Origin of the sequence: Ruminococcus flavefaciens, assembly GCF_900119075.1 — a bacterium.
In the GTDB taxonomy this organism is placed as follows: Bacteria; Bacillota; Clostridia; order Oscillospirales; family Ruminococcaceae; genus Ruminococcus; species Ruminococcus flavefaciens_Q.
Genome location: NZ_FPIP01000001.1, coordinates 1 through 57,671, shown reverse-complemented (window position 1 = coordinate 57,671; position 57,671 = coordinate 1). Strand labels below are relative to the sequence as shown.

General features: G+C 48.4%; 42 protein-coding genes and 2 tRNA genes (1 of these 44 running past the window's edge). 22 read left to right on the top strand and 22 right to left on the bottom strand.

Going from position 1 to position 57,671, the window contains the following annotated elements:
• Positions 1-201 carry the 3' end of a GTP pyrophosphokinase gene (locus BT105_RS00220; RefSeq protein WP_072298882.1) on the top strand. It extends 495 nt beyond the left edge of the window, so only the last 201 of its 696 coding nucleotides appear in the window; the start codon falls outside the window, past its left edge; the stop codon is at positions 199-201.
• A 213-nt stretch (positions 202-414) separates the two neighbouring features.
• Positions 415-4,734 carry a glycoside hydrolase family 2 TIM barrel-domain containing protein gene (locus BT105_RS00215; protein WP_072298881.1) on the top strand — a complete coding sequence of 1,440 codons (4,320 nt, stop codon included), beginning with the start codon at positions 415-417 and terminating at the stop codon, positions 4,732-4,734.
• 136 nt (positions 4,735-4,870) lie between these two features.
• Here BT105_RS00215 and BT105_RS00210 read toward each other — a convergent pair whose 3' ends face one another.
• Positions 4,871-8,239 (bottom strand): glycoside hydrolase family 97 N-terminal domain-containing protein, encoded by a 3,369-nt coding sequence (locus BT105_RS00210; RefSeq protein ID WP_072298880.1) that lies wholly within the window; start codon positions 8,237-8,239, stop codon positions 4,871-4,873.
• A gap of 219 nt (positions 8,240-8,458) precedes the next feature.
• Between BT105_RS00210 and BT105_RS00205 the strand changes: the two genes are divergently transcribed.
• The 8 genes from BT105_RS00205 to BT105_RS00170 all read left to right on the top strand — a co-directional run bounded on the left by BT105_RS00205 (position 8,459) and on the right by BT105_RS00170 (position 18,066).
• A complete protein-coding gene (locus BT105_RS00205; protein ID WP_242940050.1) occupies positions 8,459-8,818 on the top strand; it encodes a cysteine peptidase family C39 domain-containing protein in 360 nt (119 codons plus the stop codon).
• A 129-nt stretch (positions 8,819-8,947) separates the two neighbouring features.
• Positions 8,948-10,009 carry a hypothetical protein gene (locus tag BT105_RS00200; RefSeq protein ID WP_072298879.1) on the top strand — a complete coding sequence of 354 codons (1,062 nt, stop codon included), beginning with the start codon at positions 8,948-8,950 and terminating at the stop codon, positions 10,007-10,009.
• An 11-nt stretch (positions 10,010-10,020) separates the two neighbouring features.
• Positions 10,021-11,394: a DNA repair protein RadA gene (gene radA / locus BT105_RS00195; protein WP_072298878.1), complete on the top strand. Its 1,374-nt coding sequence runs from the start codon at positions 10,021-10,023 to the stop codon at positions 11,392-11,394.
• Positions 11,395-11,510: 116 nt separating this feature from the next.
• Positions 11,511-12,995 carry a glycoside hydrolase family 3 protein gene (locus BT105_RS00190; RefSeq protein ID WP_072298877.1) on the top strand — a complete coding sequence of 495 codons (1,485 nt, stop codon included), beginning with the start codon at positions 11,511-11,513 and terminating at the stop codon, positions 12,993-12,995.
• Between the two features lie 90 nt (positions 12,996-13,085).
• Complete coding sequence (locus BT105_RS00185) at positions 13,086-13,544, top strand: hypothetical protein (protein ID WP_072298876.1); 459 nt, start codon at positions 13,086-13,088, stop codon at positions 13,542-13,544.
• Positions 13,545-13,686: 142 nt separating this feature from the next.
• On the top strand, positions 13,687-15,096 hold the full coding sequence (locus tag BT105_RS00180; RefSeq protein ID WP_072298875.1) for a family 16 glycosylhydrolase: 1,410 nt from the start codon (positions 13,687-13,689) through the stop codon (positions 15,094-15,096).
• A gap of 473 nt (positions 15,097-15,569) precedes the next feature.
• On the top strand, positions 15,570-17,543 hold the full coding sequence (locus BT105_RS00175) for a substrate-binding and GGDEF domain-containing protein (RefSeq protein ID WP_072298874.1): 1,974 nt from the start codon (positions 15,570-15,572) through the stop codon (positions 17,541-17,543).
• Entirely contained in the window at positions 17,515-18,066 is a 552-nt protein-coding gene (locus tag BT105_RS00170; protein WP_072298873.1) for a GNAT family N-acetyltransferase, read from the top strand. The genes BT105_RS00175 and BT105_RS00170 overlap by 29 nt, the downstream gene beginning before the upstream one ends.
• Positions 18,067-18,157: 91 nt before the next feature.
• On the opposite strand, the gene cls is transcribed toward BT105_RS00170, so the two are convergent.
• Positions 18,158-19,690: a cardiolipin synthase gene (cls, locus tag BT105_RS00165; protein ID WP_072298872.1), complete on the bottom strand. Its 1,533-nt coding sequence runs from the start codon at positions 19,688-19,690 to the stop codon at positions 18,158-18,160.
• Between the two features lie 136 nt (positions 19,691-19,826).
• On the opposite strand from cls, the gene BT105_RS00160 reads away from it, so the two are divergent.
• Positions 19,827-20,261, top strand: a complete 435-nt coding sequence (locus tag BT105_RS00160) for an acyl-CoA thioesterase (protein WP_072298871.1) — start codon at positions 19,827-19,829, stop codon at positions 20,259-20,261.
• 289 nt (positions 20,262-20,550) lie between these two features.
• On the opposite strand, the gene BT105_RS00155 is transcribed toward BT105_RS00160, so the two are convergent.
• Complete coding sequence (locus tag BT105_RS00155) at positions 20,551-21,867, bottom strand: peptidoglycan DD-metalloendopeptidase family protein (RefSeq protein ID WP_072298870.1); 1,317 nt, start codon at positions 21,865-21,867, stop codon at positions 20,551-20,553.
• A gap of 192 nt (positions 21,868-22,059) precedes the next feature.
• Here BT105_RS00155 and BT105_RS00150 point away from each other — a divergent pair, with 192 nt between their 5' ends.
• Entirely contained in the window at positions 22,060-22,311 is a 252-nt protein-coding gene (locus BT105_RS00150; RefSeq protein WP_072298869.1) for a heavy-metal-associated domain-containing protein, read from the top strand.
• Positions 22,312-22,550: 239 nt separating this feature from the next.
• Here BT105_RS00150 and BT105_RS00145 read toward each other — a convergent pair whose 3' ends face one another.
• Positions 22,551-24,938, bottom strand: a complete 2,388-nt coding sequence (locus tag BT105_RS00145) for a cation-translocating P-type ATPase (protein WP_072298868.1) — start codon at positions 24,936-24,938, stop codon at positions 22,551-22,553.
• Positions 24,939-25,112: 174 nt separating this feature from the next.
• On the opposite strand from BT105_RS00145, the gene BT105_RS00140 reads away from it, so the two are divergent.
• Positions 25,113-25,685, top strand: a complete 573-nt coding sequence (locus BT105_RS00140) for a biotin transporter BioY (protein WP_072298867.1) — start codon at positions 25,113-25,115, stop codon at positions 25,683-25,685.
• A 220-nt stretch (positions 25,686-25,905) separates the two neighbouring features.
• On the opposite strand, the gene BT105_RS00135 is transcribed toward BT105_RS00140, so the two are convergent.
• The 5 genes from BT105_RS00135 to aroB all read right to left on the bottom strand — a co-directional run bounded on the left by BT105_RS00135 (position 25,906) and on the right by aroB (position 30,835).
• Positions 25,906-26,760: a patatin-like phospholipase family protein gene (locus BT105_RS00135; protein ID WP_072298866.1), complete on the bottom strand. Its 855-nt coding sequence runs from the start codon at positions 26,758-26,760 to the stop codon at positions 25,906-25,908.
• Positions 26,761-26,894: 134 nt separating this feature from the next.
• Positions 26,895-27,488, bottom strand: coding sequence for a DUF4364 family protein (locus BT105_RS00130; RefSeq protein WP_028514495.1), 594 nt, complete (start codon positions 27,486-27,488; stop codon positions 26,895-26,897).
• Between the two features lie 11 nt (positions 27,489-27,499).
• On the bottom strand, positions 27,500-28,579 hold the full coding sequence (aroC, locus tag BT105_RS00125) for a chorismate synthase (protein ID WP_072298865.1): 1,080 nt from the start codon (positions 28,577-28,579) through the stop codon (positions 27,500-27,502).
• Positions 28,560-29,792: a 3-phosphoshikimate 1-carboxyvinyltransferase gene (aroA, locus tag BT105_RS00120; protein WP_072298864.1), complete on the bottom strand. Its 1,233-nt coding sequence runs from the start codon at positions 29,790-29,792 to the stop codon at positions 28,560-28,562. The genes aroC and aroA overlap by 20 nt, the downstream gene beginning before the upstream one ends.
• Before the next feature lie 2 nt (positions 29,793-29,794).
• On the bottom strand, positions 29,795-30,835 hold the full coding sequence (aroB, locus tag BT105_RS00115; RefSeq protein WP_072298863.1) for a 3-dehydroquinate synthase: 1,041 nt from the start codon (positions 30,833-30,835) through the stop codon (positions 29,795-29,797).
• Between the two features lie 336 nt (positions 30,836-31,171).
• Between aroB and BT105_RS00110 the strand changes: the two genes are divergently transcribed.
• A complete protein-coding gene (locus BT105_RS00110) occupies positions 31,172-32,863 on the top strand; it encodes a bifunctional diguanylate cyclase/phosphodiesterase (RefSeq protein WP_072298862.1) in 1,692 nt (563 codons plus the stop codon).
• Positions 32,864-33,274: 411 nt separating this feature from the next.
• On the opposite strand, the gene BT105_RS00105 is transcribed toward BT105_RS00110, so the two are convergent.
• Together BT105_RS00105 and BT105_RS00100 are read right to left on the bottom strand one after the other, a co-directional pair.
• Positions 33,275-34,060, bottom strand: coding sequence for an AraC family transcriptional regulator (locus BT105_RS00105; protein WP_242940073.1), 786 nt, complete (start codon positions 34,058-34,060; stop codon positions 33,275-33,277).
• A 375-nt stretch (positions 34,061-34,435) separates the two neighbouring features.
• Complete coding sequence (locus BT105_RS00100; protein WP_072298860.1) at positions 34,436-35,737, bottom strand: GH25 family lysozyme; 1,302 nt, start codon at positions 35,735-35,737, stop codon at positions 34,436-34,438.
• A gap of 170 nt (positions 35,738-35,907) precedes the next feature.
• Here BT105_RS00100 and BT105_RS00095 point away from each other — a divergent pair, with 170 nt between their 5' ends.
• From BT105_RS00095 to BT105_RS00085, 3 genes are all read left to right on the top strand, one after another.
• Positions 35,908-36,660, top strand: coding sequence for an amidohydrolase family protein (locus tag BT105_RS00095; protein WP_177243896.1), 753 nt, complete (start codon positions 35,908-35,910; stop codon positions 36,658-36,660).
• Between the two features lie 73 nt (positions 36,661-36,733).
• Positions 36,734-36,817: transfer RNA gene (locus BT105_RS00090), tRNA-Leu, on the top strand.
• Between the two features lie 142 nt (positions 36,818-36,959).
• Positions 36,960-37,032 (top strand) — tRNA-Ala (locus BT105_RS00085).
• A gap of 372 nt (positions 37,033-37,404) precedes the next feature.
• Here BT105_RS00085 and guaA read toward each other — a convergent pair.
• The gene (gene guaA / locus BT105_RS00080) at positions 37,405-38,958 is read right to left on the bottom strand and encodes a glutamine-hydrolyzing GMP synthase (RefSeq protein WP_072298858.1); all 1,554 of its coding nucleotides are present in this window, start codon (positions 38,956-38,958) and stop codon (positions 37,405-37,407) included.
• 353 nt (positions 38,959-39,311) lie between these two features.
• Here guaA and BT105_RS00075 point away from each other — a divergent pair, with 353 nt between their 5' ends.
• Together BT105_RS00075 and BT105_RS00070 are read left to right on the top strand one after the other, a co-directional pair.
• Positions 39,312-39,914, top strand: a complete 603-nt coding sequence (locus BT105_RS00075) for an HD domain-containing protein (RefSeq protein ID WP_072298857.1) — start codon at positions 39,312-39,314, stop codon at positions 39,912-39,914.
• Positions 39,915-39,936: 22 nt separating this feature from the next.
• On the top strand, positions 39,937-41,523 hold the full coding sequence (locus BT105_RS00070; protein WP_143186515.1) for a DUF1653 domain-containing protein: 1,587 nt from the start codon (positions 39,937-39,939) through the stop codon (positions 41,521-41,523).
• Between the two features lie 503 nt (positions 41,524-42,026).
• On the opposite strand, the gene BT105_RS00065 is transcribed toward BT105_RS00070, so the two are convergent.
• Positions 42,027-43,511 carry an MATE family efflux transporter gene (locus BT105_RS00065; protein WP_081367733.1) on the bottom strand — a complete coding sequence of 495 codons (1,485 nt, stop codon included), beginning with the start codon at positions 43,509-43,511 and terminating at the stop codon, positions 42,027-42,029.
• Positions 43,512-43,741: 230 nt separating this feature from the next.
• Between BT105_RS00065 and BT105_RS00060 the strand changes: the two genes are divergently transcribed.
• The 3 genes from BT105_RS00060 to BT105_RS00050 all read left to right on the top strand — a co-directional run bounded on the left by BT105_RS00060 (position 43,742) and on the right by BT105_RS00050 (position 47,334).
• On the top strand, positions 43,742-44,299 hold the full coding sequence (locus tag BT105_RS00060) for a Maf family protein (RefSeq protein WP_072298855.1): 558 nt from the start codon (positions 43,742-43,744) through the stop codon (positions 44,297-44,299).
• A gap of 159 nt (positions 44,300-44,458) precedes the next feature.
• Complete coding sequence (locus tag BT105_RS00055; protein ID WP_072298854.1) at positions 44,459-45,727, top strand: DUF1015 domain-containing protein; 1,269 nt, start codon at positions 44,459-44,461, stop codon at positions 45,725-45,727.
• Between the two features lie 263 nt (positions 45,728-45,990).
• Complete coding sequence (locus tag BT105_RS00050; RefSeq protein WP_072298853.1) at positions 45,991-47,334, top strand: MATE family efflux transporter; 1,344 nt, start codon at positions 45,991-45,993, stop codon at positions 47,332-47,334.
• A gap of 56 nt (positions 47,335-47,390) precedes the next feature.
• On the opposite strand, the gene BT105_RS00045 is transcribed toward BT105_RS00050, so the two are convergent.
• The 9 genes from BT105_RS00045 to BT105_RS00005 all read right to left on the bottom strand — a co-directional run bounded on the left by BT105_RS00045 (position 47,391) and on the right by BT105_RS00005 (position 57,506).
• The gene (locus BT105_RS00045; RefSeq protein WP_072298852.1) at positions 47,391-47,786 is read right to left on the bottom strand and encodes a pyridoxamine 5'-phosphate oxidase family protein; all 396 of its coding nucleotides are present in this window, start codon (positions 47,784-47,786) and stop codon (positions 47,391-47,393) included.
• A gap of 33 nt (positions 47,787-47,819) precedes the next feature.
• A complete protein-coding gene (cysK, locus tag BT105_RS00040) occupies positions 47,820-48,755 on the bottom strand; it encodes a cysteine synthase A (RefSeq protein WP_072298851.1) in 936 nt (311 codons plus the stop codon).
• Positions 48,756-48,952: 197 nt separating this feature from the next.
• A complete protein-coding gene (locus BT105_RS00035) occupies positions 48,953-50,962 on the bottom strand; it encodes a class I tRNA ligase family protein (protein WP_072298850.1) in 2,010 nt (669 codons plus the stop codon).
• A gap of 299 nt (positions 50,963-51,261) precedes the next feature.
• Positions 51,262-52,902 carry a glutamate--tRNA ligase gene (locus BT105_RS00030; RefSeq protein ID WP_072298849.1) on the bottom strand — a complete coding sequence of 547 codons (1,641 nt, stop codon included), beginning with the start codon at positions 52,900-52,902 and terminating at the stop codon, positions 51,262-51,264.
• Positions 52,903-53,083: 181 nt separating this feature from the next.
• Complete coding sequence (locus BT105_RS00025) at positions 53,084-53,731, bottom strand: hypothetical protein (RefSeq protein WP_072298848.1); 648 nt, start codon at positions 53,729-53,731, stop codon at positions 53,084-53,086.
• A gap of 199 nt (positions 53,732-53,930) precedes the next feature.
• Complete coding sequence (locus BT105_RS00020) at positions 53,931-54,383, bottom strand: peptidoglycan-binding domain-containing protein (protein ID WP_072298847.1); 453 nt, start codon at positions 54,381-54,383, stop codon at positions 53,931-53,933.
• 209 nt (positions 54,384-54,592) lie between these two features.
• The gene (locus BT105_RS00015; RefSeq protein ID WP_072298846.1) at positions 54,593-55,099 is read right to left on the bottom strand and encodes a peptidoglycan-binding domain-containing protein; all 507 of its coding nucleotides are present in this window, start codon (positions 55,097-55,099) and stop codon (positions 54,593-54,595) included.
• 310 nt (positions 55,100-55,409) lie between these two features.
• On the bottom strand, positions 55,410-56,801 hold the full coding sequence (locus BT105_RS00010; protein ID WP_072298845.1) for a peptidoglycan-binding domain-containing protein: 1,392 nt from the start codon (positions 56,799-56,801) through the stop codon (positions 55,410-55,412).
• A 3-nt stretch (positions 56,802-56,804) separates the two neighbouring features.
• Positions 56,805-57,506 carry a hypothetical protein gene (locus BT105_RS00005; protein WP_072298844.1) on the bottom strand — a complete coding sequence of 234 codons (702 nt, stop codon included), beginning with the start codon at positions 57,504-57,506 and terminating at the stop codon, positions 56,805-56,807.
• Positions 57,507-57,671: the final 165 nt, after the last annotated feature.

Here is a 57,671-nt window from a genome sequence, read left to right as displayed (position 1 = left end):
CGCCTCGTGAAAGCAGAGGTACAGCTCCGAACTATCGCCATGGACTTCTGGGCAAGTCTCGAGCACAAGCTCCGCTATAAGAAAGACCTGCCCCAGTATAAGCTGGATATGCTGACGGACGACCTGAAAAAATGTGCTGACCAGAGCGCACAGTGGGATATCCGTATGCAGGCAATCAAAAATATAATTGAACACGACTGAAAAAAGCCTCTTCTCTTGCACTGAGAAGGGGCTTTTTGGTAATATTCTGCACAAAAAATCACAAACATATATTTTTTCGACATATTCCGTAAAAAAACAGTTGCAATTTGTTCATATTTGTGCTATATTAAACATAATAGGTAATTATCAACATAGGATAATTAGAAATAACACACATATCAGGGGAATTAAAATCAAAAGGAGGAATTACTTATGAAACGTTTCGTTTCAGCAGTTGTTGCCATTATGACAGCAGCTATGTCCATGGGAACCTTAGTTCCCTCAGCAGTAACAGCCGCAGATGTAAGATTTTCAGGCAATGAGTGGACCGGAAAAAACGGCGCAGAGGACGTTTTCGCAATAAACCGCGAAGCCGCCAGCTGTAACCCTGTTCCCTACCACGACACGGATTCAGCCGTAAATGCAGTCTGGGACTACAATGCACGCGAGCAGTCAGAGTATCTTCAGATGCTCACAGGAAAAAACGAGAACTGGGACTTAGTGGTAGTCCAGAACTCTCAGCAGGCTCAGAATCACATCAATGCAGGCTGCTTCAATCCCAATTATCAGCCGTCATCCGCGCAAGGGTGGAAAACGGTGCAGCTGCCGAGAAGCTGGACTCGTCTTGGCTTTGACTTCTCTATCTACACCAATGTCGGTGAGCCATGGCAGTCAAAATACGACAGCTACGTTCCTGCGCCACAGGCTCCCACCAATTATAACCCTGTAGGTCTGTACCGCAAGAAGTTCACTGTTGACAGTTCCCTGCGGCAGTCAGGCAGACGCATTTATCTTGAATTTGACGGTGTTGAGTCCGCTTACTATGTATACGTCAACGGCAAGGCTATCGGCTACAGCGAGGACACATTCAGCCCTCACAGATTTGACATCACAGACGCTCTCACCGACGGCGAGAACACTCTTGCAGTCGAGGTGCACAAGTTCTGCGACGGTACATGGTTCGAGGATCAGGATATGATCTACGACGGCGGTATCTTCCGTGACGTTTTCCTCGTAAGTGCTCCCGAAATGCAGATAAGGGACTATAACGTAAAAACAGACCTTGACAACAGCTTCACCAATGCAAGCCTTGAGATCTCTCTGGATATACTGAACCGCTCAGGCAATGCCAAGAACGGCTGGAGCGTTACTGCCGAGGCTTACGATGAGGAAGGAAACAATATCCTCAGCGGCGCCTCCACAAAAATAGACAACCTCAACGGCGGCGGCAAAAGTACCTGCACTATCAAGACCTCAGTCAACTCACCAAAGCTCTGGTCTGCTGAAACGCCTAACATCTACGCTCTCGTTCTGAAGCTCACCGACGGCAGCGGAAACGTACAGGAGATACTCTCATCACAGCTGGGCTTCCGCGAGATAAACTTCACCCGTGCAGAGGTCGACGGCTCATACAGACTGACCACAAAGCAGTGGCAGCCTATCACTATCAACGGCAAGCGCCTGCTCCTTAAGGGCGTAAACCGCCATGATACCGATCCTTTCTACGGAAAGGCTGTTCCTCAGGAGACTATCCGCGAGGATGTTTCCATTATGAAGAAGAACAACATCAACGCTATAAGAACATCACACTACAGCAACGATTCTTACCTCTACTGGCTCTGCAACAAGTATGGTATGTACGTTATGGGTGAGACCAATATGGAGTGCCATGCACTTCAGGACGGCAAGAACAACAATACAAAGGCTCTGTTCTATGAGCTGGCTATGGACAGAACAGAAACAGCCTTCAAGCGCCTGAAGAACAATCCTTCCATCGTTGCATGGTCCATCGGAAACGAAATGGGCTATACAGGCAACGCAAACGATGCAGGCGGCATGTTCCGCGATATGATATGGTACTTCAAGAAGAACGACTACACCCGTCCTGTACACAGCGAAGGTCAGGACAGCGCAATGGGTGTTGATATGAAGAGCAATATGTATCCGGGCTCGGGCAATATAGCCTACAATGCAGGTCAGGGCAAGATGCCCTACGTTATGTGCGAGTATGACCACGCTATGGGCAACTCCGTGGGCGCTCTCAAGGAGTACTGGGACAATATCAGAAAATCCGACAATATGATGGGCGGATTCATCTGGGACTGGGTAGACCAGTCAAGAGCTGTCAAGATACCCAACGGCGGCTGGGACTATTACTCGGAATCATATGCAAAGGCCAATCTTTACAAGGACGAGGCTAAGGGCAATTACTACGGCTACGGCGGAGACTGGGGTGACCGTCCAAATGACGGAAGCTTCTGCGAGAACGGACTCATCAGCCCTGACAGAACTCCTCAGCCTGAGCTTGCCGAAGTAAAGTACCAGTATCAGAATTTCTGGTTCTCTGCTGATGCTTCACAGCTGGAAAAGAAACAGGTCGGCGTATATAACGAAAACAATTTCGTTAACCTGAGCAGCTTCGATGTTACATGGAAGCTCCTTCAGAACGGTATCGAGATACAGAGCGGCAAGGTGGAAAATCCCGATGTTGCTCCTCTCACAAGAGGTACTATCAGCGTTCCGTATTCACTTCCAAAGAAATATCTGGCAGGCGATGAATTCTTCATCGAGATCTCAGTTGCTACAAAGAACGGCACTGAGCTCGTTCCCGAGGGCACTGAGATATCCTACGGACAGATAGCACTTCAGGGCAGCGGCTCAACTGCAAGATTTGACAAGGGCAGCGAGCCTGTCACTATTGTTGATACTCCAAGCGGCTATGTTCCTACAGGCAAGGACTTCAACTTCATCATCGACAAGTCAACAGGTCTTATGAAGACCTATGCATACAAGGGCGACGCCCTCATCGACGAGGGACCGACTCCCAACTTCTGGCGCGGCAATGTAGAGAACGACACAGGCTGGGGCGCTAACGGCTTATACGACAAAAAGTGGCGCGACGCCATGAAGGGCGCAAAGTGCAACAGCATCGATGTCAAGGACCTTGACGGCGGCGAGAAGCAGATAATCTCACACCTTTCACTTCCGAATGCTGGCGGCACTACAGTTGACATCACATACACTATCCACTGCAACGGCACAGTTGACGTTGAGTTCAACGTAAACGCAATAAACAAGGGACTGGGCAACTTTATCCGCGTGGGCTCGTTTATGAAGCTCCCCGCAGGTGCAGAGAAGCTCAGCTGGTACGGAAACGGTCCTGTCGAGACATTCAACGACCGTAAGACCAACGGCAGACAGGGCGTATGGGAATCCACAGTTTCAGAAATGTTCTATCCTTACATGAAGGCTGACGACTGCGGAAACCTCACAGACGTCAAGTGGATAGCCGTTCAGAACGAGAGCAAGGGTTCAAGCCTTCTCATTGCCGCTGACGGAAAAGTAGAGGCAAGCGCTCTCCACTTCATGCCCGAGGATCTCCAGAATGCCGACCACCCATACAAGCTGAAGCCAAGAAGCGAGACTATCCTCAGCGTTGACTACGGCTCAATGGGTACAGGAAGCGCTACCTGCGGTCAGGGTACTCTTGAACAGTACAGACTTCCCTCAGGCAGACCTTACAGCTGGAAATACACAATTATCCCTGTAGATTCATCAAGCACAGGCAAGGATATGACCACACTCGCAGCTAAGCTCCGCTCAGACGGCGCAGTTATTCAGGACAAGAGCAGCAACGCTCTTACAGTTCCCGTTACTGCTTCAGCCAAGCTCGGCAAGAACAGCAGCGGTGACAGCTACGTAACAGGTTCAGTTACTATCCCTCACAACAGCAAGCTTGATTCAACATTTGAAGGCAAAAATTCCTTCACTGTAGAAGCTAACATAGTTCCCACAGGCTCGCCTGACTTCAATATGTTCGCAAGCAAGGGCGACTACTCCTTCGGCCTCAGAGCAGATCCTTCTGTCCTCTACTTCTTCATCTATGCAGGAGGAGGCTGGCATTCAGTAAGTGCTTCACTTCCTTCTGACTGGTTAGGCAAAAAGCATCAGGTAGCAGGTGTATATGACGCTGCAAACAATATGCTCCGCGTATATGCAGACGGCAAGATGCTCGGCGAAAAGGCAGCAGGTACAACATCAGGCGTTGAAAAGTCAGCCTATAACCTTACTATCGGCGCTTGTCCACAGACAGGAAGAAGCTCACAGGCTCAGTTCTATGAAATGAGAGTTTACAGCAAGGCGCTGGACGCTTCAGAGCTTGCTTCACAGAACACAGCTTCACCGAAGTACGGACCTGACAGCGACGTTGTTCAGCTGTGGATAGACTTCGACAACATGGCAGAGGCAGGACCTGATGATATCGAGCCGCCTACCGATCCTCAGCAGGAGGTCGTTTACGGCGACGCAAACTGCGACGGCGATGTAGATATGTCAGACGTAGTCCTCATCATGCAGAGCCTTGCAAATCCCAACAAGTTCGGACTTGACGGCTCAGACGAGAAACACATCACAGAGCAGGGACAGCTCAACGGCGACGTTGATACTTCTGCAAAGGGCATTACAGCTAACGATGCTCTCCGTATACAGGAATTCCTGCTTGGCAAGGTAACTTCACTGAAACCAGAGTCATAATTAAACAGACAGAGCCATGACGACTTGTCATGGCTCTTTTTTTATGATCGGTACTCGGTTAAGCTTTAATGGGCTGATAAAAAAATGGGGGCGATGTAAAATCGCCCCCTAAATCTTAGTTCTTAGCTCTTAGTTCTTATTTCTTAATTATCGCTTTACGATAGCTTACAAGGTCAAACGGATCAATATTACCGTCGCCGTTCATATCAGCTATCTTAGCCTGCTCCTTGTTGAATGTCTCAACGCCGAGGATATACTTCTGCATGAGAACAAGGTCAGCCACGTTGAAAGCTCCGTCCTGATTCAGGTCGCCGATGACCTCCTCAAATGGGATAGCCACTGCGATACGGTCTATCGACGGACCGTTTCCGCTTGCGTTGTAAAGCTTGATAGTGTTGTTTCCAGCCTTGAGAGTTACCTTAGTATCAGCCGCCGCGATACCCGACCAGTCGTTCCTGTTAGCGTAGAGTCCGTCCAGTCTGCCTGCGTTTGTGCCGTTTACATCTACGCTGAGGCTTCTTCTCTCGCCTGATACGTAGTAGATACGGAGGGTGTACTCCCCTGCCTTGTCAACGTTCACATTCTCGAATGTAACTGCATTATCAGCTCCGCCGCCGATATAGCCAACATAGGCACTGCCTGAGCTGTACTTGCCCTGCTTGCCTGATGTAATGGAAGCCTTGCCTGTGATCTTAGCCTTTTCAGCCTCATAGAACTTGAAATTGCTGTAAGGAGTTGTGAGCTTCATGCCGCTCTTTGTTATCTTCATGGCGAAGCCGCCGTTTGCAAGGAGATTCTCCTCGATAACGCTGTCCTTTGTAAGGTCTCTTATTATCCTGACCTCTATCTCGCTGCCGTCCTTGTTGTCGCCGAAGATATATGCGGTGTATGTTCCGTCATCGTCGACCAGCTCCGAAAGCTTTACGCTGACCTTTCTTGCGGACAGTGTAGAAGCTCCAACGTACCAGTTGCTGCCGCTTCTTCTTGCGGTAACATTGAACTGCATTGGATAGCCGTCCAGAACCTTCATGTCGTCCCAAGCAACGGGAACGTCATTGAGGAATGGCAGAGCCTTATTGCCCTGATAGGTGTATACGGAATGTGCGAAGTGCTGTATGCCCGACTCGATAGTTACAACGTCTGCAAGAGCAAAGCCTGCTGTTGCCTTTATGCCGTATATCGGTATGCCTGTAGGTGTAAAGTCTGCCGAGCCCACAACGTTTCTTGTGAATGTATATGATACTCTGTTAGCCAGCGCAGGAGCCTCGAACCACTTGTAATACTCGGTTCCGTTTACAGCCTCGAATGAAACTATATTGGGATAAGTTCTGCTCTCGCCGCGAGGTATTGTACAGCCGTGGAAAAGCACCATGAGGTGATTCTCGGCAGCTATCTTTGCGCAGAGGTTCATCTGCTTCATGGTCTCCTGAGTGTCGCTCTCGTAGTAGTCTACCTTGACGCCGCTGACGCCCAGACCTCTTATGCGCTTGAACTCGCGGACTATAGTAGCCTCGTCAAGCAGCGAGTAATAAGGATATGCAGGATTGCCCTTGCTGTCCTTGTAGCCTGAGTGTCCCTTGTTGTTTACGCCGTACCAGAGGTAAATGCCTATGCCCTTCTTTGAAGCATAGTCGCAAAGCTCCTTGACCTTTGCTTCACTGTCGTCCCAGAGCGCCCAGCCGAAGTCGAGACACACGAAGTCCCAGCCGTTGTCTGCTGCGAAGTCGATGTAGTCCTTCTGAGTGTGGTATTCAACAGGCGAATCGCCGCCGCTGCTCCACCATGACCACGCTGTTTTACCGGGTCGTATCCAGCTTGTATCCTCGATGACTGAGGGAGGATTCAGATTTAGTATCAGGTCGCTCGATGACATCTGGTCAAGGCTGTCGCCGATGACAACTGCTCTCCACGGAGTATGGAAAGCGCTGCCCATTGATATGCCGCTTACCTTGACGCCGCCCTTGAAGCGGAGACTGTGATAATTGCCGATAAACTGGAGAGAGCCTGCACAGTAGGGATTGTCCTCGTTGAAAACGCTTGCCTCTGTTACGGTTACCCAGTACTTATCGTTGATAACGCCTGTATACGGGCAGGAATAAGTGGCATTTGTCTCGTTTGCACGGTCTCTCGGCAGCTCCACCATGTCCCACTCATAAGTGGCATTTGGCCAGTTGCCCCAGAACTTGCTTTTGCTTGGGAAGATGACCTGACTGGTCTCCTCCTTTATTGTTGCGCCGTGGTCGAGAGCATATCTGAAGCCCATACCGTCGTCATATACGCGGAAGTATACTGTCAGCGTGGAATTGCCCTTTTTCAGCGGGAAGGATATCTCCTTGTAGTTGTCACGAATCTTTGTGTGCTTGCCGTATGGCATATTGTAGGTCTCGTCGTGTTCAACAGAAACAGCCGCAGGAGCTGTCTGTGAAAAGCCCGACGACAAGTCCTCGGTAGTGGTAACGATACCAAGCTTTGAGGGCTCGATAACATTGCCCCATGTGCCGTGGCTCTGCTTTCTTACGGAGTAATAATAGCTGCCCCGAGCGTCCTTCCAGAACTTTGTGACGAGTGTGCCGTCAGGTGATACAGTCTCGTACTCGGGTATGCTTGTGAGCGCCGTGCCGTCACGGGCTGTTGCAGTCTCCTCGTCGGGAACAGCCTCGCCCTCGGTAATGGTATCGGGCTCGAATGTGTAGCGGTACTGCGGATCATCGGGCAGCTTTGCCGCCTGAGCCGCTGTAAGCGCATAATCGTACATCATTACGTCGTCAACGCAGGCCATGATATCATCGTCCGAGTAGACTGAATGTCCTATGGAATTGTATGTATATGAGGGAAGTGCGCCCTCGCTGAACAGGCTGTTCATTGTAGCGGAAAGAGTATCGCTCTCGCCCTTGCCGAGAAGCTTGCCGTCCATATAGAACTCTGCGCTTTCGGGCGAATACACCGCCGTAAGCTCATGCCACTTTCCACTGTCGGGAGCAGTCTCGATATCGAAGATAGCACGGTGCTTCTCGTCGTTCTCGGTAGTAGTTCCCTTGCCGACGAAAACGCTTGTTCTGTACGCCTTTTTATCCTTTAAGTCAACGGAGATATCAGGCGACGAATAGCTCGGAGCAGCTCCTGCGCCGAATGGCACTGGCGAGAACTGATAAAGTCTTGTGTAGTTCCCTGCTCCGCTGTCCAGCTTGAATTTCAGCGAAAAACTGAAGCCCTTGTCACAGCCCTTTTCAAACATGGCAGGCAGCTGTAACCAGCCGCTTCCGAAGCCGCTTCCGTGAAGGTCAAGCACATTTGACCTGAGCTCACTGTCGTAAACTACCGATGCGTCAGAGCCCTTGATAACGGCTGTTCCCTCACCGCTGCCCTGATTTGCCACCTTGGCATTGTAGTAGCTTACCGCTGCGTCCGCAGTGAACTGCTTCGGAACTATCCCCGAAAAAGACTGCGCCATAACACAGAGCGCCGCCGCAGTACCAACTGCTCGTTTGATCAAGTTTTCCCTCATAAGTATTCCTCCTTTACTTTGAAGCCCATATGCATATCCTTATGTGCATATTCCATATATTGTCGAGCTTCTTAGTGATAATTTTAGTCCCCTACGCACATTATAGCGCATTTTCAACAAAATAGCAACCCTATATTTAAATAAAAGGTGGACATTTTACCATAAATAACATCTTTACATCATAATCCATATGTGATAAAATATCTGAGAGGTGATAATGTGGAAATTACTTACATTCACGAGCCTACGGACTTACAGTGCGGACAGGCTGTTCTGGCTATGGTACTGGGAAAAACGCCCGAATATATATGCGAGTATCTCGGAAATGACCGCGAGACCGACCTTAAAGAAATGAAGCGCACATTCCGTGAACACGGTGTTAAGATATCCGACGTGCGAAAGCAGGCAGAGCGCAGGGAGGAGCTCCCTCCCCTGTGTCTGCTCAGTCTGGAAACTCCGCGGTGCTGGCACTGGTCGCTGTACTGCGGAGGCACATTCTACGATCCCGAGCACGGTGTACTCAGCGACTTTCCACAGTGCAAAAGGAAGTATTACTGGGAGCTCACTCTCCAGCCGTGAATTTTTCAACGAAAAACAAAGCTTTTTGCAGGGAATTTTTTATTTTGGCGTATACTATAATTTATTGACACATTTCGTCAAAAGTGGTAGAATAATAAATGTATATGATTTTCAATGGAGGCAACAAAAGTGACAATAAATAAAAAGATAAGCATTCTCGCGGCAGGCGCTGTTTTAGCTGTATGTGCAGGCTGTTCCGAGACAAAAAAAGTGGAAAGTCTCCCCCTCACTCTGCTTGACACCAATATGAAGCCCGAAGAGGTGGAGTTCAAATGGCAGAAGGACTATGAGACTCTGCTCAAATCCTTCAAGAACTCAGAGCAGTATTCCGACAGCTCTATGTTTGACCTTACCGACCTTACAGGCGACGGTACTCCCGAGCTTATTATCTCACCATCGGAGGACGTAAACGCTCAGTGCATAATCTACACAATGACAGGCACTGTTGCTGATAAGATCGCAGATATAGGCTCCTACGGACAGTTTGACTATCTCCCCGAGCCCTGTGCTGTAGGCTTTTCCTACAACGGCGATGGCTTCGTTGTGGGAGAATACCAGACATTGCAGGAGGGCTCATTCCAGACAGCAGTCAGCTTCTACAACAACACTGAAAGCGCTTCTTCGGGAGCTGTCATCAAATATCAGATAAATGGCGACGACGTTACCCTTGCAAAATATGAAGAAGCTCTCCAGCCTTACAAGGAGGCTACAGCCTTCAAGACAGGCAGAAAATACACCTTCGGCGACGACGCTATAAAGTACGCGATAAACTACAGCGAAACATGGAACACTGTTCTCAGAGACGAGCAGAAGCAGGTTTACCGCGACAGACTTTCGGCTATACTCGAAAATGCCGACCTTAAGGACGCCGCCTTTGAGCTTGTCGACCTTGACATGAACGGCAATCCCGAGCTTGTGGTATCAACAGGTATCCTCAACGACTCTCAGGTAAGGATATTCTATTTTGACACCAACGACGTCAAAGAGATAGACTGCACCTGTGATACCGACGGCGGTATACACTACGATATGAAAGCAAAGGTCTTTTACGCTACTGATTTTTACGGCGAGATGAAGTGCTGGTCTATGGCAGGCACTGATATAAACGGCTTTGCTCCTTCCGAGAGCAATATGAAATGCGGCAGAAAGAACCTGCTCACAAAGGACAGCGTGGCAAAAGCCTTTCTTTGATGAGGTAAAAAATGGCTAAATCAAAATATGTTTACACCTGTAATCAATGTGGCTACGAAAGCACTAAATGGAATGGAAAATGTCCGTCCTGCGGCGCATGGAACAGCTTTGAGGAGGAGCTTGCGGAAGCTCCCGTCGGCGTCAGGAGCTCCGCTTCGTCAGGTTCTGCTCCCGATCTTTCTGATAATATCCTCGAGCTTGAGGATATCGGCGCAGACAGCGACGTCCGCTATGATACAGGTATCGGAGAGCTGAACAGAGTCCTCGGCGGAGGTCTTGTAAAAGGCTCTCTTGTTCTTCTCGGCGGTGAACCGGGTATCGGAAAAAGTACTCTCCTGCTCCAGATATGCCAGTTTCTCGGCGAGGAGCACTCGGTCCTCTACGTTTCGGGAGAGGAATCCGCAAGGCAGATAAAGCTCCGCGCACAGCGCCTTGGCGTTGACACGGAAAACCTCTATATACTCACAGCTACCGACGCCGAAGCTATCGCGCAGACCATAGCTTCCAGCGCTCCCGATATCGCTATAATCGACTCCATACAGACCATGACCATAAGCCGTATCGCTTCCAGCGCTGGCAGTATCACTCAGGTACGCGAATGCACCAATCTGTTCATGCATACCGCGAAAAATCAGGAGATACCTATCATAATCGTCGGTCATGTCAACAAGGACGGCGCTATCGCAGGTCCTAAGGTCATGGAGCATATCGTGGACGCTGTGCTCTACTTTGAGGGCGAACGCCACCAGAGCTACCGAATACTCCGCGCTGTAAAGAACCGTTTCGGCTCTACAAATGAGATAGGCGTTTTCGAGATGATAGACAAGGGACTGCGCGAGGTGGACAACCCGTCGCAGATGCTCCTTGAGGGACGTCCCCATAACGTATCGGGCACCTGTGTTGCCTGTGTTATGGAGGGCAGCAGACCGATACTCGCGGAGGTGCAGGCGCTGGCGGCAAAGACCAGCTACTCAGCACCAAGACGTATGGTGACGGGCTTTGACTTCAACAGACTCAATATCATAATCGCAGTCCTTGAAAAAAGACTTGGGATATTTATGGGCAGCCTTGACGTGTACCTGAATATCGTCGGAGGATTCCGTCTTGACGAGCCCGCAGGCGACCTGCCTGTGGCTATGGCGCTGTATTCGGGTATCATGGACAAGCAGATAGACGAGCAGCTTGTGGCATTCGGTGAGATAGGCCTGGGCGGCGAGATACGCTCCGTATCCCATATCACCCACCGTATCCGCGAGGCAGAGCGCATGGGCTTCAAGACCTGCGTTATACCCAAACAGTGTATGTCCGCTATCAATGCAAAGGACTACGACATAGAAATTATCGCCGCAAGCACGTTAAAACAGGCATTTGCGGCTATAAAATAAGGATTCCGGCTCATAAATCTCGGCAAGACCGAGGTTTATGAGCTTTGTTTTATATTGACATTTTTTGTCGGATATGGTAAGATATTAATATACAATATCCACAGGAGGAAATTTCCTTGAAATACAGAAAAATAACCGCGGTGCTTCTCGGTCTTAGCCTTTTTCTCACAGGCTGCGGCGGCACTGCCGAACAAAAGGACAGCAAAACAGATAGCACAGACATCACTTCTTCTCAGGAGGTGGCTACCGAGCCCCTGACCGAGCTGACAGCAGCTCCCAAGGCTCCCGAAACAGAGCCCGTAGCAGTAACTGAAGCGGCTACAGACGCTCCCACAACTGAGGAGCCTCAGACTGCTGCTCAGACTGTTAATAATACAGAAAACAGCAACAATAACAGCAGCTCAGATGAGCAGCCTCAGGAAAACAATTTCGAATCAAGCCATGAGGATTATCAGCCGACAGTAACAACTGCGGCTTATGTACATACTTCAAAACGCACAACTGCCTGTACTACCACCACAAAGCATATAACTACAACAACTGCAGCTAAGATATCTCCGTGGGAAGTGCTGAATAATATGACGCTGAAGCAGAAGGTCTGCCAGATGTTCATGGTTACTCCCGAAGCTATAACAGGTATTTCTCCCATGACAGAGGTGGGAAACGGCACTAAAAACGCCATGAACGACTATCCCGTTGGCGGTATCATTTACTTCTCTCAGAATCTAAGCTCCCGAAACCAGATAAAGACAATGATAAGCAATACTCAGGACTTCTCCCGTGAAGCCTGCGGCGTCGGACTATTCATCGGAGTCGACGAGGAGGGCGGAAAGGTGGCAAGATGCGCCCAGAATCTTGGCACTACAGCCTTCAAGCCTATGGAGCAGTACGGCAAAGAAAACAACTACAAGACCGCCTATGATATCGGAGCAACTCTCGCAAAAGACCTGAGCAGTCTCGGCTTCAACGTGGACTTCGCTCCTGTTGCAGACGTTAATATCGACAGCGGCAACGAGCTTGGCGACCGTATTTTCAGCAGCGATCCCAACGTAGTTGCAAATATGGTCAGCGGAGTCTCAAAGGGCTTGCAGGATAACGGCGTAAGCGCTACTCTCAAGCATTTTCCCGGACTTGGCGCTGAAAACGGCAATACTCACACAAACTCCACGGTAATCATAGACAGGACACTCGAACAGCTCCGCAATACGGAGTTCGTCCCCTTTAAAAAGGGCATAGACAGCGGCACTGATTTTATCATGGTAGGACACCAGTCCGTTACCAGCTTCGGTGACGAGCTGCCCTGCGACCTTTCCTACAAGGCAGTAACGGAAATGCTCCGCGGCGAGCTGGGCTTTGACGGTATCGCCATAACAGACGCTCAGCAGATGAATACTATCTCAAAAGTCTACACCTCGGGAGAAGCCGCAAAGCTTTCCATAAAGGCAGGCATGGATATCATACTCATGCCCGTGGACTACCGCGCAGCTGTTGACGAGGTATGCAGAGCTGTTGAAAGCGGCGAGATACCCGAATCACGTATAGACGAGAGCGTTATGAGGATACTCATGAGAAAGAACAGGCTCGGTCTGCTGAAAAAGTGACGTATCTGTAATATAAAAGTCACTGTGCTGTCATTCTGCTGTGCTATACTTTATTCAAAGCTAAAGCTATACGCAGAAAGGAGCACAACTATGAAAAAACGCAGTATCATCATCACATCAGCAGGAGTTTTAACACTTTCAGCCGCATTATTCGTCGGATTCTGGGCACGGCAGTACAATAAGCCCTATCCCGCAGGCACTGTGGACAAGGCTGTCGTAAAGCCTATATCCTCGGAGATGTTCACCGAACAGGACTACAGTGACGCGGTTGAATGCGTCAAGGACTTCTTCCCCGAATTTGAGACCTGCGACCTGTTGGAGCTGCGCTATGCAGGAGACGCGGAAACAAAACTGGAATCCCGTGACTCACAGAACGAAAACGAGGAGTATATGGTGCTCAAGTCTGACTTCTATGTTAATCCGCTGGAGATATTCCAGAATGAAACTTCCGCATGGAACCGCGGTGAGACCTATAAAGACTGGAACTGGATGCTTGCCCGCACAAAGGGCACTTCCGACTGGATAATATGTAATTACGGCTTCGGCTGATAAATCATACCATGTCCTTCTAAAGCTGTGGTTACATCATAAGTTTACTATAAATCAGTCCATTTTGCTATAATTTTTCCATATAAAAAGTTATAATAATACCACAAGAAAGAGAAATCCTATTTTCAAGGAGGACATGAAAATGAAAATAAACAAGTATTTATCCTTCGCTGCTGCACTTGCAATGCTTGGCTGCGCTGTAAGCTGCGGTGACAAGAACAGCTCAGGTTCGGACACAGCTCCCGAGACCGCAAAGCCTACCGAGGCAGCTACAGAAGCTGTTGACGTTCCCGAGATAGAGGGCTACAGCCTGCTTTGGAACGACGAGTTCAGCGGCAGTGCTCTTGACGAGAGCAAGTGGAACTACGAGCCCCACGAGCCGGGCTGGACAAACGAGGAATTACAGGAGTACACAACATCTACAGACAACGTATTTCTCCGCGACGGCAAGCTGGTCATCAAGGCTATCAAGTCCGAAAAGAACGGCAAGGATTACTATACATCGGGTAAGGTAACAGGTCAGAACAAGACCGATTTCTCCTACGGCAAGGTAGTCGTAAGCGCTAAGGTGCCAGAGGGACAGGGCTTATGGCCTGCTATCTGGATGATGCCCAAGGAGGAGAGCTACTACGGTCAGTGGCCTAAGTGCGGCGAGATCGACATCATGGAGGTACTCGGCAACGACGTAAGCACAGCCTACGGTACTCTCCATTTCGGCGAGCCCCACGGCGAGATACAGGGCACATGGGGACTTACAGGTCAGACCTACGCTGACAGCTTCCATGAGTATTCTGTAGAGTGGGAGCCGGGCGAGATACGCTGGTATATCGACGGCAACCTCTACAATACAGCTAACGACTGGTTCACAGCCGTTCAGGGTGAGGACGAGAAGCCATATCCTGCTCCATTCGATCAGCCTTTCTTCGTTCAGATGAACCTTGCAGTCGGCGGCACATGGCCGGGCAATCCCGACGCTACAACAGATTTCGACAAGGCAGAGTTCGAGATCGACTACGTAAGAGTTTACCAGAAGCCTGAGTACGATATGAATGTTAAGAAGCCCGAAAAGGTATTCCGTCAGGCTCAGGAGGACGGCAACTTCATCTTCAACGGAGACTTCTCCGAGGCTGAGGATCTCACAGACGACGTAAACTGGAAGTTCCTGCTGTTCAACGGCGGCGAGGGCTCGGCTGAGATAAAGGACAACATGATAGTGATAACCTCTCAGGCAGAGGGTACAGAGGAATACTCCGTACAGCTTGTACAGCCCGACCTTCCGATGATAAAGGGCAAGAAATACCGCGTTACATTCGACGCTTACGCTGACGAGGAGCGCGACATCGTAGTATGCGTTTCTGCTCCGTCAGCAGGCTGGATACGCTATTTACAGGATACAAAGCTGACACTTACCACAGAAAAGCAGAGCTTCACCTATGATTTCGAGATGAAGGAAAAGGACGACAACAACGGACGTCTCGAGTTCAATATGGGTAAGCGCGGCTCAACAGCTACAGTTTACATCAGCAATGTAAGAGTAGAGGAAATTGCATAATAAACACAGCCCCGAAGCGATTCGGGGCTTGTTTTTATACGGTCAATGCTATAAATCATTATTTGCAGCGTGACGCTGCACCCTTGCCACGTTGTCGCTCATAAACTCGCTCACTATTCATGGCAACGATAATCGCACATCGCTCAAAGCACTTTTTGAACGGGATTCCAAAGGGACTGTGTTCCTTTGGCAGAGTGACTCCCCATAAAATGGGGAGATGTCGCAATGCGACAGAGGGGACGGACCCGATTAGGGGGCCTTGCAAGTGAAGGCGTCCCTTAACGGGACGTCGAGGACGCCGTCCCCTACAAACATAAATTATGGTTTTTAATAATTTTAATATCTTATGAATTGCTCTCGCCTAAAAATTGACAGCTTTTTCCACAAATTGACTTGAATTTCATTCCAAAATATGTTATAATAATATATATATTTAATCCACGGACAAATAAGCTAAAGCAAAGGAGTTTCATATGGATAAACCGATTGAAATTGCCGTTATCGTCGCTGGTATCGACGAGGAATATCAGAACGGAGTCATCGACGGCATAAGACACTGCGCAAAAATGAATAATGCAAATATTTCATGCTTCTGCGCATTTGGCGGAGTCCTTGCCAACAGCAAATTCGATGTGGGCGAATACAACATCTACTCACTTATTAATTACAGCAAATTTGACGGCGTTATTCTTATGACAAATACCATAAGCTCCCCTGTCGATAAGGAAAAGATAATCGCAAAGGTTAAAAGCACAGGTCTGCCTGTTACTATCCTTGACTGCGATAAACACCCTGAATTCTATAACATCAGTATAGATAACTACACTGCTATGCAGGCTATAGTAAGACACGTTATCGAAAAACACAACGTCAAGCGTCTCAACTATATCTCAGGTCCTATGGAAAACCCCGAGGCTGCCGAGAGAATGAGAGCTTTCCGTGAGACTATAGCCGAATATTCCATTCCCTATGAATACGAGCGCGTTTTCGTGGGAGAATTCAGAGCTGCTGACGGCAAAAACGCCGTTGACGCATTCCTCAGCTCAGGCTTGCAGCGTCCTCAGGCTATCATCTGCGCTAACGACGCTATGGCTCTTGCCGCTGTGGAGGAGCTGGGCAACTTCGGCTACAAGATACCTGATGATATGATAGTTACGGGCTTCGACAACACATACAACGCCCGTCATCACCTCCCTGCCCTGACAACTGTATCCCGTCCTCTTGACGACGCAGGCTTCAAAGCCTGTGAGATACTCATAGGTCTTATAATCGGCAGAGAATACCCAAAGAATACCGTGCTCAACGCTTCTCCCGTATTCTCGGAGAGCTGCGGCTGCGTATCCGTTGAAGAAACAGATATCTCTGAATACAGAGTTTCCGCATACAAGCTGCTGAACAGCTGCCGCAGGGACGTTTCACTGCTCAACCGCATGACTACAGAGCTTGCTGATACTCAGGATTCTGCTTCGACTATACATACCGTGTCAAAGATAATCAACGAGATAAAATTCGACAGATTCTGCCTGTGTCTGTGCTCAAACTGGGATCAGGTAGTGTCAAACGGACTCAATATCGATCCAACTGATACCTCGTCCTATCAGATACACGGCTATACTCCGAAAATGCTGGCTCCACTGATACTGGAGAACAACATCAACGATCCCGTAAGTATGTTTGACAGCGCCGATATGTACCCTGCACCACTGAAAAACGGCGGCAACGTAAGCTTCTTCGTACCGCTTCATTTCGGCGAGCGCTGTCTGGGCTACTACATCTTCACAAACAGCAAGTTCCCCACAAAGAGCCTGCTGTGTCACGCACTCATGCTCACTATCAGCAATTCTATCGAGAATATCCGCAAGCTGGTACACCTGAAGAGCATGGTCAAGGAACTGGACAAGCTTTATGTTATTGATCCGCTCTGCAATATCTACAACAGAAACGGCTTCATCAGAAACGCCGATCCTATGTTCAAGCGCACAAAGGCGTCAAAGCAGAAGCTCCTTATCTCTTTTATCGACATGGACGGTCTTAAGCACATCAACGACTGCTACGGTCATAACGAGGGCGACTTCGCACTTCAGCGCCTTGCAGGCGTTATATCCGACTGTTGCAATGGCGGCAGGATATGCGCACGATTCGGCGGCGATGAGTTCATTATCCTTGGCGAGAACGCCTGTGAAGAGGACATAATGGCTCTGGAAACAGTCTTTGAAGCTCAGCTGAAAAACATAAACACCATTGTGAAAAAGCCATACACCATAGCGGCAAGCATAGGTACTATCGTCAGCGAAATACAGGATAATGTAACGCTTTTCAACCTTATCACTCAGGCTGATGAGATAATGTACGCAAACAAGAAGCGCAAGCGCACTTCACGCTACCTCAGACACGAAGAAAGTGAAGAGGAGATCCAATATGAATCATCTGGGAACGATCAGGCTTGAGACCGAAAGACTTATCCTCAGGCGCTTTGAGGAAAGCGATACGGAGACTGCTTTCTCCGTCTGGACAAGCGATCCTAAAGTAACTCAGTACCTGCGCTGGAAGAATCACCGCTCACTGACGCAGACAAAAGAGCTGGGGCTTACATGGATAAAAAAATACAACGATCCGCAGTGGTATCACTGGGTAATAGAGCCGAAGGAAGTCGGCTTCCCTATCGGTACTATCTCCGCCTCTGAGATACACAATGACACCGATACCGTGGAGATAGGCTACTGTATAGGCTCAGGCTACTGGGGCATGGGCTATGTTACGGAGGCTTGTGCCGCTGTGATACAGTTCTTCTTCGAGGAGGTCAAAGCCAACAGGATAGAAGCCAGATACGATACCAGAAACAAGGCTTCGGGACGTGTTCTCGAAAAATGCGGTCTCACCTATGAGGGAACGCTGAGAAGCTCCGAGCGCATACAGTCGGGCATAACCGATGTGTGCATATACAGTATCCTCGCCGAGGATTATTTCTGAAATAACTAAAAGGACGGCTTTAAGCCGCCCTTTCATTGCTACTCTTTTATCTTACCACTATTCCGCACTATAATTCACACCAATATACACATCACAGCAAGGGAGCAAATATATTCAGTATTGCTCCCGCTATTTTTTTGTGTACGGGACGCTTTGCGCAGGCTTCAGCTGTTATCAGCTCAGAAACTGCCGCTGTACGCTCAAAATCCTCAACTATATCTCCGATAACAGAGCTGTTGTAGAGCACCGAGCCGCATTCAAAATGCAGGTAGAAGCTTCGGTAGTCAAAGTTTATAGTGCCTACTACCGCCGATGTGCCGTCGGCTACACAGGTCTTGGCATGGATAAAGCCGGGGGTGTATTCGTATATTTTTACTCCCGTATTCACAAGCCGGCTGTAGTTGTTCCACGCTATCATGTGAACATACCACTTGTCGGGTATATGGGGCGTGATGATACGCACGTCTACACCCTTTTTAGCCGCAAAGCCAAGGGCGTTGGTCATTTCCTCGTCCAGTATCAGATAGGGAGTGGTTATGCAGACATAGCTCCGTGCGTTGTTGATAAGCTCAAGGTAAACCCGCTTTCCTACGGGCTCATCGTCAAGGGGAGAATCGGAGAATGGCTGTATGAAGCCGTCGCCTATGGCAGAAGCAAGGTCTGCATTTATAACGGGTTCAAATCTGCGTATCTCACTGCTGTCGGACTTCGACCAGAGCTGGAGAAACATTACCGTATAATTCCACACGGCTTGTCCCCGTATCATTATTGCGGTATCCTTCCAGTGTCCGAAGCGCTCCTTTCGGTTGATGTACTCATCGGCAAGATTAGTACCGCCGTTGAACGCCGTGTGACCGTCGATTATGACTATCTTGCGGTGGTCGCGGTTGTTCTGTACCGAGGATATCATGGGACGGAACGGGTTGAAAACCTTGCATTTCACGCCGTTATCGGAAAGCTTTCGGAAAGGCTTTACGGAATTCAGCATACCAGTGCCTATGCCGTCATACATCAGACGGACGTCAACTCCTGCCTTTGCTTTGCGTATCAGGAGCTCCGACATAACGTCGAACATATAGCCCTCGGTTATGATGAAAAATTCAAGGAAAATGAATCGCTCAGCCTTTTCAAGCTCCTCAACCAGCTTTGAGAACTGCGCTTCGCCAAGGCTGAAATACTCCGCGCAGGTACTTCGGTAAACGGGATACATACCGTAGTCCGTAACGTATCTTGCCAGATTCACGGAATCGGGACAGTTCGCTTCAAGCTCCGCCATGACGTTTTTATCCTGCACAAGAAGCTCACGAGTCTGCTTCTGATTGCGCATATCTATGGATTTCGGGAACTGCTGTGAAAGCTTGATGTAGATATAGGAAACTCCGCCAAGAAGCGGAAATACGCTTATGAGAACTACCCATGCCACACGGTAGGATATGGGCTCGTTCTTGTTGGTAATATATATTACAAGAAATATATCCAGTGCAATAAGCGCGATATAGAAGAACACAAAGTGCTCTCCAAGGCTCGCTACGGCAAGCAAAAGGAAGCCTATCTGCAATAAAAGCAGTATCACGAATGCCGCATTTGAGCTGAGTATACTGCCGAGAAGTTTTTTAAGCTTCATGTTACACCTCAGAAAAATATTATAATATTATTATATCATAAATAAAATAAAATGCAATATTCGCGGCTGAAAACTTCCGATTACGGTTATTTCAGCGCTTATATATCATAATTTCAACACGAAAGGACGTCTTTTTTTGAACAAACTCAGACCATACGAAAGAAAAGTTTTTTACTACGAGACCGATAAAATGGCAGTAGTACACCACTCAAACTATATACGCATTTTCGAGGAGGCACGTATGCACTATCTCACAGAAGCAGGTCTGCCTTTTGAAAAGATCGAAGAAATGGGCATACTCATGCCATGCCTTGCCCTTGATTCCAGCTTCAAGCGTCCTCTTGTCTTTGACGAGCCCTTTGCGGTGTACATGAAAATGGATAAGTTCAACGGCGCTACCATACACCTTGTATACAAGGTAGTAAGCCGCAGAAGCGGCGAAATATGCGCAGAGGGAAGCTCCACACACTGCTTCACTGATATGAACATGAAACCCCTGCGTACAAAGCACTCTCACCCTGAGCTTTATGCAACTATCGCTCAGTATCTTAACTACGAATACGACTTCTGATCCTTTCAATATTATTGTCAGGGGATATTACGCTATTCACTAAAAACAGCCATAAAGCTTAAGCGAAACAGTCATAAAGAAGTAATACTTCTTTATGACTGTTTCTAAAATAACAAAGAATAGAGAAGAAATAATAAATAAGAAGTATTGCCTATCGGCAATTGATTAAAATCTGTCCGCAAAGCGGACTCTTTTATTATTCTTTATTCATTATTCTTTCTTATTTATTATTTTAGGAGGTGTGATAAAATTTATTTATCACACCTCCTCTTAGCTTTATGGCTGTTTTTTATGCTGTTGCCTTGACAACTGCCTTTTTCAGTGCTGTAAGATCGAATATATCCACAGTGCCGTCCTTATTCATATCAGAAGCAAGGTACTGCTCCTTGGTGAACTCCTTGTTCTTGCCGAGTATATAGCTCTGGAGAGCAACTATATCCGTCACATTCAGCTTGCCGTCGGAATTGAGGTCTCCCAGAACTTCCTTTGGAGCACTGCTGCCGATAGTAAAGTCTGTCTTTACCAGCTCAACACTTGCGCCGCTCTTGTCCTCGGCAACTATCTTGTAAGTGTACTCGCCGTCATTAAGAGCATTGAATGCAATGTTCTTGTCAAAATATGTTGACAGATCATACTTTATCGTATTTGGAGCCGCCTCTGCGCACTGGCTTGTAGCCTCGCCGCTTCGGAAATAAACTCCGCCGTAAACCTTGGTGATTACCAGATTTGAAGTGATATTTCCCTTTATTGAAAATGTCTTGCCCTTATCGAGATTTCCCTCGGGAGCTGTAACGTTTTCGATCTTTATCTCGGATTTGAGGTCAGCTTTTTTCTCCATGTAAGCCATTGAAGCAAAGCCGCTCTTGCCGTTGTACTCAACGTGAGCCCACTCGCCGTTGCCCCTTGTCACCCTGAACTCCGCACCTGCAGGTATCTCGCCTATAACAGCGGAAGATGTGTTATGGTCGGCTCTCATGTTGAGGTATGTAACTACGCCCTTTGTGGTGTACTCGCCTGCGTACTCCTCCGAGCAGCCGCAGTCGGTCTTAGGAGATTCAGCAGGAGTATTTCCGCTGCCGCTGTTGTCCGAATAAGCGAAATAGCTCATCGGATCGTAATATGTACGTGCAGGCCAGCCAGCCTGTAAGGAATCACATATACCGAAGTGGAGGTGATTTCCCGAGGAATTACCTGTGCTTCCGACCTTGCCGATAACGTCACCCTGCTTTACCTGTGCGCCAGCACTGGTCAGCACTTGTGAAGCGTGAGCATAGAAAGTGTACACTCCGAGGTCGGGGTGCTGGATTATCACGGTGTAGCCGTAAGCGTCCATCCACTCCGCAGCAACGACCTTGCCGCCTACAGCCGCGTAAATATTGCTGCCGCCGTCGGCTTCGATATCGATACCGTTATGGTATCCCGAAACATCATTGGTGTTTCTTGCCGCGTCAAAGTATGTGGTTATGTTCTTGAACTTCGGCTCTGTAGGCCATACCGCATATGCAGCAGCGTGAGCGGAAAGTCCGAATGGATATATCATCAGTATCGTCAATATCATAAATAAAGCTGCAATTACCGCCGCAGCTCTCTTGGTTTTCGTTATCATTGTTTTTTCTCCTCTCAAAGAAAGATCAAACTGACAATAATTATTTTACCACATTTTTACTGAAAAGTCAATCCGCCCCAAAAGCTTACTGCATAGTGCACACTATTTTTCGTGATTTCTATTGACATTGCCTAAAAAAAGGAGTAAAATTAATATGTCAGCTAATACTAACTATAAAAGGAGATAATCATTATGGTAAAAACTATTATCAAAATAGAAGGTATGATGTGCAATATGTGCGAGGCTCACGTTAACGACGCTATCCGCGGCGCAGTTTCGCCCAAAAAGGTCACTTCCTCCCACAGCAAGGGCATTACCGAGGTCATCTCGGAGAACGAGCTTGACAAAGCCGCACTGAAAGAGCTTATCGAAAAGGACGGCTACAAGGTGCTTGATATAACCTCCGAGCCCTATGTGAAAAAGAAGCTTTTCGGATTCAAATAATTATTGCAATTAAGGGACGCCCTCTCTTGCAGGGCGTCCCTCTTTCAAAAACAGTCCACCGGACTGTTTTTGAAATTCACCCTTGCGGTGCGCCTTCGTTTTTTCGGGGCGCTGCCCCGCCCCCCGCAAGGGCTGTCAGCCCTTGACCTGACCAAAGGAACACAGTCCCTTTGGAATCCCTTTCATATTATCATGAAAAACCCCGAAAGCTATAAATTCACTTTCGGGGAGTTTTTTATTTATTCTTCGTCTTTTATAAAGAAATCCTGCACCTTTTTGGTTATGAGTGTGAGATATCTCAGGCAGGGCTCTGCGATGATAGAGAAGTTCACGCAGAGGAGTATGCAGCGGTTAGACATTGATGTAATGGCGAACAGGTCACTGACAAATATCATACAGCAGACAAGTCCCACTGCACAGCCTATCCACATCCACATCTTGTACATATCCATAGGCTTGCATATCTGGAATACTATCATCATGCCGACCATGCTCATGAGTATGGTGGACGCCGTGGCTATATCCGTTGGCGCTACGTTGAAGATGTTTCCGAAGTATACCATAGCGCAGACCACAAGCACGTCCGTCAGAGCCGCAGGCAGAGCCTTCAGCAGTATATTCATGATGAATCTTCCGCGGATGATATCGCGGTTGGGCATAAGTGAAAGCACAAATGCAGGAAGTCCGATAGTGAACATACTGATAAGGGATATCTGCGAGGGCTTCAGCGGATAAGCAAGTCCGAAGCAGATAAACAGCACTGAGATTATCAGTGAGAAGATGTTCTTTACGATAAAGAGACTTCCCGAGCGCTCAAGGTTGTTTACGACCTTGCGTCCCTCGGCAACTACATCAGGCATTTTCGAGAAGTCGGATTCAAGGAGAACAAGCTGTGCTGCCTGTGCCGCAACGTCGCTTCCCGAAGCCATAGCCACGGAGCAGTCCGCGTCTTTCAGCGCGAGAACGTCGTTTACGCCGTCGCCTGTCATAGCGACTGTTTTGCCTGCTTTTTTCAGTGCGCGGACGAATTTGCGCTTCTGCTCGGGAGTAACTCGTCCGAATACGGTATAGCGCGTTACAGCGTCCTTGATAGCCGCGTCGGTAGTGAGAGTAGTAGCGTCAACGTACTCACCTGCATTCTTAATGCCTGCCTGCTTTGCGACTTCGGATACGGTAACGGGATTGTCTCCAGAAATTACCTTTATCTCAACGCCCTGCTCGGCAAAGTATCTGAATGTCTCGGGAGCGTTCTTTCTGATAGGATTTGACATTATCACGAAGCACACAGGCTCAACGTCGGCTTTAAGCGCCTTTCCGTCGGGAATGCCCTTGTACTTCACGAATGCAAGAACTCTGTAGCCCTTGCGGCTGTAGGATTCAAGAAGCTCTCTGTGTTCCCTTATCCTGTCCTTCATTACAAATTCTGGAGCTCCTATCACATAGGAATCTCTCTCAAATGTGACACTGCTGTATTTGAACTCGGAGGAGAAGCCTGTGGAAGAAACTGCATATCTTCCAGCAGGTCTGTGGAAATGGCTCTTTATAGCCGCCATGGTCTCGTTGTCGGAGTCCTGAGCCGCCGCAAAGTCGCTGATAAGTCCCTCGACAACGTCCTCGTCATATTGGTCGGAGGCAGGAACAACAGCGGAAACGTTCATGGTATTTTCGGTGATAGTACCTGTCTTGTCCACGCAGAGCACGTCAACTCGTGCAAGAGTCTCGATACATTTCATGTCATGAACAAGTACCTTGCCCAATGCAAGGCGCATTGTACTGATTACAAGGGCAACGCTGGCAAGGAGGAAGAGTCCCTCAGGTATCATGCCTATAACAGCGGCAACCATTGACTGAACGCTCTCCTTGATAGAGTCGTGATTTATATAATATGACTGGTAGAAAAGCAGACTTCCTATAGGGATAATCGCAAAGCCTGCAAACTTTACTATCCTGTTCAGGGAGCGTATCATCTCGGACTGCTCGCCCTTCTTGGACTTCTTAGCCTGTATGGTAAGCTTTGAGATATAGGAATCCCTGCCCACCTTTTCAAGTCTTGCGCGGCACGAACCCGATACGATATAGCTTCCCGACATGAGGGTGTCCCCGGGCTTTTTGCTTATCTCGTCGGATTCACCCGTAAGGAGCGATTCGTTTACCGATACGTTTCCGTCAACTATTATTGCGTCGGCGCTTATCTGATTTCCTGCCTTGAAGATAACGATATCATCAAGAACAAGGTCTTTTGAGGGAACTGTCTTTACCTCGCCGTCACGGACTACCGTAGTTACGGGAGCGTTCAGCACCGATATCTTGTCCAGTACGGACTTGGAACGAAGCTCCTGAATGATACCCGTAAGGGCGTTTGCTATGATGATAGGCATGAAAGTCAGGTCGCGGTATGAGCCTACGATTATCAGAAGCACGGATAATATCACGAAAATAAGGTTGAAGTATGTGAAGATATTGTCCGCAAGAATCTCCTTGACCGTTTTCGAGGGAGCTTCAACAGGCTTGTTGTCCATTCCCTCTGATACTCTCTGCTGGACCTGCGCAGAGGTAAGTCCAGTATCATAGTCGGCTTTTATTCTTTTTATATCAATAACATCTCGGAATTCACTGGTTTTATTCATTACGTCCTTTTAACTCCTCGTCAAAATACTATTATATTAAGTATATCACACTTCCATAATAATTTCAATGGCTTAGAAGAAAAATAAATGTCAACCAAATTAAGCTAAGAGGGTTGACAATCGAAATAAACTGTGCTATAATGTACTCATATCAGACAAAAGGAGTTTTTCATCATGGAAGATCAGGCAATTTTAAAGAAAAACACAAACAAATTCACCACTAAGGAGCTTGTGCTCATCGCAATGTTTGCCGCTGTTATGGCGGTCTGCTCGTGGATATCCATACCAATAGGTGCTATCCCCGTTACCTTGCAGACCTTCGGCATTTTCTGCGCACTGAGCCTGCTGGGCGGACGAAACGGTTCATTCTCTATTGCGGTATATATCCTCCTCGGAGCTATCGGACTTCCCGTATTTACAGGCTTCAAAGGCGGTCTCGCAGCTCTTACGGGACCAACAGGCGGCTATATACTGGGATTTATCCTCATGGCTCTGCTGTACTGGGCAGGCACTAAGCTTTTCGGAGACAAGCTCCCCGTAAGCATCGGACTTCTTACAGCAGGACTCGCTGTATGTTATCTTTTCGGAACGATATGGTTCGTTTTCGGCTATTCAAAGGGCGAAAACACCATGAGCTTCTACAAGGCGCTGAAGCTCTGCGTAATACCTTTCGTGCCATTCGATATTATCAAGCTTGTGCTTGCAGCGGTGATATCAAGCCGCGTGAAAAAACAGCTGAATCTGTAAAAAAAGCCATAAGAAGCAATGCTTCTTATGGCTTTTTATCTGTGTAGGGGACGGCGTCCTCGACGTCCCGTTTAGGGAACGCCCTCTCTTGCAGGGCGACACTAATCGTGTCCGGCACCCTCTGTCCTTCGGACATCTCCCCATCTTATGGGGAGTCACTCCGCCAAAGGAACACAGTCCCTTTGGAATCCAATTCATGGGCTCGGCAAATAATTACTTATTACGAATTTAATTCAAGAAATTCTTTCACCGCTTCAAGATTTTCGTTGGCGATACGCCTGCCTATGCGGTAGACCTCCAGCATTACCTCGGGATCGTGCTCGATATGCCCTATAGGCAGCGCCTCGGGCGGAGCTATAACAAATGCCCTGCCTGCTTCCTCAGCTGAACGGATATACTTCAGCTCACCGTTGTACATCTTGTGGCGGTTGGCTATAGCCTTCCTAAGCTCGGGATACTTATGATATTTCAGCTTTATGAGCTTCTGAGCGCCTGCCGGCTTCTTGACATAGTCACGGGGCTGAGTTACGATGACTACATTTTTTTCACAGCCGCGGCTCTCCATAAATTTCAGTGGTATAGAGTCGGCAATACCGCCGTCAAGCATTCTGTATCCGCCCACCTCAACGATACGGGCTGCAAGAGGCATTGAAGCTGAGGCGCGGAACCATTCCATCTCGTCATAACAGATATGTCCGCACTTGTGATATATCGCCTTGCCTGTGGTGATATCGGTGCATACAACCCAGAAGTCCATAGGCGAGTTGTTGAATGTCTCAACGTCCACTAAATCAAGCTTGTCGGGAACAGTGTGGTAGCAGAACTCGCCGCCGAACATATCTCCCGTCTTTATGAGGGAGTTCACGCTGCAATAGCGTTTATCCTTGCAGAATCGCGTATTATAGCGGATAGCGCGTCGTATCTGTCCCGATTTGTAGTTGCAGCCGAAAGCCGCTCCTGCGGAGACTCCCACAGCCGCGTCAAATGTTATCCCGTTTTCCATGAAGACGTCAATAACGCCTGCGGTAAAAAGTCCGCGCATAGCGCCGCCCTCAAGTACAAGTCCGTATTTCATCTCTTTCTCCCTTTTTTACAAGTTATTAGTGATCAGTGCTTAGTGATTAGAAAAAAAGCAGCCAAACTATGCACTAATAACTAATCACTAAAAACTAATTAGAAAGGAGCTGCGGAAAACAGCTCCTTATGTTGTCAATTGTCGCTGAGGTCGTAGGGCTGCTCCTCATTTGAAAGAGCCACCTCGATGACCTTTCCGTAAAAGCCCGCAGGATTGAGAAGTATCTTCTCGCCTATGAGCTTCGCCTGCGTCATATCGGGAGCATACAGTCTCAGGTCCATAAGGTCAAAGGTATTGTCGATACACCTTACACGAACATAGTAGCCGTTGCCTACAGGCTCGTACTCTATCTTCAGCTCTTTTTCGTACTTGATACGGGCAAAATAGCGAAGCGCCGCCAGCACCAGCTTGTCCCTGTAGGACTTGGGAGCGTAGTTTTTCAGCTGCTTTGCGCACTCCCTGCCCTTGGGCTGGAGAACGTACTTCTCGGTATCATTTTCGTCCTTTTCAAGAACTATGAGCCCGTTTTTCAGCAGATATCCGATAGAGTCCTGATAGTAGAAATAATTGATTATCCCCGTTCCGATAGCTATGTCATAGAGCTGGTCGGGACTGACGGGACGGTCTATTTTATAGAGCAGATAGCACAGCAGTATATTCAGCGTGGGGATATCCTTTATCTCGGTATCGGCACGCTCTGCCATTTTCATGATATTTTCGTCCTGCATGATATGTCACCTTAACAAAAATTAGGATAATCCAGCATATGCGAGAGAAGGGCGATATTCACCGCAGCCTCTACACACGGTACTGCCGAGGGCACATTGCAAGGGATATGCTTTACGCTCTCAACGGTCTCGCTGGTCATATCGCGGTAATTCACAGCCTCCTGCTGACCTGCAACGTACTCAGAGGGCTTGAAAGCAACTCTGAGAGTTATAGGCATTCCCGAAGATATACCGCCAAGTATGCCGCCGTGGTTGTTGGTCTTTGTGAGAACGTGACCGTGGTCGTTTACGTAGAATTCGTCGTTGTTCTGGCTGCCCACCATTTTTGCGGAAAGGAAGCCTGCTCCGAACTCAAGTCCGCGGACGTTTGGGATACCGAATACCAGCTGAGCGATATTGTTTTCAAGTCCGTCGAATATAGGCGAACCTATACCGGCAGGAACATTGACAGCCGCGCACTCGATGACGCCGCCGAGGGACTCGCCGCCCTCGTGAGCCTTGTTGATATCCTCTATCATAGCCCAGCCCTTGCGGTCGTTGATAACGGGGAAATCCTTTTCCCTGACGCTGAGAATGCCGTCACGGGTGATATTCACGGGGTCAAAGGGGTTGTCCTTGATATTGTGTATCTGGAGTATATGAGCTCCTGTGTATATTCCGCGCCTTTCAAGTATCTGGGCGCAGACAGCTCCTGCAAAGCAAAGCGGAGCTGTAAGTCTGTCGGAAAAATGTCCGCCGTCACGGACGTCGTTGAAGCCTCTGTAGCGCATAGTGCCCGTATAGTCGGCGTGTCCCGGACGGGCAAGGCTGTCGAGGTTATCGTGCTGAGGAGCAGATGTATCGGGATTCTGGAGAAAAGCGCACAGCGGAGTACCTGTAGTACGGTCCTTGAATATGCCCGACATGATGTGGGGCATGGAATTCACAGCAGGTGCGCTGCCGCCAAGATATCTTCTTGCCATGAAACGAGCGAGCTCCTCGGCGTCGATATACTCTCCAGAGGGGAGATTATCCACTGTAACGCCTATAGCAGGTCCGTGAGCTTCGCCGAACATGGACACAGATATCCTATTATTCCAGAATGATGACATTTGCCTTACCTCCGAGTTTTCTGTAGTCGTCAAAGAAAGCAGGATAGGACTTTTCCGCCGCCTCAGCGCCCTTGATAATGACCTCGCCGTCGATAGCGGTAGCCGCGATGGCAGCTGCCATGACTATCCTGTGGTCGCCGAAGCTGTCAACAGTACCGCCGTGCATAGCTCCTGTGGGGTGGATAATAAGTCCGTCGTCTGTTATATCAACACTGCCGCCGAGATTATTCAGCAGAGCAGCTGTTGTTTGCAGACGGTCACTTTCCTTTATTTTAAGTCGTTTTGCATTATATATTACCGAATCGCCGCTGCCGAAGGCTCCCAGAACAGCCAGAATTGGTACAAGGTCGGGGATATCCGAGCAGTCGGCTCTGTAGTGTCCGATATTGCCATTATAACACATATCGCTGATAATTTCAAGGATTTTCTTGTCGCCCTGAACGCTGTTTTCCACAAGATTATGGAGCTTTACCTCAGAGCCGAGAGCGTTTGCCACACAGAAGAACGCCGCCTGAGAATAATCGCCCTCGATATGCTCGTCTCTTGCGATGTATCTCTGACCGCCCTTTACGCGGAAGCCCTCCTCTGTCTCGGTAACGGAAACGCCGAATCTTCGCAGAGTATCAATGGTAATATCAACATATGGACGGGATTCGAGGTGAGATGTGAGCACTATGTCCGAATCTCCGTCAAGAAGCGGAAGTGCAAAGAGAAGTCCCGTGATGAACTGCGAGGACACGTCGCCCTCTATCTCGAATCTGCCGCTTTTAAGACCGCCTGATACAGTAAATGGCATAGTATTCTGATAACCGAAGCTAACACCATTTTTGCCCAGCTCACGGATAAATATGTCGATAGGTCGCTGGGGCAGTCTTCCTCTGCCGCGGAACTCCGTATTGGTGCCAAGAGCCGCTGCTATTGGGATTATGAAGCGCAGCGTAGAACCGCTCTCGTTGCAGTCGATAACGCAGTCCTGAGCTTTTCTGCCTCCTGCTCCCTTTACGGTGATATCGCCGCCGTTCACGGTAAATTCAGCTCCGAGAGCTGTCATTGCGCCTATTGTAGCCTCGATGTCCTTTGACATTGTAACGCCGCTGAGGTGTGAAACTCCCTCAGCTAAAGCGGCGCAGATAATGGAGCGGTGAGCGCAGCTTTTTGAGGCAGGCACGCTGAGGTCGCCGCGAAGCTTTGACGGGCTTATCCTTATATCCATGCTCAGCCCTCCATAAGTCGGCAGAATTCGGTGAAAGGCACCTTAACTATCTCGCACTTGCCGATCTCCTTGCAGATTATGTAATTTATGTCCTTCTTCTCGTTTTTCTTGTCCTTTGAGCAGAATGGCAGAAGCTCGCTCATAGGGATATCGCTGCCTGTGGGGAGCTTATATGCCGCACAGCACTTTTTGAGCCTGTCAGAAAGCTGAGGTGCAAGCTTATCGGTTATCATGCACATACCTGCGGCAACTCCTGCGCCGTGAGATATTCCAGTATATTTATGCCAGCCCTCCAAGGCGTGACCGAGAGTATGACCGAAGTTGAGGATCATGCGCTCTCCCCTGTCGAACTCGTCGTTTTCAACTACCTGACGCTTGATATCCACACACTTGTATACCATTTCGTCCATTATATCGTCAACTGTGTCAAGGTCGTGGGACTCCATGAGCTCAAAAAGCTTACCGTCACGAATCATGCCGTACTTTATGCACTCGCCCATGCCCTCGGAAAGAACCTCCTCGGGGAGAGTTTTCAGGGTGTCGCTGTCGCAGATGACCAGAGCAGGCTGCTTGAAAGCGCCTACCAGATTCTTGCCGCCCTTTATATCAATGGCAGTCTTGCCGCCAACAGATGAATCCACCTGTGCAAGGAGAGTAGTGGGTATCTGTACGAAATCGACTCCGCGGAGATATGAAGCAGCCGCAAAGCCTGTGATATCGCCTACAACTCCGCCGCCGAGAGCAACAACGATGTCGCTTCTTGTTATGCCGCTGTCGCAGAGAAAATCGAAGATATTGCCTAAATTTTCGAGGCATTTTGACTGCTCGCCGTGAGGAAAAGCGTAAACCGAGCACTCAAAGCCTGCCTTTTTCATAGAATCCAGAACTGTGGGGAGATGATACTTCTCCACATTGTCATCAGTTATTATAGCAGCCTTTCTTGAGCCTGTCACCTGCGCGATGTATTCTCCGCTCTTTGCAAGAGCGCCGCGCTCGATGAGTACCTCATAAGGGCGGCTGGTTTTTACGCTTATTTTCTTCATATCAACGCCTCCGTTAGATTATGCAGCGCCGCATTTACGCGGCGTTATACTTCAGAAAAAATTATACCATATACTATTATAACTGTCAACACTTTTCTGCTTTAAAGATTTTACCCGATGAAATTTAATATGTCACCTTATTAACGGCTCCCAGCAGACGATTCTGAGTGTTTATTGTGCATTAATGCTAAATTTATTCATGAAATTTAGGTGTTCGCCGCAAATTTAACAATGAGTTCACAGAATGTCAATCACTGAAAGCTGCCGCTGTGATATAATGTTGGTGTAAATTTATATAAATCTGACAGATGTTTTATCTGATCGGAGGGGATATGTATGAAAAAACTTGATTATCTGACCGCACTGGAAAACTTCATATCAGATCTGCAAAAATATCCCGACACACTCAACTCCGACATCACCCCCGCTCTGGAGGGCATCTGCTCTGTCCTGAATATAATCAAGATAGAGATGTACGCCTACGATAACGAGGCTGCCGAGCACCTGAATATCTACAAGTATTTCTGCTTTTACGGCAGAAGGCATAAGGTGCACGAGAACGATGTCTGCTTAAACAAACGATTTACTACAGGTGACGAAAATATCGCTGTCTACAGGATATGGTCTTCCGACGACTATTCATGGGACAGAACTGAGGAACACAGGATAGATGTCCTGCTTGATATCCTCACCTTCAGCCATGCCAAAAGCCGACTTATCGGCATAGCTCATCACCTGACCTTCTTTGATACAGAGCTGGATATGTTCAATCTGCGCCAGTTCATGAAGTGTATCAAAATACTCTATAAAGCTGAACGAGTGGACGAATATACCGCCGTTTACTTCAATTTAAAGCGCTTTTCCCTCGTCAATCAGCAGATAGGCAGAGAAAAGGGCACTATGGTAATGAAGAAGTTCATCTCACTTATAGCTGACCAGCTCGACGACGAATACGAAAACGTCTGTCGTATCGGCGGAGATAACTTCATTACCCTCATAAAACAGGAAAAGCTCCCGACTATACTGCGGCTTCTCAACGGCACGGGCATAGTCTATGACGAGGCAAAGGGCGAAAGAATACTGCTGTCAGCCACTGCCGGAGTCTACGTTATCCCCGATATGGACAGCTTTATCCTGCCCACGGATATCATGGACAGAGTAAGCATGGCTTTTCACCTTGCAAAGGGCTCGTCAAAGCAGGACGTGGTGTACTTCGATGACGCTCTCCTTGCGCGTACCAAGCGCAATAACGAGATAACAGCCTGTTTCCCGAGGGCTCTTGAGGACAGGGAGTTCCTCGTATACTACCAACCCAAGGTGGATATAGACCAGCGCCGCGTTGTAGGCGCAGAGGCGCTGTGCCGCTGGCTCCATAACGGCAGGCTCGTTCCGCCTATAGACTTTATCCCCGTTCTTGAACAGGGACGCGATATCTGCAAACTGGATTTCTATATGCTCGACTCGGTGTGCCGTGATATACGCAGGTGGCTGGACAGCGGACAAAACGTTGTCAGGGTATCGGTAAATCTCTCGCGCCGTCATCTTTCGGATATGGACCTGCTCCAGCATATAACCGAAATAATCGACAGGCATAGTGTTCCACACGAATATATCGAGATAGAGCTCACCGAGACCACCACCGATGTGGAATTCAAGGACTTAAAGCGCATAATCAGCGGCTTGCAGGAGCTTGGGCTCTCAACAGCAGTCGACGACTTCGGAACTGGTTATTCCTCGCTGAATCTCCTTAAAGAGATACCGTGGGACGTTGTAAAGCTTGACAAGAGCCTGCTCCCCGACCACAAGACAGAGAATTATATGCAAAAGACCATAATGTTCAAGTATATTGTCGCTATGACGCAGGAAATAGGTCTTGAATGCATATCCGAGGGCGTTGAGACTATCGAGCAGGTAAATCTGCTTAGCTCCAACGGCTGTAATCTGGCGCAGGGCTTCTACTTTGACAGACCTTTGCCCGTTGCGGAGTTCGAGACACGTATCAATGACAGTTTCATCTATAATAAATAATTGCAAACAAGGGACGCCCTCACTTGCAGGGCCCCCTAATCGGGTCCGTCCCCTCTGTCGCGTTGCGACATCTCCCCACCCCGTGGGGAGTCACCCTCTTAAAAAAACAGTCCGCCGGACTGTTTTTTTTTAATTCACCCTTGCGGTGACTCCCTGTAGTACAGGGAGATGTCAGCGTAGCTGACAGAGGGTACTCGCTCCTGTTAGGAGCACCTAACGATATCAGGGCTCTGCCCCGAACCCTGCCAGAGGCGCCGCCTCTGACCTTACCGGTACGTCCCCTCTGTCCTTCGGACATCTCCCCATCTTATGGGGAGTCACTCTGCCAAAGGAACACAGTCCCTTTGGAATCCCCTTCAGAGGGACATCAAATTATTATAAAAATGGAGTGATATCATCACTCCCTCTTTGTTATTTCATTTCCGCCTGTCTGTACTGCAATGGGGTAAGTCCGTAGAAATTGCCGAACGCCTTTACAAAATACGATGTATTGCCGTAGCCCACGTTAATTCCCACGTCCTTTACGGACAGGTCTGTAGTCTTGAGAAGCTCCGCCGCCTTGTTCAGTCGGCTTGTGATGACGTCCCTGTTTACGCTGACGCCGAAGGTCTCGGTGTACAGATGCTGAAAACGTGAGCGGCTCAGCGAGAGTTCCTTTGCCATATCGTCAATGGAATAATCACGGCTCGGCCAGCGATAGATAGACTTGCGTATCCACAGGAGCTTTTCGGAGTATATCCCCTCTGACCTGTTCGGGAAAGCCTCTTTTTTCCTCAGCTTTTCCGAGATCTTGAACATAAGCAGTCTGAAATACAGGTCTATGCTGTTTGTCCTGTACTGATTGCCCGAATAATGCTCGAAGCACATACTGCGTATCATGGACGACATCTCGGTAATATCGCCTATCTCCACAGGTCTGTCCAGCGGGATATTCAGCTCACTCATCATTCTCTGCTCGTCCTCGTCGGGGTAAAAATGCATCCAGTCATCGAAGTATTCATTGCTGGCAGGATAGTAATACTGGGGTGTATTGGGACGGTAAATGATAAACGAATGGGAGGTCGTACGTATCTCCCTGCCGTCTATCCTGAAGTGTACGGGTGTTTTTACGATGAGCATGAGCCAGTTGTCTGTGCCGTCGGGACGGTCTATGCAGAAGCTCCTGCCGTGTCTGTGATTGTATCCTATTTCGACCATTCTCAAAGTGATGCACTCCTCTTTATCTTTCTTTAAAATAAATTATAGCATAAAAGTACGAAATGAGTATTATTCGCGGCAAAAACTTGCGTTTTTTTATAGCTTCAGCGCGAAAAAGGCTGCGGCGGCTCGCCGCTTATAGCATAAAAGCGAAGCGTTATGCTATAAGCGCCCGATTGCAGGGAGCAAATCTGTGATTTGCGTATCTGCAAGGGCATTTAGAGCAATTATAATGAATGCGTTTCATTCATTATAGCATATTGTGCGAAAAGCTGTCAAGAACTTTCAGCACAAAAGTGATATATTTATTTCTTTGCGGCAGATATTTTTTTTAAAATACACAAAAAGAAAGGGCGGATACTATCCGCCCCTGCGTCAGTCTATTTTTTTGTCAAGATACTGGATATCCATGTCCACATCGCCGTTTATGCCTGGGATATGACCGTAGGCACTCGCCTGCCAGATAGCGTACTCGCCGTCATAGTCGGTCTCGTCAATGAAATGTGCCAGCCATACAGGGTGAGAAGCCTTTGTTTCCTCGTTCCAGATATTATTGAGGAAGTTCTTGCTGCTGTAGAGCATAGCCTTGTAGCCGCACTTCTCGACCTCGTCGGCAAACGCCATGTAAACGTCGTTGATATCCTTTATGCTCATGTGGTATTTCTGGAAGTTAGCAAACTCCTCCCAGTCGAACACAACAGGCATTTGCAGCTCATAACCCTTGACCTGCTCCGCTATCCAGCGAGCGTGCTCGCGGACGCCCTCCTGAGTATTATCGGTGGTGTAGAAATAAACTCCCACATCGAGACCTGCTTCGGTGGCGTTCTTGATATTCTCGCGGAAATAATCGTCCATTTTTATCTCGCTGTAGAAGTAGCCCACGCGGATTATAACGAAGCTGCACCCAGCCGCCTTGACAGCGTTGTAGTCCACATCGGTCTGCCATGCCGAAACGTCTATTCCGAAGCGTACTCCGTCTCTGTTATACTGAGCGATAAAGTCGCTGTAGTTCACTCTCGGATTATCGTCAACAGGACGTGGAACTTCATTCAGCACACATATTTTCAGATCCCATGTCGTGAAGTTTCCCGAGCTGTCCGTAACAGTGGCAGTCAGCGGATAAAGTCCCACCTTGTCGGGATCGATATCGCCCGTGAATGTAAGAACGGGGTTACTGTCGAAATTATCCGCAAATCCCACATAATCATTGAGGTCAAATGGCGTTCCTACCTTGTGATTTGGCTCCCAGCCTGCATTTAGTACCACAGGCGGAGTCGTATCCATTACGGAATATTGCAGCTTCTGAGTAAACTCACAGCCGTTGTAGATATACGGCACCTCCACCTCGAAAACTCCCGTATCGGAGGTGTTAAGCTTCACCGAGCCGTCCTTCAAATCAACGTTTTTCTCCGTGATAAAGCTGTCAAGGGAGATATCCTCATAGACCTCAACGGAATCAAGTCCCTTGAGCACAAGGTCTTTGGGCGGATCGCATTTTGGCTTTGTAGTGGTGACAGCAGTCGTTGTCGATACAGCAGTTGTTGTGGTCGTAACAGTGGTTGTGACCGTACTTGAAGAAGCTTTGGCGCTTTCGGAAGATGTTGAGACCTTTTTGCCGCCGCAGCCTGTAAGCAGGCACAGCGCTGCCGAGAACATTACTATATATTTTAGTTTCATGTTATACCTTTCATTCCCGAGCTGTCAGCTTTCAGGAAATTAATATTTTAAAATCATAAATTATATTATAACACAAATCGACAAAAATGTAAAGGAAAAGCTTGACTTTGACGCCGAAACGTGCTATATTTTACGCAGAACTAATGATTTCTGCCGAAAGGATATTGTTTATGGTAATAGATTCACATTTGCACCTCCCCGTTGACTATCCCGATTTAAGCGCAAAAAAAGAAGCCCTTATAGCGGAGCTCCGCAGAAACGGCGTTGACAAGGGCATAGTTATCGCTGATTCCGAGCTTGAAAGCGTTATCGGCTCGGTGCGCGACTGCGCGGAGCTTTTCAGGAACAGCGATATTATAAAGGTCATCGCAGGTATAAGTCCTTTTATCAGCTATGAACAGCAGCTCAGTCTGTGCAGGGAGCTCCTTGAAAGGGGCGATATCATCGGTCTGAAGCTCTATACGGGACACGAGAGCTTTTACTGCACCGACCATGTGCTCTCCCCTGTCTATGACCTTGCCGCAGAGTTCGAAGTGCCTGTACTTTTCCACACAGGCTGGGATAATACGCAGTATTCAGCTCCCGATAAGATGAAGGAACTCGCACAGATCCGTCCTCAGAACAGGTTCGTTTACTGCCACTGCTTCTATCCCGAGCTGGAGCAGTGCTTCGTAACTCTTAAAGACTGCGGAAATGTCTGGTTCGATACTTCATCGGTAGCAGATGACTCACGTATCTGTCCGAAGATAAAAACAGCTCTTGAAGCTGCCATATCCGCCATGCCCGAGCGTTTCATATTCGGCTCCGACTTCGGAAGCTGCTCCGAGAAAGTCCACCTTGACTTTGCCGCAAGCCTCGATATCACGCCGAAACAGCGTGAGCTTTTCATGTACGAAAACGCCCTCGGAGTATATAAAATCTGAATAAAAATAAAATTTGCCGTTCCGCTCTTGACTTTTTACTGCCGATTTGATATAATTGATATGTTATATTTAAGCCGATGTGATGGAATTGGCAGACGTGACGGACTCAAAATCCGTTGGTGGCAACACCGTGCGGGTTCGACCCCCGCCATCGGCACTTCAAGAAGCAATCGTCTCAGTAAAACTGAGGCGATTTTTTATCTCCGCAAAATATGAACAAACTGTAAACTTTCATAGTCTTTCATGGACTTGAACACCACGGCGTGATATAATGTAAATGGTTATAATATTTGTTTTACGGGCTCGTAGCTCAGTTGGGAGAGCGCTGCGTTCGCAACGCAGAGGCCGAGGGTTCGATCCCCTTCGAGTCCACTCGCAGAATCCACCTCAGGTTTTTCTGGGGTGTTTGTTTATTTCACAGTTTTTCGGGGCAATGCTTTGATAGATTTATTCACAATTAATGTGTTATAATGTAATCACTATATAAAAAAAGAGCTGACCATAAAGGTCAGCTCTTGATTTTTTATTCAGCGAAATCCACTTGCGATTCCCGAAATCTGCTTCGCTTTCGCTTGCATGTTTCGACCGCTGCGCAATAATTCCCTCGCTTCTTCTGCCGCTGGCAGCGCTTCGGGAAGCGGTACCCTCTTGCGGTTCCCGAAATCTGCTTCGCTTTCGCTTGCATATTTCGACCGCTGCGCAATAATTCCCTCGCTTCTTCTGCCGCTGGCAGCGCTTCGGGAATTATTCCCACTCCACAGTTCCGGGGGGCTTTGAAGTGATATCATACACTACTCTGTTGACGTGCTCGACCTCGTTGCAGAGGCGGTTTGAAACCTTAGCCAGCACATCGTAAGGTATCCTTGCCCAGTCGGCTGTCATGAAGTCGTCGGTAGTTACAGCACGGATAGCGATAAGGTGGTCGTATGTACGGTGGTCGCCCATAACGCCAACTGTGCGGACATCGGGAAGAACTGCAAAGAACTGCTTGAGCTCACTTTCGATACCGCTCTTGCGTATCTCGTCACGGAAGACCGCGTCTGCTTCCTGTAAGATCTTTATCTTTTCCTCGGTTATCTCGCCGATTATACGAACTCCCAGACCTGGACCGGGGAACGGCTGACGCCATACAAGGTCATGAGGTATGCCAAGCTTTTCGCCGACTGCTCTTACCTCGTCCTTGAAGAGGTCGCCGAGAGGCTCGATAGTACCTGCGAACTTGATATCATCGGGCATTTTTACCATATTGTGGTGAGTCTTGATAACAGCAGTGCTGCCGTGACCTGCCTGATTGCCTCTGCCCGACTCGATACGGTCAGGGTAGATAGTTCCCTGTGCGAAGAAGCCGTCTGTTCCCTGCTCTCTTATCTTATCCCAGAAAACGTTGTAGAACTCAGTGCCGATTATCTTTCGCTTCTGCTCGGGATCTGTAACGCCCTTGAGAGCCGCAAGGAACTTGTCCTTGCAGTTTACGCGGACAAAGTTCATATCGAAGAGCTTAGTGAAGGTCTCCTCGACGAAGTCGCCCTCGTCCTTGCGCATGAGTCCCTGATCTACGAAAACGCAGGTGAGCTGCTTGCCTACTGCGCGGCTGAGAAGTCCCGCTGCTACTGATGAGTCAACGCCGCCCGACAGACCGAGAATAACCTTCTTGTCGCCTATCTGCTCGCGGAGCTTCTTGACTGTATTCTCGATAAAGTCATCCATTACCCAGTCGCCTGTGCAGCCGCATACATTGTAAAGGAAGTTATGGAGTATCTGCTTTCCGTATTCGCTGTGAGTTACCTCGGGGTGGAACTGTACAGCGTAGAGCTTCTTATCGGGAGCCTCAAATGCAGCACATGGACAGTCCGCAGACTTGGCAGTAACGCTGAAGCCCTCGGGAAGCTGGCTTACAAAGTCTGTATGGCTCATCCATACGACGCTCTTTTCGGGAACATCGCGGAAGATAAGGCTGTTGCTGTTCTGTGATATCTCGATCTTGCCGTACTCGCTCTTTTCGCAGCTCTCCACCTTGCCGCCGAGAGTATAAGCCATGAGCTGGCAGCCGTAGCAGATACCGAGGATAGGCACGCCTATCTCAAATATCTCCTTGGAGATATGGGGCGAGCTCGGATCATATACGCTGTTAGGACCGCCTGTGAAGATGATAGCGGTAGGATTCAGCGCTTTAAGCTCGCTGATAGGAGTGTCAAATCTCTTGATCTCGCAGTAAACGCCGCACTCACGGACTCTTCGTGCAATGAGCTGGTTGTACTGACCGCCGAAATCGAGAACGATACAAAGCTGGTTAGACATAAGTCCCTCCTTAACTTCCGCTTTACGGCAGCGGACGCCGTATTTTGTTTATGTAGGGGGCGATGCCCACATCGCCCCGTTCAAGTATAATATAAATCAAAACGGGCGGATGTAGGCATCCGCCCCTACACAAAACATTTTCGGAACGCCGAGGGCGGCGTTCCCTACATTTTCTACTTATTAATTATGACACATTTCAAAGAAAATTTCAAGCCCTGAGGGCGCTTTTTTGCCGCAAAAAAAGCTGTACTTCCAATTATAGTAAAATTCAATAAAAAAATAATATCTGCCTATTGAATTTACTTACACTTTGTGGTATAATATATTTATATAGTTTCAGAAGGAGTTTCAATATGTCCGCAAAAGAAGAATTTATCACCATATATAAGCAAAACATCAAGCGCGAGGGCGCCGACAAGCTTTTAGAGTTTCTCGAAAAGAGCGACTTCTTCACAGCTCCAAGCAGTACCCGTTTCCACGGCTCATATGAGGGCGGTCTCGTTCAGCACAGCCTCAACGTCTATCACTGCCTCAAGGACTACCTCTCACGTCCCCGCACTAAAGAACTCTACGGTATGGACTACTCCGAGGAGACGATCGCTATCGTTGCTCTGCTCCATGATGTATGCAAGGTGAACTTCTACACTGTGGAAATGCGCAACAAGAAAAGCGACGCAACGGGACAATGGGAGAAGGTCCCGTACTATGCTATAAACGACACTCTCCCCTACGGACACGGCGAAAAGTCCGTATACATACTCTCCGGCTACTTCTACGGCGAGAACAGGCTCACCCGTGAAGAAGCCTTTGCAATAAGGTATCATATGGGTTTTTCATATGGTGGAACGGAAGAAAGAAACTCGATCGGCAGGGCACTTGAAATGTACCCACTCGCTCTGGCACTGAACGTGGCCGATATGGAGGCGTCCTACTATATGGAAGGCTCAGAAAAATAAATAAATGTAAGGAGTTTTTATTATGAACTGGTACGATAACGCCATTATCTATCACATCTATCCTCTTGGATTCTGTGGTGCGCCCAAGTTCAACGACGGGAGCGAAGATGTGACCTACAGACTTGATAAGGTGCTGGACTGGATACCTCACCTGAAGGAGATGAATGTGGACGCCGTCTACTTCGGACCTGTTTTCGAGTCCGTTGAGCACGGCTACGATACCATAGACTATAAGAAAATAGACCGACGTCTCGGCGATAACAACTCTTTTCGCTTTATCTGCGACAGGCTCCATGAAAACGGTATCCGCGTCATTCTTGACGGCGTGTTCAACCACGTAGGCAGAAGATTCCCACAGTTCATGGACGTTCAGGAAAAGGGACAGGGCTCTGAGTACTGCGGCTGGTTCCAGAATCTCAACTTCGGCGGACCAAGCCCCTACGGCGATCCGTTCTGGTATGAGGGCTGGAACGGTCACTACAACCTTGTTAAGCTCAATTTACGCAATGTAGGCGTCTGCGACCATATCATCGACGCCATAAACTACTGGATAGAGTCCTTCAACATCGACGGCATACGCTTTGACGCCGCAGACTGCATAGACTTCGACTTCTTCAAGAGGATAAGAAGCTTCTGCAAGGGCAAGAAGCCTGATTTCTGGCTCATGGGCGAGATAATCCACGGCGACTACAACCGCTGGGCTAACCCCGAGATGCTGGACAGCGTTACAAACTATGAATGCTACAAGGGACTATGGTCATCACACAATGATAAAAACTACTTCGAGATAGATTACTCAATCAACAGACAGTCAGGCGCTAACGGCGGTATCTACCGCAACCTTGACCTGTACAACTTCGTGGACAACCATGACGTAAATCGTCTGGCAAGCACTCTCCACAACAACGCTCACCTGCCGCTGGTATACACTCTCATGTACACCATGCCAGGTATACCCTCTATCTACTACGGCAGTGAATACGGTATCGAGGGACGCAAGGAGAACAACTCCGACGACGCTCTCCGCCCGTGTCTCCATTTACAGGATATGGAGCGCGAAAACGTTTCCCTCTATCACCACATCGTAAAACTCGGTCGGATATACCGCGCATACCCTGCCCTCAGAACAGGCAGCTATGAGCGCATTATGATAACCAATCAGCAGCTCCTCTTCAAAAAGATACAGGGCGAGCAGACTGTATACGTAGCTCTCAACCTCGGCGATTACGAGTTCGACCTTAACTTCCAGACTCACATGAGCGGTCTTGTAGACGTATTTACAGCAACTCCTATACAGGTTGAGAACGGCAATGCATTTGTGCGCATGGCTCCCTATTCTGCAATGATAATCGTTGCAGACGATATCGTTAACAACGAACCCGAGGAAGCAGTCATTGTTGAGGACAAGGACACCGAGATAGTTGTAGGTGCTAAGTACCGCCACTTCAAGGGCAACGAGTATGAGCTCCTTGCTGTTGCACGTCATACCGAGACCATGGAGGAGCTTGTGATATACAAGTCCCTCAAGGACGGCGAGGTGTGGGCCAGACCCAAGTCAATGTTCATCGGGAAAGCAGGAGAAGAAAGAAGATTCACTAAAATAGACTGAATATGATTCAAGCCCCGAAGCTAACCATGATACTCATATAGAAGTTTTATAATTATTATTGAGAGAACCCCTTTTGAAAAAGGGGCTTCTCTCAAACTCTCTCCCTAAAACTTTCGTTTTGTTTTTTCACAGATAGGGCGCACCTGCATTTTTGCAGGTCTTTTTTTATTTAAGAAGCGCCCTATCTGCGAAAAAACCAGATAAAAGTCTTTGGAAAGGGGTATGGGGGAGAACCTTTCCTCAGAAAGGTTTCCCCCATAATTAACTGTAAGCTTCTATATAAGTGTTGCGGTTAAGCTTCGGGGCTTTTTCGATGCAATCAGAACTCTGATCTGTAGGGGCTGATGCCCACATCAGCCCGCCAAATTTTTGTAAAACCAACGGGGCGATGTAGGCATCGCCCCTACACATTGTAATTATGACGGGCGAGCAAAACTCTCCACTACAAGCAAAACGGGCTGCCAAAGGCAGCCCTGCTAATCACTATTCACTAATAACTGAAATCACATCCACTCGCGCTCGTGAATGTCCTTGAACTCAGCCCGTGCCATGAGAATTGCAACTGTTGCCGAAAGAAGATCGGCGATAGGTCCTGCAAAGGTAACGCCGTCTATCTGGAAGAACATCGGCAGAACGACTAACAGCGGAATGAAGAAAAGTATCTGTCTTGTCAGCGACAGGAATACGCCCTTTACAGGCTTTCCTATGGACGTGAAGAACGTGGATATTATAGGCTGTAAGCAGTTCAGCCATGTAAAGAACAGGCATATTCTCAGGAACTTTGAACCGAACTCGTAATAGCCCTCGCTGGCGTTATTGTTCGCAAAGAATCCCAGTATCTGTCTCGGGAACAGCTGGAAGCATACAAATGCTATCAGCGAAATACCTGCGCCTGCCTTGACAGCCATCCAGAACGCGCTCTTAACACGGTCGTACTTCTGAGCGCCGTAATTGAAGCTCTCGATAGGCTGAGTACCCTGCGCAAGTCCTATGACAATGGAGAACACTATCATATTGACCTTCATGACGATACTTGCAACCGCTATAGGATCATCAGAGCCGTACTTTGACATAGCTCCGTAGTATTTCAGCGAGTTATTGAGAACTATCTGAACTATGGTGATAGCAAGCTGATTGAAGCAGGAAGCCATACCGATAGAGCAGATACGGCTTACCACCTTGAATGACGGTATAAGGTGTGAACCGAAAAGGAATACCGTCTTGAAGTTGAAGCAGTAGATAACTACGATAAGTGCAGATACCACCTGTGCGATGACTGTTGCAATAGCCGCGCCCTTCATTCCCCAGCCGAGACCGAGAACGAATATGGCGTCAAGGATAGTATTTACTACAGCTCCCGAAATATTGCATATCATAGTCACCTTTGGACTTCCGTCCGCACGGACGATATGTCCGCCGCCCGTACCGAGTATCAGGAACGGGAATCCCAATGCGGTATACCTTACGTATTCCTTTGCATAAGGCAGTATCGCAGGCGAAGCTCCGAAGCATTTCAGGAGCGGCGTCAGGAATATCAGCGTAACAGCCGAGATTATAACTCCGAGAATGACCAGCATGGAAAGCGCATTTCCCGCAAAATACGGAGCTTTCTTCTTATCGCCCATACCGAGGGTAAGATTGAAGCACGAAGCTCCGCCGATACCGAACAGCAGTGCGACTGCCATGCAGGCTGTTGAAAACGGGAACGCGATACCTGTTGCCGCATTTCCCAGAGGACCGATTGCATTGCCTATAAACAACTGGTCGACGATGTTGTAAAGTGCGCTTACCAGCATACCTATGATACTTGGTATAGCGAACTTCATCATAAGGGAGCCTACAGGAACAAATCCGAGAGGATTGCCCATACCCTCAGGCGGACCTCCTGCCCCCTGCGGCGGACCTCCGACACCCTCGGGCGGTCCTCCGACACCCTCGGGCGGTCCGCCTGTCCTTGAAGCCATTCCCCCATAAATTCTCTCATTCATATAACAACCTTCTTTTCTCTAAAACATCAAATACCTATTAATTATACAACATTTTCAGGCAAAAAATCAATAGAAAGACTGAACAGAAAAGCCAAATCCAAATCATTACTTTATGTCAAAGATGATGTAATTTAAACATATTGGATAACGATTTCACCTTGACACTATTGCCAGTATGTGGTAAAATTAACTATGTGAGCCTTTTTCACGGCTCAAGAGGAGTTGTTTTAATGAAAATAATACTTGCATCTGCTTCGCCGAGACGGCGTGAGCTGATGAGATACATAACCGAGGATTTCGAGGCGGTCTCAACAGACTGCGACGAGACTCTCCCCGAGAAGATAGAGCCCACAGCGGCTTCGGAATACCTTGCGGTGCTGAAAGCAAAGGCAGCTTCGGAAAAATACCCCGACTGCATTGTTATCGGCTGCGATACCACGGTCATCTGCGGCAGCGAGATACTGGGCAAGCCCCGTGACAAAGCTCAGTGTATCGCGGATATATCCAAGCTCTCGGGACGCACACATCAGGTAGTGACAGGCTGCTGCATTATAAAAGCAGGCAAGGTCAGCTCATTTTCCGAGGTGACGGACGTTACGTTCAGAAAGCTGACAGCTGCCGAAATAGAGGCTTACGCCGACACCGACGAACCCTACGACAAGGCAGGGGGCTACGGCATACAGGGACTGGGCTCCGCCCTTATCTCCCACATCGACGGAGACTTCTTCAACGTGGTGGGACTGCCCGTGGGACGGCTCTTTAATAAAATTAAAGAAGCTGAGCGTTGAGAGTTATAATGCCGCATTAGGCTGACTTATTAAAATAATATGAGCGAACACCTTAACTCTCAATTCTCAACTCTAAACTCTTAACTTTCGTAACGCCGAGGGCGGCGTCCCCTACAATCTTAGCTCTAAGTTCTAAATAATAATAAAGGAGTATTTACCATGAACTCAACCGCATTTCATTCTGCTGACATTCTTATCCCCAAGGACTGCGATATGCACAAGTGGTCCGTTATCGCCTGCGACCAGTACACCAGCGAGCCTGAGTACTGGGACGAGGTAAGTGCCACAGTCGGCAGCGCTCCCTCAACGCTGAATCTTATCCTCCCCGAGCTCTACCTCGAGCAGGACGGCGTTGCACAGCGCATTGATAATATCCACACTGCTATGGACAAGTACCTCGCTGACGGTATCTTCACCGAGTACAAGGACGCTATGGTCTACGTTGAGCGTACTCAGAGCAACGGCATTCTCCGTCAGGGTATCGTGGGCGCTATAGACCTGGAAAAGTACGACTTCTCAAAGGGCAGCACCTCAGAGGTAAGAGCTACCGAGGCTACCGTTATCGAGCGTATACCTCCCCGTATCAAGGTAAGACAGGGCGCACCGCTGGAGCTCCCCCACATAATGATACTCATTGACGATCCCGACAATACAGTTATCGAGCCCCTTGCAAAGACTGTTTCCGACGACAGCAAGCTCTATGATTTCGAGCTCATGCAGAACGGCGGCAGCATCAAGGGTTGGCTGGTTGACAAGTCCGCTCAGGAGGCTATCGACAAGGCTCTCTGCGCACTTGCCGATCCCGATACATTCTGCAAGAAATACGGTCTCAGCAATACTCCCGTTCTCCTCTATGCTATGGGCGACGGAAATCACTCCCTTGCTACAGCTAAGGAGTTCTACGAGCAGCTGAAAAAGGCTGACCCCGATAAGGACTTCTCAAACCACCCTGCACGTTATGCACTGGCTGAGATAGTTAACCTCCACAGCGAAGCCCTCAAATTCGAGGCTATCCACCGCCTTGTATACGATGTGGACTGCGACAAGCTCATAAATGAGCTCACAGCCGCACTGGAGCTCTCCGAGACTAAGGTATCCGACCAGTACGTTATCTGCTCATGCAAGGGCACTGAAAAGAAGCTCTACATCAACAAGAAGTCCTCAAATCTGTCTGTTGGTTCTCTCCAGAACTTCCTTGACGGCTATATCAAGGCAAACGGCGGCAAGATAGACTATATCCACGGCGCTGACACTGTTAAGTCACTGGCTGAAAAGCACAATGGTATCGCTTTCATTCTCCCCGATATGGACAAGTCACAGCTCTTCCCCACCGTTATCAAGGACGGCGCTCTCCCCAGAAAGACATTCTCCATGGGACACGCCGAGGACAAGAGATTCTACATCGAAGCACGTAAAATTACAAAGTAATCAGTAAGGGCGGATACATATCCGCCCTTTTTAATTCGGAATACGTAATGTATTGTAGGGGGCGATGCCCACATCGCCCCGTGTGAATTCTCAAAAATTACACGGGCTGATGTGGGCATCAGCCCCTACAATCTAAATCCTGAAACTTTTGTGCAAAAACTATTGCTTTTTTGTCATTTGTGTGTTATAATGTAATTTGGATATGCATTATCGACGCACGGTCCGAGCTGTGTATCGATATATTGGGGGGCAAACATAATTTAATGGACAGAAAACCAATACGACATGATTTTTTCAGGTACATATTGGCGAATGTCATCAGCTCTTTAGGTGTATCGGTATATATTCTTATCGATACATTTTTTATTTCAAGGGGAATGGGTTCCGAAGGACTTACCGCTCTCAATCTGTCTCTGCCCGTCTTTAATTTCATCAACGGCTTCGGTCTTATGTTTGGAATCGGCGGCGGCAGCAAGTTTTCAATGCTTTACTGCCGAACGGAGAGAAAAGAGACAGACGCTATCTACACCAACGCCTTTGCGGCTATGCTTGCAATTGCTGCGTTGTTTGAGATACTGGGTATCTTCTTCTCAAAACAAGTGACGCACCTTCTCGGTGCGGACGCAAGTATCTTCGATATGTCACAAAGCTACATAAAGACTATACTTCTGTTCTCGCCTGCTTTCCTTATGAATAACCTCATGGCCTGCTTCATGCGCAACGACAGCGCTCCGCGGCTCGCCATGCTTGGTATGCTGACAGGCTGTTTCGTCAATGTCATACTTGACTACGTTTTTATTTTCAGATTCGATATGGGAATGAGGGGAGCTGCTCTTGCTACCTGTATTTCGCCATTCATCAGCATGGGAGTAATGAGCATACACTTCATTACGGGCTGGAACGCTTTCAGTCTCAGGTTCATAGTCCCGTCGCTGAGCACCATAAAGGAGATTGGCTCGCTGGGACTACACTCCTTCTTCTCCGAGGTTTCAGGCGGTATCGTGATAATGATATTCAACTTCGTTATCTACCGCATATCGGGCAATACAGGCATAGCCGCCTACGGAGTCATCGCCAATATCGCTATAATTTTCACGGCTATATACGCAGGTATCGCAAGCGGTATACAGCCGCTTATGTGCCGCTACCACGGGCGCAGCGACACCTCCGCCATAAGGTATGTACTGCGGCTTGCACTGAGAACAGCGGTGATATTCTCTGTTTTTGCATATACTGCCGTATTCTTCGGCACATCGTATATAGTGGGAGTATTCAACAGCAGCGGCAGCTCAATGCTGAAAAGCATAGCAGAAACAGGACTCCGCGAGTACTTCCTGTTCATGCCGTTCATGGGCGCAAATACCATACTTTCGGTTTACTTCACATCTAAGGAAATGCCGAAGCAGGCACAGCTCATCTCTCTTATGCGCGGAACTATTCTCATAATCCCCCTCGCCTTCATTGCTTATATGATAAAGAGCATGACGGGAGTATGGCTGACAGTTCCTATCGCTGAGATGATAACCAACTTTACAGGCATGACTATACTTTTAATACACCTGAGAAAAACATGGGCAGAGTCGCTGACTCCGCTGCCCACACGATAATACCGCTTCTTGCGGACACAAAAAAAGCAGTATCATTCGATACTGCTTTTCTGCTTTTATAATATCTGCTCGGGCTGCCCGATCTGGGGCATGATGAACGCCTTTGCGTCCTCCAGGTGGAATGTCTTCATTTTATAGCCTGTTTTCTCGTTGTATATCTCCCTGAGAACAGGACTTGTCTCGAACATTGCGTCCTCATACTTCTTATCGGTGTCGAAGACTATCTTGCCTGTATAGCGGAGCCATACTCCGTCGGGCTTGCAGGCTACAATCTCTGTGAGAGGATTTGCCTGCATCTGTCTGTAGACCGCCTTAAAGTCACCGACAGCAAAATGAACAACTCCGTCCACCTCAACGTGTGCTCCGAAAGGTCTCAGCTTAGGCTGTGCTCCGTCGTTTGTGGCAATGAAAAAAATGCCTGTTTCTGTAAGAAAATCGTTTAGTCTGCTCATGGTTGATTACCTCCTTGATTTATTGTTGAGTTGTTATACTTGATCCTCGAAAAGCGGAGTTGAGAAATATCTCTCCGCAGTATCGGGGAGTATAGTCACTACTGTCTTGCCCTCGCCCAGCTTTTCAGCCAGCTTGAGAGCCGCGGCAACGTTAGTACCGCTTGATATACCGCACATTATGCCCTCCTTTGAAGCAAGGTCCTTTGCGGTCTGTATAGCCTCCTCGTCAGTTACGATGTAGATATCATCGTAGATTTTCTGGTTGAGGATATCAGGTATTATGCCGTCGCCTATTCCCATTTGCAGGTGAGTTCCGATGTTTCCGCCTGCAAGGATAGCGGCATTTTCGGGCTCTACAGCCCATATCACCATATCTGGATACTGAGCCTTTAAAGCTTCGCCTATGCCTGTGATAGTACCGCCTGTGCCTATACCCGAACAGAAGCCGTCTATCTTGACTGCTGTCTCTTCAAGTATCTCCAGCGCTGTGTGGTACTTGTGAGCGCCGATATTATTCACGTTTGCAAACTGCTGAGGTACGAACACGTTATCGTCCTCCTCAGCCATTTTCAGAGCCGTATCGAGACAGGTCTGAATGCACTTGCCTATATCGCCGTCATCGTGGATTAGTATGACCTCTGCACCGTAGTGATTCACCAGCTTGCGGCGCTCCTCGCTGACGGAGTCGGGCATGATGATTATAGTTTTGTAGCCTTTTACAGCACCCACAAGAGCAAGACCTATGCCCTGATTGCCGCTGGTAGGCTCCACGATTATAGTCCCCTCGTGTATCTTGCCCTCCTTTTCGGCATGGCGTATCATGTTGTAGGCTGTACGTGTTTTGATAGAACCGCCCACGTTGAGTCCCTCGAACTTAACGTAAACGTCTGCGTTTCCCTTTTTATTCATTCGGTTGAGCTTTATCATGGGAGTATGTCCCATAGCTTCCAGAATGTTGTTGTATACCATTAATAAACTACCCCTTAGTTTTTTCAGTTTCAAGTAGTTAGTGCTTAGTACTCAGACTAAGAACCAAGATTCAGGAACTGAGAAATATTATGCTTGAACTTACTGTCTTTATGCAGTGTAGGGGCTGATGCCTACATCAGCCCGTTAAAAAATCACCATTTAATACAGGGCGATGTGGGCATCGCCCCCTACAGATATCACTCTTCCGCAGAAGCAAACTGGCTCTCGTGACGGGTGAAGAAGTCCGTTCTCGGAGGCAGGAACTTCAGCTTGTGGTCGTTTCCTGTGAAGAATGTCAGCGGCTCCAGAATAGTATCCCATGACCAGATACGCTCGTCAACTTCAAGATATTCGCGGAGCTTCTCTGTGCCGAAGGGAGCCATCGGGTGAAGCAGTACGCCTGTTATCCTTATCATGTAGAACAGATTTGCAAGAGCCTGCTTTAGAGCTTCCTTGTCGGGATACTCACCTGTGAGAGCCTTTGCCATGTACTTGCTGCCGTTGCGGATATAGCTGTCCAGAACGTAGGTGCACTGGTGGAATGCGAACTTGGACATATGTCTCTCATATTCGAGAACTGCCTTCTTTGCGTCCTCAACGAACTTCTCTTCGGGAGCGTTGTTTGGCATAACGCCGTCAAGCTCCTTCTGTGTGGTATAGAAAGCTGTTCTTATCATGCGGTTGAAAACGTTGGACAGGAGCAGACCGTCCTTAACAACGGGATCTGCGTCCTCGGGCTTAGCGTCGGGATTGTAGGGTTTCGGCATGAAGCTTACGGAGCGCTGTCCCAGACCAAGTCCCAGCCAGTGCATACGGAGCTGCTCGGGAGTGTAATGGTTCAGCAGGTCGTCAGCCATTGGCGGCTTTACAGCGCCCGAGCTTGAAGCCTTCTTGTCGAGGAATAAAATGTGGTGGTTAGCCACGATAACAGGGAGCTGCAGCTCTCCGTCGGCAGGTGAAGCGGTCTTTGTTTCGCTCTCCTGCTGTGCCATCCACATTGCAGGCTCGGCGATACCGTAGAAGTAGATATTGTCCTGACCGATGAACTGATAAACGGTAGAATCCTTGCTGCACCAATAATCACGCCACTCTTCCTTGTCGTGACCGATAGACTCCAGATATGTCTCAGTGAAAGAGATAGGAGCCCACAGCGACTCAGGCCATACCCATACGGTAAGTCCCTCAACGCCGTCCATAACAGGTGCAGGAACTCCCCACTCGATATTGCCTGTGAGACGGAAAGGAACAAGCGTCTTTCCTGTTCTATAGCGGATACCGTTCTCAGTAAGAACACGGCAGGCTTTGTCACAGTCGGAAAGCTTATCGAACTCGATAGTGAAGGACGGCTTCTTTGGCTCTTCGAGGTAGTTATGCTCAGGCATAGAAGCCTTTATTTCCATGTACTTTTCCTCGAACTCGCGCTTTATGTAGATAACGGGCTTTTTAAGGAACTCGTCGATAGTCTTCCATACAACAGGACGGATATCCTTGCGCTTTTTTAGTTCCTCTACCCAGTCCTTCATGAGCTGTTCGTAGTCGCGGAGCTTGAAATACCAGTTGGTAACAGGCTTCATTGTAGGAGTCTCGCCTGTGAGAGTGCTGACAGGATTGATGAGGTTCTCGGGCATATACTGATGTCCCATATCGCACTCGTCTGCATAGCCCTTTTCGGAAGTACAGCCGTCTACAGGGCACTTGCCGATTACCTGTCTGCCGTTGAGGAACACACCTGCCTTTTCGTCAAAGAACTGCATAGTGGTTATCTGATTCAGCTGTCCCTTTTTGTGGAGGGAGCTGATGAAACGGTCTGTTACAGAAGCGTGTATCTCCTTTGAACGTCCAAGACCCGAAGCTGCGAACAGATTGGGAGCAATACCATAAGCGGCAAGAGTCTCCTTCTGCTTGTTGTGGTTTCTCTGAACGAAGTCCTCCAGTGAGCCCTCAAACTCGCCGTTCTTTACCTTAACGCGCCATCCCTCTGCGATAGGAGAGCCGTAGCAGTCCGTACCGCTTACGAAGATGACGTTTTCCTTGCCGATACGGTCTCTCAAAAAACGTGCATAGGTATCTGCAAATACAAGCATACCGCCAACGTGACCGAAGTGGAGCTCCTTGTTGCCATATGGCATACCGCCTGTGACAACAGCTCTTTTCGGAAATACAGGACGGGGTATCTCAAAATTCTTCTTTTCTTTATTGTCTGACATTTTATTTTCCTCTTTTTTCATTAATATTTCGTGTGGGACGTCGAGGACGGTGTGGGTGTCCAGTGGACACCTCTGCAACGCAGAAACACCGACCGAGCCGACAGGTGAGAACGTCCCCTACAAAACATAATTTTTTAACGCGGAACTGTAGGGAGTCACCCACATCAGCCCGTTATAATTCAAAATTCAAACACGGGGCGATGTGGGCATCGCCCCCTACAGATCATCATTTATAATTCGTGAGTTATTGGCAGGCGAGCGGAACTCGCCCCTACTAATCACTAATAACTATTCACTTATCAGGCAAAAGCCTGAAGCCTTTTGCGTGTTATCTCCTCACCGAGAACGTGGCTGACTTCCCAGATATCGGGAGCGTTTGCGTGTCCTGTGAGAGCTATTCTCAGCATATTTGTGATATGAACTATACTTCCCTTGAACTGCTCGGGGTTCTTCTTGTAGTCCTTCGGCTTTACTGCAAAGCCCATTTCCTCGGTGATAGCCTTTACCTTGTCGAACCATACTGCGGAATCGTCATTATGGTCATAGCTTGCAAGATACTTGCCGAAGAATTCCTTTACTGTAGCCTCGTCGCACTCCTCGGGCATAGCGTCTGTAACCTTGAATGTCTCGTCATAGTAGAAGCTCATAAAGTCGCAAGCCTGCTTCCATGTCTCGATATCACGTCTTGGCTTTGCACCGCCTCTGCCAACATTAAGAGCGGCAAGAGTTCTCTCGGGGTACTTGTTTATAAGGTCTGCGAAGTCCTCGTCGTACTCATTGCACCACTCCAGCCAGCCGTCATAGACCTGCTGTGCAGGCATACGGCAGATAACGTTCTTGGAAATATCACGGAGCTTGTCAAGGTCAACAAGAGCGCCCGAAACGGACATCTTCTCCAGTGTATACGGGAACTCATGATAATCAGCCTCGGGATTTGCGATACGCCACTCCTCATAGTTGGAGTTGAGCAGAGTAAGGAGGAACTCCCAGATAGCGTCCCTGCTGATACCCTCCTGCTGATAGTAGGACAGAGCCAGCTCGGGGTCCTTACGCTTGGAGAGCTTGCGCTTGCCGTTTGTCTCCTCGTCTATCTTCATAAGTGTAGCTGTGTGGCAGTAGATAGGCTGCTTCCAGCCAAGAGTATTGAAGAGCTCAACGTGCATGGGGAGTGATGATATCCACTCCTCGCCGCGGATAACGTGTGTTGAGCGCATGAAGTGGTCGTCAACAACGTGTGCGAAGTGATATGTGGGGATACCGTCGCTCTTGAGAAGCACGAAATCCATATTGTTTCTCGGCATTTCAAGCTTTCCGCGGATAGCGTCCTCAACGGCTATAGTCTCGCCTGTCTCCTGACCTCTGAAACGGAGCACCCATTCCTTGCCTGCTTCGATATTAGCCTTTACCTCGTCGAGAGTAAGGTCGCGGCACTTTGCATACTTACCGTAAACTCCGGGGTTTTCCTTGTTTGCAGTCTGCTGTTCGCGGACAGCCTCTATCTCCTCGGCAGTCATGAAGCAGGGATAAGCAAGTCCCTGTTCTGTAAGGAGCTTTGCAAAAACATGGTAGATGTCCTTACGCTGTCTCTGACGGTAGGGACCGTATTTTCCGTTGTCGCCCTCTGCTGTGGCGCCCTCATCAAAGTGTACGCCGAAGTAGTCCATAGCGTTGATGACAGTCTCAACAGCGCCCTCCACCTCGCGCTTGTTGTCGGTATCCTCTATTCTAAGGTAGAAAACGCCCTGTGACTGGTGAGCGATACGCTCGCCGATTATAGCGTTGTAGAGGTTGCCCAGATGTACGAAGCCTGTGGGACTTGGTCCTATACGGGTAACATTAGCTCCTGCGGGGAGCTGTCTCTCGGGGAAACGCGCCTCGATGTCCTCGGGAGTCGCCGTAACATCGGGGAAAAGGTAGTCTGCAAGTGCTTTATAGTCCATAGTATCAATCCTTTGTAAATATTACGTCCGCCTGCTGACAGACACATTTAATTTATTATATCATACTTCGCCGATAAAGTCAAATAGTAAGGGCGGATATTATCCGCCAGCCCTATAGAGAACACCTCTCGTTTGCAGATGTATAAGAAAACTCCCCTCATGTGAGGGGAGTCATCTCATTTTATCTGTAATACCTATATATGCTGTTCAATCTATCTGCCTCTTCTTTTGACAGTAATTCAACAGTTCTGTGTCCTTTTCCGTCACTAAGCTGTAAAAAGCCGCCGTTTGTCAATTGTCCCCATACTATACCGTCACTGCCTGTAGGCCAGATACGCTCGATCTGTGCAATATACAGGAACCAAATTCTGCCTGCTACCTCCGAATCCACGCTTGGAGACTTTCTGTAAACCATACCTCTTATATTAGTGCCGAATACATATCTTTTGCCCTCTGCAAAATCGACACGAATATCGTATTCTTCACGTGAGCATCTATCAACATATCGTCCGTTTACCCAGCCTTCGCCTTCGGGAGTCTGAACTTTATAATAGTAATTTCTTCCTACTCTTGTCTCATCGGTCACATACAGAGGAGTAAAAGCCCAGAGTTTTGCTTTATATCCTCTGTTCGGGCTATCATATAACGAAGTTCCCATTATAGATACAGTAGCATAAAATGGCTGGAATGCAGCCTCTGCCTCAATTGAATTGACAAGAGATATCTTGCTTGCGGTGTTGTTGAGAGCTGACGGTACTGCTATGCAGGCTGAAAGTGAAACAGCAGCCAGTGCAGCACAAACAGTTCTTTTGATGATGTTATTCTTCATTTGTTTTTTCGTCCTTTACATAAAATTTAAGGTCAAAGATATAACCTTATGTGTTATATCATACACCCAAATCAGGCATTTGTCAATACTTATAGTAATAAACAGCAATAAATGTACTATCAGCACAGTTGTTGCGATAAGGCAACAAAAAGCTCCCCTCATATGAGGGGAGCTTATATGCATTATTCAATTACTTGAATTACTTACCAGCTGTGTATCCCATACGCTGTGTTGCAGCGTAAGTCTTAGGTCCGAAAATACCATCTTCAGCAAGATAAGAGCCATCGCCACCATTATAATATCTAAAACTGTTATTATATGAACGCTGGAATCTTCTAACAGCATCTTCTGTCTTTGGACCATACTGTCCGTCTACATCAAGAGCAGTAAAATTATTATTATTTCTAAAAGCTCTGTTCATCATTGCCTGAATCCAATAAATTCCGCCGCCTGCTCTCTGACCAACACTTCTACCATAATTGTAAGTGCTCTTTGGCTTTTCGTACTTTGCATAGTTCTGATCTCCGCCGATAGCATATGCTGTGATTGAGTTGCTTGTTTTTGGTGAGATTGTCTTAGTTACAGCTGCGCCAGTTCCAAGTACAGTGAATGCCATAGCTACTGCTGCGATTTTTTTCATTACGTTGTTCATAGTTTTTAATATCCTTTACTATAATTTTATTTAAAGTCGGCCAACTTTATGTTATATATTATACATCATTGAATTAAATTTGTCAATACCATAAGAAAACAAAATGAACAAAAAGCCAAATAAAAACAACATTTTTCGCTATTATTTCTGCATTTAATAATACAAAAAAATGTTATTTATCAATTACCCAGCTGCAACACTGCTGTACATCACACCTTATTCTCAAGGAACCTAACCAGCATATTCCATGTGGGACAGTCCACGGTGCCGCTGTCGGGAAGTCCCGAGCGCTGCTGAAAGGCGCATACCGCCGACGCCGTTGCTTCATCAAACTCGCCGCAGACGCTGACCTTTGGCATATTGTCATACCACGCCGCAGCCTTCCACAGCATAGCCTGTATTATGTAGACCACCTCGCCGCTGTCCCCCATACAGGCAGTGAAGCTCCGCGAGGGAAAGACGTGATACGCCGCAGGAGCGCCGTCAAGGTAGTCCCTGTAGATAGCCGCTATCCTGTTCCATGTGGCGGAGTCCGTATCACCTGTGACTGGCAGACCATAGGTGCGCTGAAAGGCTTCGACAGCGGCACGGGTGTCGGCGTCGTATACTCCGTCGGGGAGTATCTGTGGTATATTCTTGTCGAACATGGATATTGCGTAAAGGTAGCTCTGGAGCTCACGGATATGCTCCTTTTTCTGCTGTTCTGTGTATGGCAATTATATCACTCCGTTCTTATCAATGCTTAATTATCGGGCACACGTATTATTTTGCAGCCCCACGGGAAAATACAGGCATCTTTCCCTACAAATTTCTTCGGATATTGTTATATCATCGTCAGCCTCGGGACGTCGAGGACGCCGTCCCCTACATATTGTCATTTGCGTTTCATTAGCAAAGCACGAACGTCAAACAGGCGCCCTACAAGCTAACGGCTAAGGGCTAACGGCTCGGGACGTCGAGGACGCCGTCTCCTACTACTCACTACTTTCTACTTACTACTCACTAATGGGCGGATAATATCCGCCCCTACTTAATAGTGTAGCCTGGGTTCTGGTAGGGGCGCTTATCAAAGCCGTATCGCAGGTCGGAATAGACTCCTGCTATCCTGTCCCATGTGACCGCGCCCACAATACCCGAGGGATCAATGCCGAACTGCCGCTGGAACGCCGTCACGGACTGCCGCGTGAGTGGACCGAAATAGCCCGTATCGCTGACCGCAGGGATATTTGGATAGCTCCTGTTGATATAGGTGAGATACTGCTGGATTATTTTCACGGACTCGCCGCTTGCTCCCTCGCGGAGGACAGTGTTAGGATAGAGAGCCACGTAGGTATACTGGGGCGGAACGCTCTCCACTATGCCCTGATAGGCGCGGAAAAGGTCGTTTCGTGTGGCTCTGTCAACAACTCCCGTCTGCGGCAGTCCGAACACCCTCTGGAAAGACTTCACGGAGCGCTCTGTCTGCTCCCCGAAATAGCCCGTTATCTCCACAGGCATGACAGCTTCGTAATAAGCGCCGATGACCGCAAGATAATACTGGAGCATACTGACCTCGATAGACTGCATACCGATACTGAGATTCTCCTTGAACTGCGGCGATATCTCCTCAAAGCGGACGCCCTCGGAATCCAGCTCCGCAAGCCGCTTGACGCTGGTGAATATATAGGTTATCTTGTACCATGTTGCCGCATTAACAACACCTGTGACTTCAAGTCCGAACACCTGCTGGAACTTCCGCACCGCCGCCTCCGTAGCCGTATCGAACACGCCGTCTGCGGCAGGTATCTTTGGTATTGCAGGAAAATTCCGCGAGATACGGTTCAGCCACACCTGCACATACTTGACATCGTTGCCGAAAGAGCCGTTTTTCAGCTCTATCCCTGGGTAGGACTGCATTGCCGAGCGCACAGGAGCATTCTGCACTATCTCGATATCGTCGCCGTAGTAGTATTTCAGTATCTCCAGCGAATTGTAACCCCGCTCCGCAAGATACTGGGAGCCCCACTGGGACAGTCCGTCGCAGGTCGTGGTAGTCCCGTTGCAGAAAGCCGTGAACAGCGGCTCTACCCTGCCCTTTCGCCTGACATAGTCGTTGAAAAGCTCATCGACGAGGTGGCTGATGTTCTCGAAGTACTCCCGACCGTTGATGAACTTCTGGTCAAACTGAGTAGTGGACGTAATATCAAAGTCGTATCCCCGTGAGCGGTACCACTCAGTATAGATTCGATTCAGCGCAAAGGACACAATGGCGTAGATATTGGCGCGGAGGGCGCTGACGTTCCATGTGGGGTATATCTCGCTTGAAGCCACATTCTTGACATAAGAAGCGAAATCCACCACCACGTCGGGAGCGTTTGAGTCGGGAAAGCCAAGATGTACGGTTATAGTTTCGGGTATAAAGGGAGTCCCTGTAAGCATGGCTCACTCCTTTCCGCCGCCGAAGCTTGGCTCCGCGTTGTAGTAGGTGACAGTCTCGTCATCGCCGTTCATCATCAGCGGCACGGGTATGAGGTTGAAGTTCTGCACCGAGGTTATCCCCGAAAATACAGGCACATCAACGCTCCTTGCACGGAAGAAGCCCTCCTTTGAAACGCTGACGTCAAAGAGGTTATACGGTCTTTCCTCGGGATTCGGAGCCTGAGAATGCACAAGGTCAGGCACTGGAAGCTCGAATTTCGGTGAGACTCCGCTCTCGTCAGTCACTCCAGAAGCCAGTATGAGCCTTTTCCCGTCAACAACGGCGGTAACGGCGACTACAGCCCCCTCAATTGCCGAAGAGTCGTCACCTGTCCGCACATTCACCAGTATATAGCCTTTCTCAGTGCCGAGAAGCTCCGCTGAATCGTACTCGGGAGCAGCGCTGTCCTCAGTTGAAGCCGTTCCGAAATCCGTATCCAGCTCCGACAGGTCGGGCTCTGGATAGCGGCTGTTATAATCCTCGGGAGAGCCGTTTGAGTCCTCGTCGGTATGCTCTGCATAGACCGTATCATCTGGAGCATTCTCGTCAACGTCCTCTATTTCCTGCGGCTGTGGAGCTTTTTTCTGCTCATCGGGAGCGCTTCTGCTGTAGAGCTTCATCATCTCCTGCTTATATTTTTCCGTATCGAAATTTCCGTTTTTCATAATATCATCTCCTGTTTAAGTCTATGCGACAATATCAGCGGTTATTACTATTTACAACTCCCCATATTAAATGTTATAGTATAGAACTAAGAGCTAAGAACTTAGAACTAAGATTGCAGGTAACACTATCACCTGCATAATCTAAATCAGTTTCTTTCTTAGTTC

Bases quoted from the DNA above. Each gene is read 5' to 3' on its own strand.
- BT105_RS00005 (WP_072298844.1), bottom strand. From the start codon at position 57,506: ATGAAAAACGGAAATTTCGATACGGAAAAATATAAGCAGGAGATGATG.
- BT105_RS00030 (WP_072298849.1), bottom strand. From the start codon at position 52,902: ATGGACTATAAAGCACTTGCAGACTACCTTTTCCCCGATGTTACGGCG.
- aroC (WP_072298865.1), bottom strand. From the start codon at position 28,579: ATGTCATCATTCTGGAATAATAGGATATCTGTGTCCATGTTCGGCGAA.
- BT105_RS00185 (WP_072298876.1), top strand. From the start codon at position 13,086: ATGAAAAAACGCAGTATCATCATCACATCAGCAGGAGTTTTAACACTT.
- BT105_RS00070 (WP_143186515.1), top strand. From the start codon at position 39,937: ATGAACTGGTACGATAACGCCATTATCTATCACATCTATCCTCTTGGA.
- BT105_RS00135 (WP_072298866.1), bottom strand. From the start codon at position 26,760: ATGAAATACGGACTTGTACTTGAGGGCGGCGCTATGCGCGGACTTTTT.
- BT105_RS00110 (WP_072298862.1), top strand. From the start codon at position 31,172: ATGAAAAAACTTGATTATCTGACCGCACTGGAAAACTTCATATCAGAT.
- BT105_RS00045 (WP_072298852.1), bottom strand. From the start codon at position 47,786: ATGAGCAGACTAAACGATTTTCTTACAGAAACAGGCATTTTTTTCATT.
- aroA (WP_072298864.1), bottom strand. From the start codon at position 29,792: ATGGATATAAGGATAAGCCCGTCAAAGCTTCGCGGCGACCTCAGCGTG.
- guaA (WP_072298858.1), bottom strand. From the start codon at position 38,958: ATGTCTAACCAGCTTTGTATCGTTCTCGATTTCGGCGGTCAGTACAAC.
- BT105_RS00130 (WP_028514495.1), bottom strand. From the start codon at position 27,488: ATGCAGGACGAAAATATCATGAAAATGGCAGAGCGTGCCGATACCGAG.
- BT105_RS00075 (WP_072298857.1), top strand. From the start codon at position 39,312: ATGTCCGCAAAAGAAGAATTTATCACCATATATAAGCAAAACATCAAG.
- BT105_RS00210 (WP_072298880.1), bottom strand. From the start codon at position 8,239: ATGAGGGAAAACTTGATCAAACGAGCAGTTGGTACTGCGGCGGCGCTC.
- BT105_RS00180 (WP_072298875.1), top strand. From the start codon at position 13,687: ATGAAAATAAACAAGTATTTATCCTTCGCTGCTGCACTTGCAATGCTT.
- BT105_RS00150 (WP_072298869.1), top strand. From the start codon at position 22,060: ATGGTAAAAACTATTATCAAAATAGAAGGTATGATGTGCAATATGTGC.
- BT105_RS00050 (WP_072298853.1), top strand. From the start codon at position 45,991: ATGGACAGAAAACCAATACGACATGATTTTTTCAGGTACATATTGGCG.
- BT105_RS00010 (WP_072298845.1), bottom strand. From the start codon at position 56,801: ATGCTTACAGGGACTCCCTTTATACCCGAAACTATAACCGTACATCTT.
- BT105_RS00095 (WP_177243896.1), top strand. From the start codon at position 35,908: ATGGTAATAGATTCACATTTGCACCTCCCCGTTGACTATCCCGATTTA.
- BT105_RS00035 (WP_072298850.1), bottom strand. From the start codon at position 50,962: ATGTCAGACAATAAAGAAAAGAAGAATTTTGAGATACCCCGTCCTGTA.
- cysK (WP_072298851.1), bottom strand. From the start codon at position 48,755: ATGGTATACAACAACATTCTGGAAGCTATGGGACATACTCCCATGATA.
- BT105_RS00140 (WP_072298867.1), top strand. From the start codon at position 25,113: ATGGAAGATCAGGCAATTTTAAAGAAAAACACAAACAAATTCACCACT.
- cls (WP_072298872.1), bottom strand. From the start codon at position 19,690: ATGAAGCTTAAAAAACTTCTCGGCAGTATACTCAGCTCAAATGCGGCA.
- BT105_RS00145 (WP_072298868.1), bottom strand. From the start codon at position 24,938: ATGAATAAAACCAGTGAATTCCGAGATGTTATTGATATAAAAAGAATA.
- BT105_RS00105 (WP_242940073.1), bottom strand. From the start codon at position 34,060: ATGGTCGAAATAGGATACAATCACAGACACGGCAGGAGCTTCTGCATA.
- BT105_RS00025 (WP_072298848.1), bottom strand. From the start codon at position 53,731: ATGAAGAATAACATCATCAAAAGAACTGTTTGTGCTGCACTGGCTGCT.
- BT105_RS00175 (WP_072298874.1), top strand. From the start codon at position 15,570: ATGGATAAACCGATTGAAATTGCCGTTATCGTCGCTGGTATCGACGAG.
- aroB (WP_072298863.1), bottom strand. From the start codon at position 30,835: ATGAAGAAAATAAGCGTAAAAACCAGCCGCCCTTATGAGGTACTCATC.
- BT105_RS00055 (WP_072298854.1), top strand. From the start codon at position 44,459: ATGAACTCAACCGCATTTCATTCTGCTGACATTCTTATCCCCAAGGAC.
- BT105_RS00065 (WP_081367733.1), bottom strand. From the start codon at position 43,511: ATGAATGAGAGAATTTATGGGGGAATGGCTTCAAGGACAGGCGGACCG.
- BT105_RS00170 (WP_072298873.1), top strand. From the start codon at position 17,515: ATGAATCATCTGGGAACGATCAGGCTTGAGACCGAAAGACTTATCCTC.
- BT105_RS00100 (WP_072298860.1), bottom strand. From the start codon at position 35,737: ATGAAACTAAAATATATAGTAATGTTCTCGGCAGCGCTGTGCCTGCTT.
- BT105_RS00155 (WP_072298870.1), bottom strand. From the start codon at position 21,867: ATGATAACGAAAACCAAGAGAGCTGCGGCGGTAATTGCAGCTTTATTT.
- BT105_RS00020 (WP_072298847.1), bottom strand. From the start codon at position 54,383: ATGAACAACGTAATGAAAAAAATCGCAGCAGTAGCTATGGCATTCACT.
- radA (WP_072298878.1), top strand. From the start codon at position 10,021: ATGGCTAAATCAAAATATGTTTACACCTGTAATCAATGTGGCTACGAA.
- BT105_RS00215 (WP_072298881.1), top strand. From the start codon at position 415: ATGAAACGTTTCGTTTCAGCAGTTGTTGCCATTATGACAGCAGCTATG.
- BT105_RS00060 (WP_072298855.1), top strand. From the start codon at position 43,742: ATGAAAATAATACTTGCATCTGCTTCGCCGAGACGGCGTGAGCTGATG.